This window comes from Bacillus sp. ILBB4 (genome assembly GCF_035064545.1).
Lineage (GTDB): Bacteria > Bacillota > Bacilli > Bacillales > Bacillaceae_H > Priestia.
In genome coordinates this window covers 307,225-364,895 of record NZ_JAIQVD010000002.1, presented here as the reverse complement: position 1 = coordinate 364,895, position 57,671 = coordinate 307,225, and the positions used below count along the sequence as shown (strand labels likewise).

Annotated in this window: 63 protein-coding genes and 1 pseudogene (1 of these 64 running past the window's edge); 46 read left to right on the top strand and 18 right to left on the bottom strand. The window is 38.5% G+C overall.

The annotated features are described in order from the left end of the window. Positions 1–794 carry the 3' portion of a dihydrolipoyl dehydrogenase gene (gene lpdA / locus LAV82_RS08120; RefSeq protein ID WP_013082295.1) on the top strand. 619 nt of this gene lie to the left of the window's left edge, so 794 of the gene's 1,413 nt are visible here — the last part of the coding sequence; the start codon falls outside the window, past its left edge; it ends in the stop codon at positions 792–794. A gap of 250 nt (positions 795–1,044) precedes the next feature. Further along, the gene (locus tag LAV82_RS08115; protein WP_499715859.1) at positions 1,045–1,287 is read left to right on the top strand and encodes a hypothetical protein; all 243 of its coding nucleotides are present in this window, start codon (positions 1,045–1,047) and stop codon (positions 1,285–1,287) included. Between the two features lie 49 nt (positions 1,288–1,336). Here the strand turns inward: LAV82_RS08115 and LAV82_RS08110 are convergent. Then, positions 1,337–2,857: pseudogene (locus LAV82_RS08110) on the bottom strand (glycine betaine uptake BCCT transporter). A gap of 393 nt (positions 2,858–3,250) precedes the next feature. Here LAV82_RS08110 and LAV82_RS08105 point away from each other — a divergent pair. Next, a complete protein-coding gene (locus LAV82_RS08105; RefSeq protein WP_013056059.1) occupies positions 3,251–3,376 on the top strand; it encodes a GapA-binding peptide SR1P in 126 nt (41 codons plus the stop codon). Positions 3,377–3,413: 37 nt separating this feature from the next. Here the strand turns inward: LAV82_RS08105 and LAV82_RS08100 are convergent, their stop codons facing one another. After that, positions 3,414–4,889 (bottom strand): aminotransferase class I/II-fold pyridoxal phosphate-dependent enzyme, encoded by a 1,476-nt coding sequence (locus tag LAV82_RS08100; protein WP_013056060.1) that lies wholly within the window; start codon positions 4,887–4,889, stop codon positions 3,414–3,416. A gap of 530 nt (positions 4,890–5,419) precedes the next feature. Here LAV82_RS08100 and LAV82_RS08095 point away from each other — a divergent pair. Continuing rightward, positions 5,420–5,689: a UPF0223 family protein gene (locus LAV82_RS08095; protein ID WP_013056061.1), complete on the top strand. Its 270-nt coding sequence runs from the start codon at positions 5,420–5,422 to the stop codon at positions 5,687–5,689. A 48-nt stretch (positions 5,690–5,737) separates the two neighbouring features. Here the strand turns inward: LAV82_RS08095 and LAV82_RS08090 are convergent, their stop codons facing one another. Beyond that, positions 5,738–6,373, bottom strand: a complete 636-nt coding sequence (locus LAV82_RS08090) for a YktB family protein (RefSeq protein WP_013056062.1) — start codon at positions 6,371–6,373, stop codon at positions 5,738–5,740. 267 nt (positions 6,374–6,640) lie between these two features. Here LAV82_RS08090 and LAV82_RS08085 point away from each other — a divergent pair, with 267 nt between their 5' ends. Beyond that, positions 6,641–6,826, top strand: a complete 186-nt coding sequence (locus tag LAV82_RS08085; RefSeq protein WP_013056063.1) for a YkzI domain-containing protein — start codon at positions 6,641–6,643, stop codon at positions 6,824–6,826. Positions 6,827–7,021: 195 nt separating this feature from the next. Next, a complete protein-coding gene (locus LAV82_RS08080; RefSeq protein ID WP_013056064.1) occupies positions 7,022–7,828 on the top strand; it encodes an inositol monophosphatase family protein in 807 nt (268 codons plus the stop codon). Positions 7,829–7,936: 108 nt separating this feature from the next. Here LAV82_RS08080 and LAV82_RS08075 read toward each other — a convergent pair whose 3' ends face one another. Beyond that, on the bottom strand, positions 7,937–8,122 hold the full coding sequence (locus tag LAV82_RS08075) for a YlaF family protein (RefSeq protein ID WP_016763441.1): 186 nt from the start codon (positions 8,120–8,122) through the stop codon (positions 7,937–7,939). A 113-nt stretch (positions 8,123–8,235) separates the two neighbouring features. Here LAV82_RS08075 and typA point away from each other — a divergent pair, with 113 nt between their 5' ends. Both typA and LAV82_RS08065 read left to right on the top strand, forming a co-directional pair. After that, entirely contained in the window at positions 8,236–10,074 is a 1,839-nt protein-coding gene (gene typA / locus LAV82_RS08070) for a translational GTPase TypA (protein WP_013056066.1), read from the top strand. 159 nt (positions 10,075–10,233) lie between these two features. Continuing rightward, complete coding sequence (locus LAV82_RS08065; RefSeq protein ID WP_013056067.1) at positions 10,234–10,551, top strand: YlaH-like family protein; 318 nt, start codon at positions 10,234–10,236, stop codon at positions 10,549–10,551. Positions 10,552–10,577: 26 nt separating this feature from the next. Here LAV82_RS08065 and LAV82_RS08060 read toward each other — a convergent pair whose 3' ends face one another. Next, positions 10,578–11,012 (bottom strand): hypothetical protein, encoded by a 435-nt coding sequence (locus LAV82_RS08060; protein ID WP_013056068.1) that lies wholly within the window; start codon positions 11,010–11,012, stop codon positions 10,578–10,580. A 1-nt stretch (position 11,013) separates the two neighbouring features. After that, positions 11,014–11,214: a YlaI family protein gene (locus LAV82_RS08055; protein ID WP_013056069.1), complete on the bottom strand. Its 201-nt coding sequence runs from the start codon at positions 11,212–11,214 to the stop codon at positions 11,014–11,016. A gap of 185 nt (positions 11,215–11,399) precedes the next feature. Between LAV82_RS08055 and LAV82_RS08050 the strand changes: the two genes are divergently transcribed. Further along, positions 11,400–11,855, top strand: a complete 456-nt coding sequence (locus LAV82_RS08050) for a pyridoxamine 5'-phosphate oxidase family protein (RefSeq protein ID WP_013056070.1) — start codon at positions 11,400–11,402, stop codon at positions 11,853–11,855. A gap of 26 nt (positions 11,856–11,881) precedes the next feature. Here the strand turns inward: LAV82_RS08050 and LAV82_RS08045 are convergent, their stop codons facing one another. Beyond that, on the bottom strand, positions 11,882–12,481 hold the full coding sequence (locus tag LAV82_RS08045) for a YhcN/YlaJ family sporulation lipoprotein (RefSeq protein ID WP_013056071.1): 600 nt from the start codon (positions 12,479–12,481) through the stop codon (positions 11,882–11,884). Positions 12,482–12,698: 217 nt separating this feature from the next. Here LAV82_RS08045 and LAV82_RS08040 point away from each other — a divergent pair, with 217 nt between their 5' ends. Then, entirely contained in the window at positions 12,699–14,027 is a 1,329-nt protein-coding gene (locus LAV82_RS08040; protein ID WP_013056072.1) for a PhoH family protein, read from the top strand. A gap of 37 nt (positions 14,028–14,064) precedes the next feature. On the opposite strand, the gene LAV82_RS08035 is transcribed toward LAV82_RS08040, so the two are convergent. Then, the gene (locus LAV82_RS08035) at positions 14,065–14,565 is read right to left on the bottom strand and encodes a peptidyl-prolyl cis-trans isomerase (protein WP_499715856.1); all 501 of its coding nucleotides are present in this window, start codon (positions 14,563–14,565) and stop codon (positions 14,065–14,067) included. Positions 14,566–14,846: 281 nt separating this feature from the next. Between LAV82_RS08035 and LAV82_RS08030 the strand changes: the two genes are divergently transcribed. From LAV82_RS08030 to pyc, 3 genes are all read left to right on the top strand, one after another. Further along, entirely contained in the window at positions 14,847–15,113 is a 267-nt protein-coding gene (locus LAV82_RS08030; protein ID WP_370506486.1) for an Fpa/YlaN family protein, read from the top strand. A 143-nt stretch (positions 15,114–15,256) separates the two neighbouring features. Further along, a complete protein-coding gene (locus LAV82_RS08025) occupies positions 15,257–16,447 on the top strand; it encodes an FtsW/RodA/SpoVE family cell cycle protein (protein ID WP_499715855.1) in 1,191 nt (396 codons plus the stop codon). A 133-nt stretch (positions 16,448–16,580) separates the two neighbouring features. Further along, entirely contained in the window at positions 16,581–20,030 is a 3,450-nt protein-coding gene (gene pyc / locus LAV82_RS08020) for a pyruvate carboxylase (RefSeq protein ID WP_499715854.1), read from the top strand. Between the two features lie 39 nt (positions 20,031–20,069). On the opposite strand, the gene LAV82_RS08015 is transcribed toward pyc, so the two are convergent. Beyond that, positions 20,070–20,972: a COX15/CtaA family protein gene (locus LAV82_RS08015; RefSeq protein WP_211078256.1), complete on the bottom strand. Its 903-nt coding sequence runs from the start codon at positions 20,970–20,972 to the stop codon at positions 20,070–20,072. A 504-nt stretch (positions 20,973–21,476) separates the two neighbouring features. On the opposite strand from LAV82_RS08015, the gene cyoE reads away from it, so the two are divergent. The 6 genes from cyoE to ctaG all read left to right on the top strand — a co-directional run bounded on the left by cyoE (position 21,477) and on the right by ctaG (position 27,461). Further along, a complete protein-coding gene (gene cyoE, locus LAV82_RS08010; RefSeq protein ID WP_057274571.1) occupies positions 21,477–22,415 on the top strand; it encodes a heme o synthase in 939 nt (312 codons plus the stop codon). Between the two features lie 137 nt (positions 22,416–22,552). Then, the gene (gene coxB, locus LAV82_RS08005; protein WP_013056079.1) at positions 22,553–23,608 is read left to right on the top strand and encodes a cytochrome c oxidase subunit II; all 1,056 of its coding nucleotides are present in this window, start codon (positions 22,553–22,555) and stop codon (positions 23,606–23,608) included. Between the two features lie 34 nt (positions 23,609–23,642). Further along, entirely contained in the window at positions 23,643–25,508 is a 1,866-nt protein-coding gene (gene ctaD / locus LAV82_RS08000; RefSeq protein ID WP_029325121.1) for a cytochrome c oxidase subunit I, read from the top strand. Next, positions 25,508–26,128, top strand: a complete 621-nt coding sequence (ctaE, locus tag LAV82_RS07995; protein ID WP_013056081.1) for a cytochrome c oxidase subunit III — start codon at positions 25,508–25,510, stop codon at positions 26,126–26,128. Before ctaD ends, ctaE begins: the two co-directional genes overlap by 1 nt. A 4-nt stretch (positions 26,129–26,132) precedes the next feature. After that, positions 26,133–26,465, top strand: a complete 333-nt coding sequence (ctaF, locus tag LAV82_RS07990; protein ID WP_013056082.1) for a cytochrome c oxidase subunit IVB — start codon at positions 26,133–26,135, stop codon at positions 26,463–26,465. Between the two features lie 57 nt (positions 26,466–26,522). Then, positions 26,523–27,461 carry a cytochrome c oxidase assembly factor CtaG gene (gene ctaG / locus LAV82_RS07985; RefSeq protein WP_211078154.1) on the top strand — a complete coding sequence of 313 codons (939 nt, stop codon included), beginning with the start codon at positions 26,523–26,525 and terminating at the stop codon, positions 27,459–27,461. Between the two features lie 36 nt (positions 27,462–27,497). Here the strand turns inward: ctaG and LAV82_RS07980 are convergent, their stop codons facing one another. Then, positions 27,498–27,857, bottom strand: coding sequence for a YugN family protein (locus LAV82_RS07980; protein ID WP_013056084.1), 360 nt, complete (start codon positions 27,855–27,857; stop codon positions 27,498–27,500). A gap of 185 nt (positions 27,858–28,042) precedes the next feature. Between LAV82_RS07980 and LAV82_RS07975 the strand changes: the two genes are divergently transcribed. From LAV82_RS07975 to LAV82_RS07960, 4 genes are all read left to right on the top strand, one after another. Continuing rightward, positions 28,043–28,462, top strand: coding sequence for a CBS domain-containing protein (locus LAV82_RS07975; RefSeq protein WP_013056085.1), 420 nt, complete (start codon positions 28,043–28,045; stop codon positions 28,460–28,462). 190 nt (positions 28,463–28,652) lie between these two features. Next, entirely contained in the window at positions 28,653–29,669 is a 1,017-nt protein-coding gene (locus LAV82_RS07970) for a CAP domain-containing protein (RefSeq protein ID WP_029325123.1), read from the top strand. Positions 29,670–29,753: 84 nt separating this feature from the next. Next, on the top strand, positions 29,754–30,530 hold the full coding sequence (locus LAV82_RS07965) for a sporulation protein YpjB (RefSeq protein WP_013056087.1): 777 nt from the start codon (positions 29,754–29,756) through the stop codon (positions 30,528–30,530). 64 nt (positions 30,531–30,594) lie between these two features. Next, entirely contained in the window at positions 30,595–31,272 is a 678-nt protein-coding gene (locus LAV82_RS07960; protein ID WP_013056088.1) for a zinc metallopeptidase, read from the top strand. A 29-nt stretch (positions 31,273–31,301) separates the two neighbouring features. Here LAV82_RS07960 and LAV82_RS07955 read toward each other — a convergent pair whose 3' ends face one another. Next, the gene (locus LAV82_RS07955; protein ID WP_013056089.1) at positions 31,302–32,168 is read right to left on the bottom strand and encodes a YitT family protein; all 867 of its coding nucleotides are present in this window, start codon (positions 32,166–32,168) and stop codon (positions 31,302–31,304) included. Positions 32,169–32,480: 312 nt separating this feature from the next. Between LAV82_RS07955 and LAV82_RS07950 the strand changes: the two genes are divergently transcribed. From LAV82_RS07950 to LAV82_RS07860, 19 genes are all read left to right on the top strand, one after another. Continuing rightward, on the top strand, positions 32,481–32,810 hold the full coding sequence (locus LAV82_RS07950) for a nucleotide pyrophosphohydrolase (RefSeq protein ID WP_013056090.1): 330 nt from the start codon (positions 32,481–32,483) through the stop codon (positions 32,808–32,810). A 13-nt stretch (positions 32,811–32,823) separates the two neighbouring features. After that, positions 32,824–33,624, top strand: coding sequence for a 4-hydroxy-tetrahydrodipicolinate reductase (gene dapB / locus LAV82_RS07945; protein WP_013056091.1), 801 nt, complete (start codon positions 32,824–32,826; stop codon positions 33,622–33,624). Between the two features lie 12 nt (positions 33,625–33,636). Continuing rightward, positions 33,637–34,035, top strand: a complete 399-nt coding sequence (gene mgsA, locus LAV82_RS07940) for a methylglyoxal synthase (protein ID WP_013056092.1) — start codon at positions 33,637–33,639, stop codon at positions 34,033–34,035. Positions 34,036–34,045: 10 nt separating this feature from the next. Continuing rightward, on the top strand, positions 34,046–34,756 hold the full coding sequence (gene bshB1 / locus LAV82_RS07935) for a bacillithiol biosynthesis deacetylase BshB1 (protein ID WP_211078152.1): 711 nt from the start codon (positions 34,046–34,048) through the stop codon (positions 34,754–34,756). Beyond that, positions 34,757–35,884, top strand: coding sequence for an N-acetyl-alpha-D-glucosaminyl L-malate synthase BshA (gene bshA / locus LAV82_RS07930; protein WP_013056094.1), 1,128 nt, complete (start codon positions 34,757–34,759; stop codon positions 35,882–35,884). It begins immediately after the preceding gene. A gap of 15 nt (positions 35,885–35,899) precedes the next feature. Then, positions 35,900–37,093, top strand: a complete 1,194-nt coding sequence (locus tag LAV82_RS07925) for a CCA tRNA nucleotidyltransferase (protein WP_013056095.1) — start codon at positions 35,900–35,902, stop codon at positions 37,091–37,093. After that, complete coding sequence (locus tag LAV82_RS07920) at positions 37,078–38,067, top strand: bifunctional biotin--[acetyl-CoA-carboxylase] synthetase/biotin operon repressor (RefSeq protein ID WP_013056096.1); 990 nt, start codon at positions 37,078–37,080, stop codon at positions 38,065–38,067. The genes LAV82_RS07925 and LAV82_RS07920 overlap by 16 nt, the downstream gene beginning before the upstream one ends. 272 nt (positions 38,068–38,339) lie before the next feature. Beyond that, positions 38,340–39,173 carry a 3-methyl-2-oxobutanoate hydroxymethyltransferase gene (panB, locus tag LAV82_RS07915; protein ID WP_028407963.1) on the top strand — a complete coding sequence of 278 codons (834 nt, stop codon included), beginning with the start codon at positions 38,340–38,342 and terminating at the stop codon, positions 39,171–39,173. A 1-nt stretch (position 39,174) separates the two neighbouring features. Further along, complete coding sequence (gene panC / locus LAV82_RS07910; protein WP_098449031.1) at positions 39,175–40,032, top strand: pantoate--beta-alanine ligase; 858 nt, start codon at positions 39,175–39,177, stop codon at positions 40,030–40,032. Then, positions 40,033–40,416 carry an aspartate 1-decarboxylase gene (gene panD, locus LAV82_RS07905; protein ID WP_013056099.1) on the top strand — a complete coding sequence of 128 codons (384 nt, stop codon included), beginning with the start codon at positions 40,033–40,035 and terminating at the stop codon, positions 40,414–40,416. Between the two features lie 202 nt (positions 40,417–40,618). After that, positions 40,619–43,420, top strand: coding sequence for an ATP-dependent DNA helicase DinG (gene dinG, locus LAV82_RS07900; RefSeq protein ID WP_499715852.1), 2,802 nt, complete (start codon positions 40,619–40,621; stop codon positions 43,418–43,420). Between the two features lie 89 nt (positions 43,421–43,509). After that, the gene (locus LAV82_RS07895) at positions 43,510–44,307 is read left to right on the top strand and encodes a ComEC/Rec2 family competence protein (protein ID WP_160203398.1); all 798 of its coding nucleotides are present in this window, start codon (positions 43,510–43,512) and stop codon (positions 44,305–44,307) included. A 188-nt stretch (positions 44,308–44,495) separates the two neighbouring features. Next, positions 44,496–44,666: a YpmA family protein gene (locus LAV82_RS07890; RefSeq protein ID WP_013056102.1), complete on the top strand. Its 171-nt coding sequence runs from the start codon at positions 44,496–44,498 to the stop codon at positions 44,664–44,666. A gap of 11 nt (positions 44,667–44,677) precedes the next feature. Next, positions 44,678–45,166 carry a cell wall elongation regulator TseB-like domain-containing protein gene (locus LAV82_RS07885; RefSeq protein WP_211078148.1) on the top strand — a complete coding sequence of 163 codons (489 nt, stop codon included), beginning with the start codon at positions 44,678–44,680 and terminating at the stop codon, positions 45,164–45,166. Positions 45,167–45,298: 132 nt separating this feature from the next. After that, positions 45,299–46,483, top strand: a complete 1,185-nt coding sequence (locus LAV82_RS07880) for a pyridoxal phosphate-dependent aminotransferase (protein WP_499715851.1) — start codon at positions 45,299–45,301, stop codon at positions 46,481–46,483. A 155-nt stretch (positions 46,484–46,638) separates the two neighbouring features. Further along, a complete protein-coding gene (asnS, locus tag LAV82_RS07875) occupies positions 46,639–47,931 on the top strand; it encodes an asparagine--tRNA ligase (protein WP_013056105.1) in 1,293 nt (430 codons plus the stop codon). Positions 47,932–48,267: 336 nt separating this feature from the next. Then, positions 48,268–48,975: a DnaD domain-containing protein gene (locus LAV82_RS07870; RefSeq protein WP_063670997.1), complete on the top strand. Its 708-nt coding sequence runs from the start codon at positions 48,268–48,270 to the stop codon at positions 48,973–48,975. A 140-nt stretch (positions 48,976–49,115) separates the two neighbouring features. After that, entirely contained in the window at positions 49,116–49,787 is a 672-nt protein-coding gene (gene nth, locus LAV82_RS07865) for an endonuclease III (protein ID WP_013056107.1), read from the top strand. Continuing rightward, positions 49,774–50,274: a YpoC family protein gene (locus LAV82_RS07860; RefSeq protein WP_499715849.1), complete on the top strand. Its 501-nt coding sequence runs from the start codon at positions 49,774–49,776 to the stop codon at positions 50,272–50,274. Before nth ends, LAV82_RS07860 begins: the two co-directional genes overlap by 14 nt. A 35-nt stretch (positions 50,275–50,309) precedes the next feature. Here LAV82_RS07860 and LAV82_RS07855 read toward each other — a convergent pair whose 3' ends face one another. Both LAV82_RS07855 and recU read right to left on the bottom strand, forming a co-directional pair. Beyond that, positions 50,310–53,168 (bottom strand): transglycosylase domain-containing protein, encoded by a 2,859-nt coding sequence (locus LAV82_RS07855; protein WP_497936248.1) that lies wholly within the window; start codon positions 53,166–53,168, stop codon positions 50,310–50,312. A 63-nt stretch (positions 53,169–53,231) separates the two neighbouring features. After that, positions 53,232–53,831, bottom strand: a complete 600-nt coding sequence (gene recU, locus LAV82_RS07850; protein WP_013056110.1) for a Holliday junction resolvase RecU — start codon at positions 53,829–53,831, stop codon at positions 53,232–53,234. 73 nt (positions 53,832–53,904) lie between these two features. Here recU and LAV82_RS07845 point away from each other — a divergent pair, with 73 nt between their 5' ends. Beyond that, complete coding sequence (locus tag LAV82_RS07845; RefSeq protein WP_211078142.1) at positions 53,905–54,900, top strand: DUF2515 family protein; 996 nt, start codon at positions 53,905–53,907, stop codon at positions 54,898–54,900. Positions 54,901–54,911: 11 nt separating this feature from the next. Here LAV82_RS07845 and LAV82_RS07840 read toward each other — a convergent pair whose 3' ends face one another. Next, positions 54,912–55,013 carry a hypothetical protein gene (locus LAV82_RS07840; RefSeq protein WP_016763465.1) on the bottom strand — a complete coding sequence of 34 codons (102 nt, stop codon included), beginning with the start codon at positions 55,011–55,013 and terminating at the stop codon, positions 54,912–54,914. A 227-nt stretch (positions 55,014–55,240) separates the two neighbouring features. Here LAV82_RS07840 and LAV82_RS07835 point away from each other — a divergent pair, with 227 nt between their 5' ends. Further along, on the top strand, positions 55,241–55,495 hold the full coding sequence (locus LAV82_RS07835) for a hypothetical protein (RefSeq protein ID WP_013056112.1): 255 nt from the start codon (positions 55,241–55,243) through the stop codon (positions 55,493–55,495). 45 nt (positions 55,496–55,540) lie between these two features. After that, positions 55,541–55,891: a YppE family protein gene (locus LAV82_RS07830; protein ID WP_211078141.1), complete on the top strand. Its 351-nt coding sequence runs from the start codon at positions 55,541–55,543 to the stop codon at positions 55,889–55,891. A 93-nt stretch (positions 55,892–55,984) separates the two neighbouring features. Here the strand turns inward: LAV82_RS07830 and LAV82_RS07825 are convergent, their stop codons facing one another. After that, complete coding sequence (locus LAV82_RS07825) at positions 55,985–56,155, bottom strand: hypothetical protein (RefSeq protein WP_013056114.1); 171 nt, start codon at positions 56,153–56,155, stop codon at positions 55,985–55,987. Between the two features lie 125 nt (positions 56,156–56,280). After that, entirely contained in the window at positions 56,281–56,475 is a 195-nt protein-coding gene (locus LAV82_RS07820) for a YppF family protein (protein ID WP_013056115.1), read from the bottom strand. A 229-nt stretch (positions 56,476–56,704) separates the two neighbouring features. On the opposite strand from LAV82_RS07820, the gene LAV82_RS07815 reads away from it, so the two are divergent. Next, entirely contained in the window at positions 56,705–57,118 is a 414-nt protein-coding gene (locus LAV82_RS07815) for a YppG family protein (RefSeq protein ID WP_053487029.1), read from the top strand. A 31-nt stretch (positions 57,119–57,149) separates the two neighbouring features. On the opposite strand, the gene LAV82_RS07810 is transcribed toward LAV82_RS07815, so the two are convergent. Together LAV82_RS07810 and LAV82_RS07805 are read right to left on the bottom strand one after the other, a co-directional pair. After that, positions 57,150–57,296 (bottom strand): hypothetical protein, encoded by a 147-nt coding sequence (locus tag LAV82_RS07810; RefSeq protein ID WP_013056117.1) that lies wholly within the window; start codon positions 57,294–57,296, stop codon positions 57,150–57,152. A gap of 144 nt (positions 57,297–57,440) precedes the next feature. Then, on the bottom strand, positions 57,441–57,671 hold a 231-nt coding region (locus LAV82_RS07805; protein ID WP_499715848.1), incomplete at its 5' end, for a hypothetical protein.

Here is a 57,671-nt window from a genome sequence, read left to right as displayed (position 1 = left end):
CTGCTGATGAAATCTTAGCTGGTTTTGAAAAACAAATGAGTTCACTTGTTAAACGTAACCTTAAGAAAAAAGGAAACGTTGAAATCTATACAAAAGCAATGGCTAAAGGTGTTGAAGAAACTGCTGACGGCGTACAGGTTACGTTTGAAGTAGGCGGAGAGTCAAAAGTAATCGATGCTGACTACGTATTAGTTACTGTAGGTCGTCGTCCTAACACTGATGAGCTTGGTCTTGAGCAAGTTGGCGTTAAAATGACTGACCGTGGTCTTATCGAAATCGATAACCAAACTCGTACATCTGTAAGCAACATCTTTGCAATTGGTGATATCGTAACTGGACCTCCACTTGCACACAAAGCTTCTTACGAAGGTAAAATCGCAGCTGAAGTAATCGCTGGCGAACCTGCTGAAATTGACTACTTAGGAATTCCAGCAGTTGTATTCTCTGAGCCTGAGCTTGCATCTGTAGGTTATACTGAAGCACAAGCGAAAGAAGAAGGATTAGCTGTTAAAGCTTCTAAATTCCCATTTGCTGCTAACGGACGTGCGCTTGCACTTAACGCTGCAGAAGGCTTCTTGAAGCTTATCACTCGTAAAGAAGACGGAGTAGTTGTTGGTGCTCAAATCGCTGGACCTAGCGCATCTGACATGATTGCTGAGCTTGGTCTTGCTATCGAGGCTGGCGTAACAGCTGAAGATATCGCATTGACAATTCACGCTCACCCAACATTAGGTGAAATCACAATGGAAGCTGCTGAAGTAGCTATTGGAAGCCCAATTCACATTGTAAAATAATGTTTTTAAAAAGCTGATGCGTATGCATCGGCTTTTTTTTTTGAAGAAAAAGGTTTTCATAAAGTATCAGATGCTTGTCAGACAGTTTTTGTGGCTGATGAGTATACTCTTTTAGAGGAAACGTGTAAAAAGCGCTGAGGCAGTCTTAAATGAGCTCTAGATGCATACATATGAAGTGGGACGTGCTTTCCTTATAGGTAGATAAAAAACTGCTCTTTTGGATAACGAATGAAAAGGCGGCGGAGGAGCTATGAAGACGTATTTCGTTTGGAGCTTACACATTTTTATTTGGATGGGTTATTCACTGGTTGAATTGCTATCAAAACGTGATCAGTTGACATCTAAAATTATTTTATTTTTAGTATTTGCTTATTTAGCTTATGGCATAGCAGAAATGAACGTCAAATCTAAAAGACTGGCGCTTATGATGACGGGTACAACTTCAGCTGTCTGCTTGACATGTTATCAACTAATTTTATTTTGCACGGCGTAAGATTGCATAAAAAAAGCGTTAGCTTATATAAGCTAACGCTTTTTTTGTCTTACACAGATTTCTTTTCTCTTTTCAATGCGCCTTCTTCTTTAAATGCTTTCATTAATGAGAAGACCGTTAGCACCAGCACAATTGAGAATGGAAGTGCTGCTATAATCGCAGCTGTTTGGAGCGCATCCAAACCACCTGTCCAAAGCAGAATGATTGCTGTTAACGATTGAATTAAGCCCCACGTAAGCTTAATAGAGCCTGAAGGATTTAGATCACCATTTGTTGTCTGCATTCCTAAAACAAATGTAGCTGAGTCAGCTGATGTAATGAAGAATGTAGCAATTAAGCAAATAGCGACAATGGACATGAACGTACCAAATGGAAACTGTTCAAGTACATAGAATAAAGCAACTTCTGTTCCTTTATTGTTTATAACATCCATAACAGGAAGATTCTTAAAAAAGTCTAAGTAGACCCCAGAACCTCCGAATACGGAAAACCATAATCCACCAAATACGGTCGGAACAGCTAGTACACCAATTAAAAATTCTCGAATGGTTCTACCTCGTGAAATACGAGCAATGAACGTACCAACAAACGGTGCCCAAGCGATCCACCATACCCAGTAGAAAATTGTCCAATCTTGAACCCAGGTACTGTTATCAAACGGGCTCAATCGAAAACTCATCGACGGCAAGTTTTGAATGTAGCTGCCAATTGTTGTAACGAATAAGTCCATAATAAAGTTGGTTGGACCTGCAGATAACAAGAATAGCATTAACAGAATAGCTAAAACAATATTAATGTTACTCAAATACTTAATACCTTTGTTCAAACCCGTCTGTGCTGACAGCATGAACAAGAACGTCACGATAATAATAACAATTAATTGAGTGGTGAAATTATTATCAATACTTGGCGACAAGTAAGAGGCTCCACCGGTAATTTGAATAGCGCCCAGTCTTAGAGATGTTGCCACCCCCAAAACAGTTGCAAATACGGCGATGCCATTTATGATCGTTCCAAGAGGTCCATCAACACGTTTTCCTAATAGTGGACGTAAAATATTACGGATTATGAACGGGTAACCTTTTCTAAATTGAAAATATGCAAGGGCCAGTGCAAGAACGGAATAAATAGCCCAAGGATGTAAACCCCAGTGGAAAAACGAATAACGTAGAGCTGCGCGAGCTGATTCTGCTGTACCGCCTTCACCACAAGGTGGAGTATGAAAATGATTGATTGGTTCTGAAACACCCCAGAATACAAGTCAAATCCCCATACCAGCACTGAATAACATGGCAAACCATGAGACATAACCATACTGAGGCTTTTCTTCAGGTTTACCTAGTTTAATATTTCCGTACTTTGAAAAAATTAAGTACAGCGTAAAAACTAAGAATAATGTAGCTGCTAATAAGTAATACCAGCCAAATTTCTCGATGATAAAACTATGTATTGCCGATGTGACAGGTGTAAGCGCTGCGCTTCCTAGCACAGATTCCGGAATAACACCCCATACGATAAATACTGCAGCAATAATAACCGAAATGATAAAAACAGGAGTCAGTTTTTTCATCGATTATCACTTCTTTCCTATTCTATTTTACATAACATGTTTTCTCATATAACCTTTTTAGCTATACATGAAACCACATGGTTATACATTCTAGTAAAGTTTGTATGAAATGTCTACTCTATTAGTAAGAAAAAACGGCAAGAACCCAAATTCTTATTTTTCGTAATTATTTTAAAGTGCTGAAATAGATGTGAAATTAGACATTGTTTTTTCATATAAATAGAGATGATGCTAAGCGTTCAGCTTTTTGAAAACAAATATAACATTTATGAGAAAAATATTTTTAATGTGACATACTAATTAGTTGTTGACATATTTAATGTGACATAATAATATAATATCAAGAGTTGTAAAACGCTTACAAAAAAAGACGGTTAAAGGGGAGTTTACAAAATGGGAACAATCGTATGTCAAACATGTAACTGCACAATTGATCATTTCGAAGATGAGAAAGTGACGCGATTATACTCAACATGTAAAAGCGGAGAATGTCAAAAAGCAGATGAAGATTTAGATTAATTCAATAAAAAAAGGTGCGGAAATTCGCACCTTTTTTTTATTGAATTGCTTTATGTTCTTTAATGACACGAAATGTTTTTAATTCAAAATCTTCCGGACCCTGCACTGGTAAACCTGCCTCTAAGTTTGTTTCAATGTAGGTTAAATTTTCCTCAGTGATGATTTCCCCGGGAATAAAAATAGGAATACCAGGAGGATAGACCATCACAAATTCCGCAATAATACGACCTGCCGACTCATGAAAAGGTACCACTTCTGTTTCAGCGTAAAAAGCATCGCGAGGTGTTAAAGCCAATACAGGAATATCAGGCAATAAAATAGCCGGTTTTGCCGTTGTTTCAGAAAGATTATGGAATTTTGCAGATAATTCACGCAGAGCTGTGACCAGACGTAACAGATCTTCTTCTGTATCTCCAGGCGTGATAATACATAGAATATTATAAAGGTCAGACATTTCAACTTCGATATTATGAGCTTCACGCATCCATTTTTCTACGTCATAGCCCGTAATTCCTAAATCTGAAACAGAAATAATTAATTTAGTAGGGTCTAAATCATACGTAGCTTTTGTCCCTAAAATTTCTCTGCCTATACATCGGATATGCTCAATTGTATTAATTTCTTTTCGTGCTTTTTCAGCAAGAGAAATTGCACGTTCAGCCAGCTCTTTTCCTTCTGTAGCTAAACGTTTTCGTGCAACATCTAAAGAAGCCAGCAGCAGATAAGATGTTGATGTTGTTGTGAGCATGCTTAAAATAGACTGTACACGTTTTGGAGAAATTAAGCCTTCGCGTATGTTTAGAATTGAACTTTGCGTCATAGAGCCCCCTAATTTATGCACGCTTGTTGCTGCCATATCTGCACCGGCCTGCATAGCAGACAGAGGCAAATCATCATGGAAGTGAATATGAACGCCGTGAGCTTCATCAACAAGTACAGGCACTTGATACGAGTGGGCAATTTCTACGATTTTACGAAGGTCTCCAGAAATTCCAAAATAAGTTGGGTTGATAACAAGCACTGCTTTTGCTTCAGGGTGCTGCTTTAAGGCTTTTTCTACAGAGTCCGATGTAATACCGTGAGAAATGCCAAGATTTTCGTCAATTTCAGGGTGAATAAAAATAGGCGTAGCTCCTGAAAAAACAATCGCACTCATAACAGATTTATGCACGTTTCTAGGAACGATAATTTTATCTCCAGGACCACATGTCGCCATGACCATTGCCATAATTGCTCCGCTCGTTCCTTGAACAGAGAAAAAAGTATGGTCAGCACCAAATGCTTCTGCAGCTAAATCCTGCGCTTGTTTGATAATGCCTTTTGGCTGGTGAAGGTCATCAAGAGGACCGATATTAATTAAATCAATGGATAAAGCATCATCGCCAATAAATGAGCGGAATTCAGGATCCATTCCATTTCCTTTTTTATGTCCAGGGATATGGAATTGTGTTGGGTTTTTCTTAGCGTGATTAACCAATCCAGTAAATAATGGAGTTGAAAATTGAGAAGACAACTTTGCTATACACCTCTTTTATCATAAATTGTCAGTCCCTCTAAGCAAAGCTTAGAGGGACTTTGATTGTTTTTTATCAAATTACAGCATTCAATTTTATATACCAAAAACTAGTGGCTGTTGAATTCTACATATTAAAATATCAGATCTTTTTTCTATAAAAGAAATTCAACAGAAATTCTACTCGGCAGTTTTCTTGATTTTAACCATTATATAAATGAATGAAACGTGTATGTTTACTACTGTTTGATAATATAAATACAATTTTTAGTTAAAAAAATACAAGTAATTGTAAACTGCTTATTACTTATTATTTTATAGTTCTTTATGTTTTGAAAATCCCCATAAAACAAAAGAATTATAGCACTTATTAACCCATTTGCAAAGATATTTTAAAGAGAAAATAAAAAGAAAAAAAAGGAGAAATTCTTTTGTGTGAACAGAGAATAAATTTTGTGTACATTATAGATTGTGATAGAGTTAAGAATATAGATATACATAGATTGAAGAAATAAATGGAGTGATGAGAAGTGGAATATCAATACCCTATCTCCCTTGATTGGAGTACAGAAGAAATTATTGATGTAGTGAAGTTTTTTGAAAGCATTGAACGAGCTTATGAAAAAGGTATTGAGCGTGATCACCTAATGGCAGTCTATCGCCGATTTAAAGAAATTGTGCCAAGTAAAGCAGAAGAAAAAACAATCTGTAACGATTTTGAAGATCAAAGCAAATATTCTTCTTATCGAACGATTCAAAAAGCAAAGGCTGCTTCTTCTGGAGACATCATAAAAATGTAAAAAATGGAGCCAAGCTTGGCTCCATTTTTTTATATCAATTCGTTAAAATTATGCATATGCTTTTTTAGTTAGTTCATATAATGGAGTTACCGTATGAAATGTTTGTTCAATACGAGCTATCCATTCTTCGCCGTTCATTGCAATCGCTTCTTCTTTTGGAATTGTAATGCCGCATAGGATCTCAGCTTTTTTAACCGTCTCTAGACGTTCAAACAAACTCTCTAAGTCTTCAGAAGATAAGTCGCCCATTTTGTCACTATCAGGTTTTGTATGATCTTTCGACCAAACAAACGAGGCTGGGATATTTTGACGAATCTCCTCAATGTTTTGTTTTAGCAGCTTTCCAAATTGTTCTTTAATAGGTGATTCGTAAATGACGGCGAACCACACAAAGACATGTGTTTCCCAAAGGCCAATTTGAAAATGAGGGAGCTTTTTATACCCGCGTTTACTGTTAGCAAAGGCTACCCACGTATCTGCTGGCGGGTTAACTGTTCTTCGTGCATGTTTGGCAATGTGTACGAACATTTCATCTCCACAAAGTGAAGAAAGAGTAGGAGCAAAATGATTGCTCAATTGTTCGAATTTTGGGCGTATCGTTGTCTTGATGGCTTCCATACGTGCATCAAGTCCCTCGATACGGAATACGTTAAAGTCATCTTGTGAAAATCCTGAGAATGCCATGTGAAACCTCCGTTTTTTAGTGAATATGTATAGCTGCTGTGCATCTATGCAAGTAAGTATGATTTACGCGAAGATTCTACCACATGAAAAGCATAAACACCAATTAATTCGCATATGCTTGTCAAAACGTGTCTATCATTTTTTTATAGGTAATCACACAATTTAGTTACATGAGATTAGGTTTCGACATAGACTATATCAATCAAAATATCTGAAAATTTAGTTTTCTATAAGCAGGTTCAATAATTTGAGAGGGGTGTTTGAAACATGAAACAAGTGGTGAATATGTATAAGAAGAATGATGGACAAAAAAGATTAGGTGTAATTCGTTTGGAGTTAGATTACGAGTTAGCAACGTTATATGAAGCCATGATGGAGAATAATGAGGAACAAAAACAAAAATGTAAGCGAAAGCTCGAGAAACTTCGTGAAGAAATGATATCTCTTCAGTAGCAGATACGGGAATAAAATAGAACAAATAAGGGTAAACTGTAAAAAAGGATTAAACTGAATGAGCAGATTCATAAGTGGTAACAGAGCACGTGGGAGAAGAAGCGGCAGTTCTTCTCCCACGTGCTCTGTTAATTGACATCTTGCAGAGGTTTTTTTAAGCTTAAATAAGAGACGTATTTTTGAGGGGGAATTGAGATGACGCAACGCTGGAAAGAAATTGATACATACGTTAAAGAGTGGCTAAAAGAAGCTGGACAAAAAATTCAACAGTCGTTTAGTAAAGAACTTCTCATTCAAACGAAATCGAATCCAAATGATTTAGTAACAAATATGGATAAAGAAATTGAACAGTTTTTTATCTCAAAAATCAATGAAACCTTTCCGGAACATCATATTCTCGGAGAAGAAGGATATGGAGAAGAGCTTGAATCAGACGAAGGAACGATTTGGATTATCGATCCAATCGACGGTACGATGAACTTTGTTCATCAGCAGCGAAATTTTGCTATTTCCATCGGTATATTTGAAGATGGTGTAGGACAAGCAGGTTATATTTACGATGTTATTCATAATGAGCTGTATCATGCTTTAAAAGGACAGGGCGCGTTTATGAATAACATCCAATTGCCGAAACTTGAACCTGTACCAGTTGAACAAGCTATTATTAGCCTAAATGCAACATGGGTGACGGAGAACCGCCGTATTGATCCTTCCGTATTAAGTCCGCTTGTGCGTAAAGTAAGAGGGACCCGTTCATATGGATCCGCAGCTATTGAGCTTGCTTACGTAGCGGCTGGACGCTTGGATGGATACATTACTTTACGCTTGGCTCCATGGGACTTTGCTGCCGGTAAAGTATTGATTGAAGAAGTTGGAGGAGTTATGACGGATTTAGAAGGAAAGCCGTTAGAGATTCTTGAAAAAAGCAGTGTATTTGTAAGCAAACCAACATTACATGACGAAATCTTTCGTACGTACCTTGAAGGAAAGTGGAATAAATAAAATAGAAGTGAAGACTTACGTGTAGTCAAAGAATTTTGTGATGAAAAAACGTCATGAACCATTTTGATGTTGCAAATGGCCATGACGCTTTCAATCATCGCAAAAAAATTACAGCTGCCCTTTTTCTCGCATTTTTTTCTTAGTCGTAAAGCCAAGGCCCATTACAACAATTAAAGCTGCGATAGCTAAAATGACCCCGAGAGCGCTTCCTTCTCCGATAAATATGCCGATTGACATAATTGCCGCAGTTGCGATAAATGCATATAAAACAAATACCCACTTAATGTTTCTCATGTTGATTCCTCCCATTTATAACGGATATTTATAGTGTACAACAAAATCATTCTGCAATTCTAGAGTTAGTGTGATATAATAGCTTAGTTATTACAAGCATAGGAGTGAAATGCGTGAACATTCGTAAAGATTTACGTAATATTGCCATTATTGCCCATGTAGACCATGGGAAAACAACGTTAGTAGATAAATTATTACATCAGTCCGGAACATTCCGTACTAATGAGCATGTTGAAGAACGTGCGATGGATTCAAATGACCTTGAGCGTGAGCGTGGAATTACAATTTTAGCGAAAAACACAGCTATTAATTATAAAGATACGCGTATCAACATTATGGATACGCCAGGACATGCTGACTTCGGTGGAGAAGTTGAGCGTATTATGAAAATGGTAGACGGTGTTCTACTTGTAGTAGATGCATATGAAGGATGTATGCCTCAAACTCGCTTTGTATTGAAAAAAGCATTAGAGCAAAACTTAACGCCGATTGTTGTTGTTAACAAAATTGACCGTGACTTTGCTCGTCCAACTGAAGTAGTTGATGAAGTAATTGACTTATTTATTGAACTAGGTGCAAGCGAGGAACAAATTGAGTTCCCTGTTGTTTATGCTTCAGCAATCAACGGAACGGCTAGCACGAACCCTGAAAAGCAAGATGAGAACATGTCATCTCTATTTGACTCAATCATCGAGCACATTCCAGCACCAGTAGACAACAGCGACGAACCACTTCAATTCCAAGTGGCAATGCTTGACTACAATGACTATCTTGGTCGTATCGGTGTAGGTCGCGTATTCCGCGGAACAATGAAAGTAGGCCAGCAAGTTGCATTAATGAAGCTTGACGGTACGGTAAAACAATTCCGTGTAACAAAATTATTCGGTTTCCTAGGCTTAAAGCGTGTTGAAATCGAAGAAGCAAAAGCAGGAGACCTGATCGCTGTATCAGGAATGGAAGACATCAACGTAGGTGAAACCGTATGTCCGTTTGACCACCAAGATGCACTGCCAATTTTACGTATTGATGAACCTACTTTACAAATGACGTTCTTAGTAAACAATTCACCGTTTGCTGGTCGTGAAGGTAAATTTGTTACATCTCGTAAAATTGAAGAGCGCTTAATGTCTGAACTTGAGACGGATGTAAGTTTACGCGTGGAAAATACTGATTCACCGGATGTATGGGTTGTTTCAGGACGTGGAGAACTTCATTTATCTATTTTAATTGAAAATATGCGTCGTGAAGGATATGAGATTCAAGTATCAAAACCTGAAGTAATCGTTCGTGAAATTGATGGCGTTCGCTGTGAGCCAGTTGAACGTGTGCAAATCGACGTGCCTGAAGAACATACGGGTTCTATTATGGAATCAATGGGTGCTCGTAAAGGTGAAATGGTTGATATGATTAACAACGGCAGCGGTCAAGTTCGTCTGATCTTTATGGTTCCTGCACGCGGTTTAATCGGTTATACAACTGAGTTCTTATCGTTAACTCGTGGATTCGGTATTATTAACCATTCATTTGATAGCTACCAGCCAATGCAGCAAGGTCAAGTTGGAGGTCGCCGTCAAGGTGTGCTTGTTTCTATGGAAAGCGGTAAATCATCTACTTATGGAATCCAAGGCGTAGAAGACCGCGGCACAATTTTCGTTGAGCCAGGTACAGAAGTATACGAAGGTATGATCGTAGGAGAACACACTCGTGAAAATGATATCGTTGTTAACATCTGTAAAATGAAGCAAATGACGAATATGCGTTCTGCTAATAAAGATCAAACAACAGGTATGAAAAAACCTCGTATTATGTCTTTAGAGCAATCACTTGAATATTTAAACGAAGATGAATATTGTGAAATCACACCAGAATCTATTCGTCTACGTAAAAAAATTCTTGATAAAAATGAACGTGAAAAAGCAGCGAAAAAGAAAAAATACGCTGACACGAAATAATAAAAAAAGTAAGTCGTTAGCTCTATCTGCTAGCGGCTTGTTTTTTATCTATTATATCAGAATTTTCTATTTTTGAAAGCGTTTTATAAATAAGGAATTTGGAAAGGAAAAAGGTGGCTTATATCGAATAATGTAAAGTAAGGAATAGGGGGAAGAAGTATGGATGTAAAAGAACACCTTTCATTTTTTGCTGCTCTGTATCAAGTAGATGAACATGCAAAAATAGGAATGTGGCTGTTATACTTTACCATTTTAGGGCTATCTGTTCTCGTGTACAAACTCGGGTTTGCAAAGAAGCTGCCGCTTTTAAAATCTGTGGTTATTTATCTATTTTTAGCTTTTGGATGTACGATCTTAACGTTTTTAGGCATTTTTTTACCTGTAGCTGAAGGGCTTGTGGTTGCAGCGCTTGTATTAATTATTTATAAAATACGGCTGTATCAGGCTAAAAAGCAAAACTCCACGTTGGGTTCATGAAAGACTACATAAAAAGACGCTTGTAGCTACAAGCGTCTTTTTAGTATGATATAGCCGAAGACAAGAGCGGCTGCGAAAATTAAATGGCCAGCTGTCCAATAAAAAATCGCTACTGCATCATCCACCGCAGGCGTAGGCTTGAGCGCAAGCAGCGTCAACGGAAAATACAAAGGAATGGTTGGAAGTGTTAATAAAAAGGAACACAATACGATTTTTCGAATAGACATATTATTTAATTTACCTACTATGTAAACAAAAACGATCCCAATTGCAACGGCAATGAGTAAATGAAAAACAAACTCTACCCATTCAGGCCATTGAATAGGGCCAATGATAGGAATAAAATCAACATTTAATAAAAGGGTATAAACTTGTTTGCCGGTTAGCCATTCTATCCATTTTAAACATAACCCAAGGATAATCCCGCTTAACATGCCAATACTTATTCCTAATCGGAGCACCTTACCAATCCTCCTCTGTCTTTTTCGACTCATATAGTTTAAAGTTACCAGTAGCTATGCGTTCTTTTGTTCGTTTTTCAATCCGTTCAGAACATTCATTGCACATATATGTATGGATAGGACGGTTGCGCAGTCGTTTTGCCACAAGCGTTTCATCCTCAATTGTTTCAATTTTATCGCACATGACACATTGTACTCTCATTTCTATCACCTCAACTTCTCTATACATCATTCTAGCCGAAAATTCTTGTTTTATAAAGTTTTTTTGCGGTGCTATCTCTCAGTAGAAAAGGAACGATAGGAAAACATTCCTAAAGAAGCAGGTAATTTTGCTTGTTAGCTCGAAGATAGTAACTAGTAAGTACATAAACAGTAGGAGGGATGAAAATGGCCAACGAAGTCGAGACTCAATTAGTAGATGCATTATACGATGAGCTACAGACAGAGAGATTTGCAACCATTTCAACTATTGATTTTGAAACAAACGGTCCAAATGTTAGTGCCATTTCGTGGTTAGTAGCTCCGACTAAACAAAAAATTCGATTTGCCGTAGATGTCAAATCGAGGATTGTAGAAAACATTAAACATACGAATAAAGCAGTGGTAAATATTCTTGCTAATGAATCATGCTACTCAATCAGCGGAATAGCTGAGGTAGCGCAAGAAAAGTTAGAAGGAGTAGCTTTAAAGCTGGCGCTAATTGAACTAGATATTAATGAAGTAAGAGATGTCATGTTCTATGGTTCTAAGATTTCAGTAAACCCTTCATATGAAAAGACCTATGATCCAGTAGCAGCTGCTAAACTCGATAAGCAAGTAATTGAAGCGATAAAAAAAGCTTAGCAGCAGCCTGCCGCTAAGCGACTTTCTTATTCATTTTTTTGAAGATGATTATTAGATTGTTTTTCCTGCTCATTCTTTAAATTTTGCTCTTGTTTATTATTTAATTTTTGATTGTTTGTATCTGTTGAGCTAGGATTTCGGCGAATTTCTTCTGCAAATTCAGGCATCACTCGGTTTACAATGGCTGCTAATTCATCTAAAAATCCTGTAACCGGCCGACCTTTGCGAATTTCATTTCCAATTTGTTTTAGCCGAGCGACCGTATCAGGATCTGCAATAACAACAGAATTAGCGCCGTACGGATCAGCTTTCAGACCTTCGGCAACTGTATATTTGATTGAACTTACCTCTGAACGATCAATATCTTTGCCGACGTCAATGCCTACGATTGCATACTTACCAAGCACAATGGCAGTAGCATCATTTACATTCGGAACGCTTGAAGCCAGTTCAACTAAATGAGCTGATATTTCATTAGCAGTACGCTTGTGAGAGCGTTCAGGAGATGAATTTTTGACCTGTACAATTCGATCTGTTTTTTGCCCTTCTTCAACGTCTGCTTGGTTATTGTTACAGCCGGTTAGTGTAATAAAACATAAGCTAATGGATAGAAAAAATTTGTTCATTGTGGGAGACTCCTCCTTATGAATGACTCATTTTTTGTAGTAATTTGTATTTAGTTTCTAATAGTTCTTCTATCTTTATACACGTGTTCATATATTTAAAGAAAATGGTCCGTCCATTTAAGGTCACTTCACACATGTGCGTTACATAGTATATAAATGGATGGGTGCCTTGTTTCACTCCTTACAGGAAAAACAATCGGAGTAGGAGGCTGAATTATTGGGAAAAATTTATGTATTAGATACGAATGTTTTATTACAAGATCCGCATTCAATTTTTTCATTTGATGATAACGAAGTAGTGATTCCGGCCGTTGTGCTAGAAGAAGTTGATTCGAAAAAAAGAAATATGGATGAAGTCGGACGAAATGCAAGGCAGGTATCCAAACTCATTGATAACTTGAGACAACATGGAAAGTTATATGAGAAAATCCCTTTAGAAAATGGGGGCCATTTGCGAATTGAACTCAATCATCGCTCTTTTCAACAGCTTCAAGAAATCTTTGTGGAAAAAACAAATGATAATCGAATTTTAGCGGTTGCTAAAAATCTATCTCTTGAAGAGGAAACAAAAGAAGATGGACGTGAAGTGATACTAGTGAGTAAAGATGTGTTGGTACGTGTGAAGGCTGACGCAATCGGCTTAAGAGCAGAAGATTTTTTAAGTGATAGAGTAGTGGAATTCAATAGTATTTATACAGGCTTTTCGGAAGTCTATATTGCAAAAGAACTGCTGAGTCAATTTTACGAAAAAGGAGAGCTGCTAACGTCTCAAATTGCGAACCACTCCTTTTTTGCAAATCAATTCTTAGTGATGAAAGATGCATTTGGGGGATCCGGATCAGCCATCGGCATTGTCGATCAGACAACAACGAAAGTAAAAAAGCTTTTATTTGAATATGATCATATCTGGGGAATCAAACCTCGAAATGTTCAGCAAATTATGGCCTTAGAACTTCTTCTTAGAGACGACGTTCAACTGGTCACGTTAATTGGAAAGGCAGGTACGGGTAAAACGCTGCTTGCTTTAGCTTCAGGACTTATGCAGACGGAAGATCTAGGATGTTTTAAAAAGCTACTTGTAGCTCGTCCTATTGTTCCTTTAGGGAAAGATATTGGATTCTTGCCAGGAGAAAAGCAGGAGAAGCTTCGTCCATGGATGCAACCAATTTATGATAACCTAGAGTACTTATTCAACACTAAAAAGCCTGGAGAACTGGATGCGATTCTAGCGGGGCTCAGTTCAATAGAAGTGGAAGCCTTGACGTATATAAGAGGCCGAAGCATTCCGGAACAGTTCATTATTATTGATGAAGCGCAAAATTTAACGAAGCATGAAATTAAAACAATTTTAACAAGGGTAGGGGAAAAGAGTAAAATTGTCCTTATGGGAGATCCGGCTCAAATTGATCATCCTTATTTAGATGAGTATAACAACGGATTAACGTACGTAGTTGAAAAGTTTAAAGAGCAAAAAGTATCGGGCCACGTTCGGTTAATCAAAGGAGAGCGCTCCGGGCTAGCACAATTAGCAGCTGATATTCTTTAAAAGAAGCGGGGTTCCTTTTGGAACCCCGCTTCTTTTATTATGTAACGATGATTTCTTCCACATATTTAATAGGGTTATTTCGGTTAGATCCGTCAGGTAAATAGACATAGATAGGCCCATCTTCTCTAAGAGGCTTTCCATCTTGGCTGAAACCAAAGACTAGTTTTTGAGCTTCTTCTAATGAAAAAGAAATCAGCGCGTCTTTTGTTTTAAATGAAACGTTGGTAGCTTCTTCAGTAGGTGAAGCGTTTGCTAGAAAAGGTGCAAATAAAATACCAAATGTTCCATTTACTAGCTCCCGTTTTTTGAATTTCTTTTCGGTTTTTAACGTAGGAGGAAAGACGGCTCCCTCTTGAATTTCACGGTCCCAATGCTTCGAAACAGCCTTTGTGTACGCTTCTGTCTCGTCTTTTTGCTCCGGTGGATGTTCAAAGAAAACGTCCATATCGAGCTTGCGGTCATCGAAAATCCACACGCTTGGGTCGAGTGTCAGCGTATATTTTACTTTTCCTTTTAACATAATAATTGAATTCATCATAAATGCCCCCTTGCTAAAAGTATAAGCGCTTTCTACTTATTTGTCACTTTGATGAAAAAATTTAGTTGAGAGTGATTCTCGTATGATATAATGTAAAGGTCAACGAAAGTGCGAAATTTCCTACATCTATGGTAACGGTTTTGAGAAAGTAACAGTATAAAAAAGACGGCCAGCCTCACGGACATGTTTATCCTTGCTTTTTTGGAGCATAGCCTTTAAAATTGAGAGATAGATTAGGTAATCGCTCGCGAACGGAGGGATTGAGTTTGACGCCTGAGACAATGATAGATCATCGTGAAAAAGCGTATGCGTTGTTAAAAGCTGATGCAGATAAGATTTTGCAATTAATTCAAGTTCAAATGGATAACTTAACAATGCCACAATGTCCTCTTTATGAAGAGGTTTTAGATACACAAATGTTTGGTTTATCAAGAGAAATTGATTTTGCAGTTCGTCTTGGTTTAATTGATGAACGTGTTGGAAAAACATTGCTAGACCGCCTCGAGCGTGAACTTTCTGCACTGCATGAAGCGTTTACAAAAAAATAAAAATCACGCGATCGAAACTCAAACTATATACAAACGTAGTTTGAGTTTTTTATTACAGGTGGTTGAAATTTCCTAATTTACTCAAATTTGTACATAAAAGATGAAACGAAACAGAAACACGTCATTTTTAAAGGAAGAGGGTTATGGTAAAAAAAATATTTAGGCATTTTGACTATTCAATTGTAATTCCAGTGCTGCTTCTTTGTGCGGTTGGACTAGTTATGGTTTACAGTTCAAGTATGATTGTAAGTATTACAAGATATCATACGTCAAGCGATTTCTTTTACAACAGACAAAAAATGTGGCTTGCTTTTACGCTTGTATTGTTCATTTTAACAATGCTAACACCTTACAAGCTGTATCCTAAAATACTGCCTTATGCGATTCTAGGCATTTTTGTACTGCTTTTGCTTGTGTTTGTAATGGGACATACGAGTAACAATGCGCAAAGTTGGCTGCAGCTTGGCGGGGCAAACATGCAGCCGGCTGAGTATGCCAAGCTTGTTGTCATTTTATACTTATCGTATGTTTTGTCTAAAAGGCAAGAGTATATTGACAACATCAAAAAAGCTTTTTTTGGACCTATGGGTCTTGTATTTCTAATATTAGGCTTTGTAGCTATTCAGCCTGACCTTGGAACGGGATCAATTATTTTTGCTATTGCTGTTACCATTATGCTATGTTCGGGAATCTCTAAAAAAACCTTTTTCCGCATGCTAGCACTAGGTATCATTTTGCTTACGGTAATTATTACGATTGGTTTTTTTACAGGTCAGTTTACTGCCAATCGAATTGGCCGTTTTACCGGTGCATCAGATCCGTTTACCAATGCTCAAGGAACCGGTTATCAGCTGGTTAATTCATATTTAGCAATAGGTACAGGAGGCTTAAAAGGCCTTGGTTTAGGAGAAAGTGTACAAAAGTATGGTTATCTTCCGGAGCCCCATACCGATTTCATTATGGCTATTATTGCAGAAGAATTAGGGTTCTTTGGAGTTATGCTCGTGCTGGGCCTTTTAGGCTTCTTAATTTTCAGGATTTTAATGCTGGCTAAAAAATCTCAGGATCCGTTTGCCAGCATGATTTGTATTGGAGTAGCCAGTATGATAGGTATTCAAACAGGCATTAATCTTGGAGGACTTACGGGACTCATTCCGATTACCGGCGTCACGCTTCCGTTTATCAGTTACGGAGGGTCTTCGCTGCTAACGCTGATGGTATCTATGGGAATTATTGTAAATATTTCGTTTTTCGTAAATTATCAAAATAAAAAACAGAAAAATACGGAAAATATTGTGCTACATCCGAACAATACACCAACAACAAGCGAATGATTTTCGTGAAAAAAATGTGTAAAAAAAGCAAAAATTTATTGGAATTTTATCATTTTCCATTGATTTTTGCTTTTCTTTTATCTAATTTTGCTATATATTGAAGTTTATACGAAATTGAGAGGAGATTAGCAACATGAGTTTTGTAACTAAAAAAATCAAAAAAGTATTAGTAGCAAACCGAGGAGAAATTGCAATTCGTGTATTTCGAGCATGTACTGAACTGAATATTCGGACTGTTGCGATTTATTCTAAGGAAGACGCAGGCTCTTATCACCGTTACAAAGCGGATGAAGCCTATTTAGTAGGAGCGGAGAAAAAACCGATTGATGCTTATTTAGATATAGAAGGCATCATCGACATTGCTAAGTCTCATGATGTAGATGCTATTCACCCTGGCTATGGTTTTTTGTCAGAAAATATCCAATTTGCGAAACGTTGCGAAGAAGAAGGCATTATTTTTATTGGCCCAAAATCCAAGCATCTTGATATGTTTGGCGATAAAGTAAAAGCACGTCATCAGGCTATTCAAGCAGATATTCCCGTTATTCCTGGTACGGATGGTCCTATTGATTCAATTGACGAAGCAAAAGAATTTGCTAATCAGCATGGATATCCTCTAATGATCAAAGCTGCTTTGGGCGGAGGCGGTCGAGGCATGCGTATCGTTCGCGATGCAGACAGCCTGAACGAATCTTATGACCGTGCTAAATCAGAAGCAAAAGCGGCTTTTGGTAATGATGAAGTGTATGTCGAGAAACTAGTTGAAAATCCAAAACATATTGAAGTGCAAATTTTAGGTGATGAACAAGGAAATGTTGTGCATCTTTATGAACGCGACTGCTCTGTGCAGCGTCGTCATCAAAAAGTAGTAGAAGTAGCACCAAGTGTTTCTATAGATGAAGACTTACGTCTCCGCATTTGTGAAGCAGCTGTGCAGCTGATGGAAAAAGTGCAGTACATAAATGCTGGTACAGTAGAATTTTTAGTATCGGGAAACGATTTTTATTTTATTGAAGTAAATCCACGTGTTCAAGTAGAGCACACAATTACTGAAATGATTACAGGTATTGATATCGTTCAATCGCAAATTTTAATTGCAGACGGCTACGCGCTTCACAGCAAGGAAGTGTCCATTCCTGCACAAGATCAAATTCACGTACATGGATATGCGATTCAATCTCGTGTAACGACAGAAGATCCGTTAAACAATTTTATGCCGGATACGGGTAAGATTATGGCTTATCGTTCTGGTGGCGGTTTTGGAGTACGTTTAGATACGGGAAACAGCTTCCAAGGTGCTGTAATTACGCCTTATTATGATTCACTGTTAGTAAAAGTAACAACATGGGCATTAACATTCGATCAAGCCGCATCAAAAATGGTACGGAACTTAAAAGAATTTCGTATTCGTGGAATTAAAACAAATATTCCGTTTCTTGAAAATGTAGTGAAGCATGATAAGTTCTTAACAGGTGCTTATGATACATCATTTATTGACACAACGCCTGAACTTTTTGTTTTCCCGAAGCGAAAAGACCGCGGAACTAAAATGCTTACATACATTGGGAATGTTACGGTAAACGGATTCCCAGGTGTATCGGAAAAGAAAAAGCCGATCTTTACGAAACCGCGCGTTCCTAGTGTGGATATAAGCAAACCAATTCAAAACGGAACAAAGCAGATTTTAGATGAAAAAGGTGCAGAAGGTTTAGTAAATTGGGTGAAAGAACGTAAGGAAGTGCTATTAACGGATACAACCTTCCGTGATGGCCATCAGTCTCTTTTAGCAACGCGTATCCGTACAAACGACTTAAAACAAGTAGCTAACCCAACTGCACGCTTGCTTCCAGATTTATTTTCTATGGAAATGTGGGGGGGAGCAACGTTTGATGTCGCTTATCGATTCTTAAAAGAAGATCCGTGGGATCGCTTGCTTACTTTACGTCAACAAGCGCCAAACGTTCTTTTCCAAATGCTTCTTCGCGCGTCAAATGCGGTTGGATATAAAAACTATCCTGATAATGTAATTAAAGAATTTGTTGAAAAATCAGCTTATGCAGGTATTGATGTTTTCCGTATCTTTGACAGCTTAAACTGGGTGCAAGGAATGACTCTTGCAATTGACTCCGTTCGTCAAACAGGAAAGATTGCAGAAGCAGCGATGTGTTATACAGGTGATATTTTAGATCCGACGCGCCGTAAGTATGATTTGGATTACTACAAGAACTTAGCAAAAGAGCTTGAGCAGTCTGGAGCACATATCCTGGGCATTAAAGATATGGCGGGTCTTTTAAAACCACAGGCAGCTTATGATTTAGTATCGGCTCTAAAAGAAACGGTTGATATTCCAATCCACCTTCATACGCATGATACAAGCGGAAACGGTGTATACACGTATGCAAAAGCAATTGAAGCAGGTGTAGACATTGTAGACGTAGCCGTAAGCTCAATGGCAGGCTTAACGTCTCAGCCAAGTGCTAACTCTCTTTATTACGCATTAGAAGGTGCGGACCGCAGACCAAATCTAGATATTAAAAATCTAGAACAGCTTTCTTACTATTGGGAAGACGTGCGAAAATATTACCAAGACTTCGAAAGCGGCATGAACGCTCCTCATACGGAAGTGTACGAGCATGAAATGCCAGGGGGTCAATATAGCAACTTACAGCAACAAGCAAAAGCAGTTGGTTTAGGAAACCGCTGGGATGAAGTAAAAGATATGTATTCACGCGTGAATTTGTTATTTGGTGATATTGTAAAAGTTACGCCATCATCAAAAGTAGTTGGAGATATGGCATTGTTTATGGTTCAAAACAACTTGACAGAAGAAACGCTGTTTGAGCGCGGTGAAACGCTTGACTTCCCGGATTCAGTTATTGAATTGTTTGAAGGGTATTTAGGGCAGCCTCACGGGGGATTCCCTAAAGAGCTTCAGCGCATCATTCTAAAAGGCAGAAAACCTATTACAGTTCGTCCTGGAGAATTGTTAGAAGATGTGGACTTCGATGCAGTGAAAGAGAAGCTGTTTAAAGACTTAAATCGTCAAGTAACGAGTTTTGATGCCATTGCTTATGCGCTGTATCCAAAAGTATTTATGGATTACCACAAAGCAGTCGAACAATACGGGGACATTTCTGTTCTTGATACACCGACTTTCCTATACGGCATGCGTTTAGGAGAAGAGGTTGAAATTGAGATTGAAAAAGGAAAAACCTTAATTGTCCGCCTTGTATCCATTGGAGAACCGCAGGCAGACGGTACGCGAGCGGTATACTTTGAATTGAACGGTCAGCCTCGTGAAGTCGTGATTAAAGACGAAAGTGTCAAAACAACCGTTACGGCAAAACAAAAAGCCGACCAAGGAAATCCGGCCCACATCGGCGCTTCAATGCCTGGAACCGTTATTCGAGTAGTAGTAGAAAAAGGCGATAAAGTCTCAAAAGGTGATCACTTAATGATCACAGAAGCAATGAAAATGGAAACAACCGTGCAAGCACCATTTGACGGCGTGATTAAACAAGTACACGTGTCGAGTGGAGATGGCATCCAGCCGGGAGATCTGTTAATTGAATTAGAAAGCTAATTAAAAAAGGTACGAGCTCTGAGCTCGTACCTTTTTTGATCAATTATGTGTATGACGCGTTGCAAGTAAGGTTAAGTAGCTTAATACACCGAATAGGAAAGAGATAATTAAAGAATGAGCAAGCGCGAGCTCTAGCTGCAAACGTGTGACAACAACAAGCATACCGGAAACCGCCTGAAAAATAATTAGAATGAGAGCAGTTAACCATCCGTAAAAAATATTTTTTTGATAGCGATAATATTTAACTGCATGGATAAAGGCAGCTAAAATCCATACAAACGTTAAAACAGCAGCGAATCGATGTCCCATTTGAATCCACTGATTCAAATCAACAGGTAGCCAACCGTTTCCGTTTGAACAAAATGGAACGTCTGGACAAGCCAAGCTAGCTTCTTTATGGCGAACAAGCGCGCCCGTGTACACAACAGCATATGTGTACAAGATAACCCCGTAAATGTGTTTTTTCATTTTAGAGCCTAGCTGTATATTAGTTGCGTCGAGCTTTTGATCCACTTCAAAGATAATAAGTGTTAACAGCAGCACAGAAGCAAACGAAATAAGGGAAATACCAAAATGAAGAGCAAGCACTGCATCTGATTGCCCCCACATAACGGCAGCAGCCCCAATTAATGCTTGCAGTACTAGGAAGAAAAAAGAGATAAATGCTAAAGGTCTAACTTCTTTTATATGTCCTAGTGAAATCCATGCCCATACGCATAAAGCGAGCACAAGAAAGCCCGACACGCCAGAAACTAAACGGTGGCTTAGTTCAACAACGGTTTCAAATGTTAAAGGGTCAGGAATGAGCTGTCCATTACACAGAGGCCAAGAATCTCCGCACCCGTCTGCTGAACCAGTTTTCGTGACAAGGGCACCGCCAAGTAGAATAAGTAACATGGCCATGCTCGTCACAACGGATAAAGATTTTAATCCAAGTCGCACAATAATCACCATCCTAAAAGCAAAGTAAGTAATATAACGAGCTAAACAATTTATCCTAATCTTTTTGTATATTAAACATAAATTTCATTTATTCTCCATAAACTTGATTGAATTTGTTATAATGGTAGAAAGTGTAAGGTTTATTCATGAGTTTGACTCTGCAGATATGTAAAAGGTACCGTACAGAAAACTATTTTACTTGCACAAATATCTTTTAACAAGTGACAGGGACATGCATTTAGCTCATGTCAAAAAAAATCCATATTTTTTTCATGAATTCTTCACAAAGTAGCGGCAAAATATGGTTTAATAAACATGAGAAATAGATATTTCTCTACTATTTTATCGTTTACATGTGAAGCTTTTAAGTAGCTTTGGTGAGAGGAATATGACTTCTTTGTGAACAAAGAGGAGATTTTTGTAAAAATATGTTGAAAACGCCTTCATTTATAGACTCTTTATTTACTAGATAAAAGTCTGTGGATGAGTAAAGGAGGACGCGCCATGGAAGATTCAAAAATGGTGGAAGATTCAACGCTTTCTGCATCGCCTAACACAGCTCATGTAAGCGAAAATAGCTCCATTTGGTCAGATTTTTTAGCTACGATTAAAATTGGAATAGTCAATTCAAATTTCATCACCACCTTTACTGGTTTTTGGCTAGCTCTTTTCTTCAACGAACAACACTTCTTAGAAAACCTGGATAAAGCATTTTTTACTTTAATAGGTTCTTCACTTATCATCGCCGGTTCATGCAGTTTGAACAATTACATAGATCGTGACATTGACCCTCTAATGGAACGAACAAAGGGACGACCTACAGTGACAGGAAGTTTTACACCTTTGACGGTCCTTGGGATTGGAATCGGTTTTACGTTAACCGGCTTGCTTATGCTACTAGTTGTTTCTTCCGTAGCCGCTCTCATTGGATTAGCAGGAATACTTACATATGTAGTTCTTTACACCATGTGGTCCAAAAGACTATACACAATTAATACAGTAATCGGAAGTATATCAGGCGCTGTCCCGCCTTTAATTGGATGGGCCGCTATCGATCCCAACTTACATGTAGTGGCTTGGGTGTTATTTTTAATCATGTTTATTTGGCAGCCGCCTCATTTTCTAGCTCTTGCTATGCGAAGATGTGAAGAATACCGGGCAGCGGGAATCCCTATGTTGCCTGTTGTACACGGTTTTGAGCTTACAAAACGACAGATTCTCATTTGGATTGCTTGTTTGTTGCCATTACCTCTTTATTTATACGAATTAGGCACTCCATTTCTAATTTTGGCCACTGTTTTAAACATAGGATGGCTATTTTTAGGATTTGCTCAATACAATAAACAAGAAGACACAAAGTGGGCTAGCATGATGTTTGTCTACTCACTAAACTATTTAACTATTTTATTTGTCTCAATGATTGTCGCAACGCTTTTTGCCTAGATAAAATCTTTCACTGAATGCGACACTGCACAAGGGGGATTTCTTCTACATGTAGAATTCATTATAGAAGGAATAAGTTTTATGCTCAAGAGGGCATAGATGAAATCACGTCAATGAAAGAGAGGTTGGGGAATGGTATGAAAAAATGGCGATTGAACTTTCGTGTTTTGTCGTTATTTACGCTGCTTGCATTCGTGTTATCGGCCTGTGGAAAACCGTTTTTGTCAACACTTAAGCCTGCAGGTGAGGTAGCTGAAGAACAATATTCGCTTATGCTGCTTAGTACAGCCATCATGGTTTTAGTTATTATTGTTGTCACCATTATCTTTATATTTGTTATTCTGCGCTTTCGTCGTCGCAAAGGCGAAGAAAATGTGATTCCAAAGCAAGTAGAGGGAAGCAGAAAGTTAGAAATTATATGGACAGTGATCCCTATCTTGCTGCTGATTATTTTGACTGTTCCAACGGTCATCTCAACATTTAAGCTAGCGGACGTAAAAGGAATGAAGGACAAAGATGCTGTCGTAGTAAATGTGCGCGCTAACTTGTACTGGTGGGAATTTGAGTATCCTAATCAAAAAATTATTACATCGCAAGATCTAGTTGTGCCAACGGATAAAAAGGTCTACTTTAATATTAAAGCTTCTGACGTCAAGCACTCATTCTGGATTCCTTCAGTTGGAGGAAAGCTCGATGCTAACACAGAAAATGATAATAAATTCTGGCTAGTGTTTGATTCTAAAAAATCGAAGGAAGCTAACGGGGTTTTCTACGGAAAATGTGCTGAGCTTTGCGGTCCATCTCATTCTCTTATGGACTTTAAAGTACGGGCTGTATCAAGCGGTGAATTTGATACGTGGGCAAAAGATTTGAAAAAGGCAAAGCCTGATGTAGAAACAGCATCCGCAAAAGCTGGTCAAGAGGTCTTTAATGAAAGCTGTATCGGATGTCATGCTGTTGACGTCAAAGACAATCGTCCAGAGCAAGCTCGTCAAGCACCAAACTTAGCCGGTTTTTCTGAACGTGAGCGTGTAGCTGGGGTGCTTCCTCACAACAAGGAAAATATCAAAAAATGGTTAAAAGACCCTGAAAAAGTTAAGCCGGGTAATAAGATGAGTGGTACATATCCTGACTTAACAGATGAACAAGTGAATGAACTAGCAGACTATTTAATGAGTTTAAAAGAAAAATAAACGTCCAGTCGTTTTTAAAAGGGGAGGTTTAGCGATGAGTACACTCAGTCAAAAGAAGGGTGTAGGTGGAACAATTTGGGACTTTATGACAACCGTTGACCATAAGAAAATTGCCATTCTTTATTTAATTGCCGGCGGTATCTTTTTTCTAGTCGGAGGAGTGGAAGCGCTATTTATACGTATTCAGCTGGCTATACCAAGCAATGACTTTGTCAGTGCAGGAACGTATAATGAAATTTTAACAATGCATGGAACAACGATGATTTTCTTAGCCGCAATGCCGCTTCTTTTTGCCATGATGAATGCAGTTGTTCCGCTGCAAATTGGAGCTCGAGATGTAGCATTTCCATTTTTAAATTTGTTAGGTTTTTGGCTGTTTGCCTTTGGGGGACTCTTTTTAAATCTAAGCTGGTTTTTAGGAGGAGCACCTGATGCAGGTTGGACATCATATGCTTCGCTGTCTATTGCATCACCTGGTCACGGAATTGATTTTTATGCGATAGGTTTGCAGATTTCGGGAGCCGGGACATTGATTTCAGGTATCAACTTTCTCGTGACAATCATTAACATGAGGGCGCCAGGTATGACTTATATGCGTATGCCGCTGTTTACGTGGACGACGTTTGTTGCATCAGCTCTTATTTTGTTTGCGTTTCCAGCACTAACGGTTGGATTGTTTTTAATGATTTTTGACCGCTTATTCGGTGGAAACTTTTTTGACGCTACAATGGGTGGAAACACCATTATCTGGGAACATCTTTTCTGGATATTCGGTCATCCGGAAGTATATATTTTAATTCTTCCAGCGTTTGGTGTTTTCTCTGAAATTTTACCTACTTTTTCAAGAAAGAGATTATTCGGGTACTCGTCGATGGTTTTTGCTACCGTATTAATCGGATTTTTAGGGTTCATGGTGTGGGCTCACCACATGTTTACAACCGGACTTGGTCCGATTGCAAATGCCATTTTTGCTGTCGCTACGATGGCTATCGCCGTTCCAACTGGAATTAAAATTTTCAACTGGCTGTTTACGCTTTGGGGAGGAAGTATTGAGTTTACGTCTCCAATGCTGTATGCTGTCGCCTTTATTCCATCATTTGTTATCGGGGGAGTAACAGGAGTTATGGCAGCTGTAGCACCTGCAGATTATCAATTTCAAGATTCTTATTTTATCGTTGCCCACTTCCATTACGTTATCGTAGGCGGTGTCGTATACGCTATATTAGCAGGTGTCACATACTGGTGGCCAAAAATGTTTGGGAAGATGTTAGATGAAAAGTTAAGCAAAGCAACGTTCTGGCTCTTTTTGATTGGTTTCCACTTAACGTTCTTTATTCAGCATTTCTTAGGCCTAATGGGAATGCCTCGCCGCGTATGGACGTTCTTGCCTAATCAAGGTCTCGACCTTGGGAATGCAATCAGTTCATCAGGAGCTGCTTTCATGGCGGTTGCTACGCTCATTTTACTGTTTAATATTATAAAAACAACTGCCAAAGGACAAAAGGTAGGAGGAGACCCTTGGGGAGACGGACGCACATTAGAATGGGCTATTTCATCTCCGCCTCCAGAGTATAACTTTAAACAAACGCCGCTTGTACGCGGGTTAGATGCATATTGGATTGAAAAAATGGCAGGAAATAAAGAAATGACGCCAGCCGAACCTCTTGGTGATATTCATATGCCAAATTCGTCGTTTATTCCATTTATGATATCGCTTGGAATGTTTATTGCGGGGATTGGCTTTTTGTATCGAAATGATCATGCGTGGGGGGATATTGTAGGGATTATCGGAATGATCGTCATGTTTTTATCAATGTTCTTCCGTTCATGGATTGATGATCACGGCTTTCATATTCACAAAGAAGACTTAGTTGATGATGACAAGGAGGCGAAGATGTAATGGAGACTGAACAAAAGCTAACTGCTGAAACTTTCCCTGCTTCGCCTGAAAAAGCAACGCTTGAAGGGAAAAATAAATTTACTGGCTTTTGGCTCTTTCTAGGCGGAGAGACGGTTTTGTTTGCTTCACTTTTTGCTACTTATTTAGCGTTACGTAATTCAACGATGTCAGGACCTAAGCCAGAAGAATTGTTTGATATTAAGCTTGTTTTTGCAGCCACGATGATTTTATTAACAAGTTCACTAACCAGCGTATATGCTATGTATCATATGAAAAATTTTGAATTTAAAAAGATGCAGCTATGGTTAGGCGTTACGTGGCTTTTAGGTTTAGCTTTCTTAGGATTAGAAATTTATGAGTTCAGGCATTATGTTCATGAAGGGCATACGTTCACAAGCAGCGCATTCGGTTCTTCTTTCTATGCGCTGGTTGGAACTCACGGAGCTCACGTAACGTTTGGATTGCTTTGGATTGGTTCTTTAATGATTCGAAATGCGAAGCGGGGGTTAAACTTATATAACGCCCCAAAATATTATGTAGCAAGTTTATACTGGCACTTTATCGATGTTGTGTGGGTCTTTATTTTCACGGTTGTATATTTAATGGGAATGGTGGGATAAGCTGATGACGACAAATCAATCAAACTCAGATAACCCAAGGCTCAATTTAGAGTATCGCAAAAAAAGAAATGCAGAAGATATGAAAATGCAAGTTGTCTCTTTTGCTATGATGCTGTTTTTAACACTAATTGCTTTTTTTGCGGTTTATCAAGAGTTTAGCGGATGGTACATTATGCCGGTGATTGTGCTCTTGGCGGTTGTTCAAGTCATCTTTCAACTTTATTATTTCATGCATATGAACCACAAAGGACATACCATACCAGCATTTTTCTTGTATTCAGGCGTATTGGTAGCTCTTTTAACCATTTTAGCTTTTGTAACCATTATTTGGTGGTAAAGAAAAGGGCTGGCATGCGCCAGTCCTTTTCATCATCTGTAGAAGGAGGAATAGACGTTGATTAACAATTTGCGGATGTTTGGTTTTGAAGCACTTTGGAGTCCTTATTATTTTCTAACTATTTGTCTGGTGACCGTCTTATATTTTTTCATCGTTGGTAGATGGAGAGGGAATTTTATGGGAGCGGAGGCCGTAAACAGAAAAACAAAAGCATATTTTATTATTAGCATGGTTCTTTTATATATATGTAAAGGAGGACCCGTAGATTTACTAGGGCATTTTATGTTTAGTGCTCACATGACGCAAATGGCCATCGTTTACTTGGTGATTCCTCCGCTTTTCATTTTAGGAATTCCGCCGTGGCTAGCTCGTTCTGTTATTTATGTAAAAGGGGTTAAACATGTTTTTAAATTCTTTACAAAGCCCTTAATTGCGCTGCTATTATTCAATGGGTTATTCTCTTTGTATCATATTCCGCTGCTTTTTGATTTTATTAAAACAGATATGATGCTCCACGGAATCGTGAGTGTTGTATTATTTATCGCTGCATTTTGCATGTGGTGGCCACTCGTTAATCAGCTAGAAGAAGAACAAACGCTAAGTTCTTTAAAAAAACTTGGATACATTTTTGCAGATGGTGTACTCCTTACTCCAGCATGCGCGCTGATTATTTTTGCAAATCACTCTTTATATGCGACGTATACAGACTCAAGCGCTTGGGTACAAGCTCTTTCCCTTTGTGTACCGCCTTCTATGATTGCAAGTTTAGGGCAGCTTGCTCCCGAGATGTTTAATACGCTGCCACCCGTGGAAGATCAGCAGCTAGGCGGTGTTATTATGAAGATCATTCAAGAAATTGTGTATGGAACGGTTTTAGGATTTATTTTTTTTCAGTGGGCTCGAAAAGAACGAGAGAAAGATACGTACATGCCCGATTTTACTGAGCCTCAAGATATAAAACCAAAGGAATTTCCGTCTACTCCTCCTTTGAATTAAAAAAAGCGCAGTGTGATTACTGCGCTTTTTCTAATTCTATAGCTGAACGGTTTCAAGCTGTGATTTGATTTGTGTTAATATCTTTTCACACTGTTCTACAAGGGATGGCGGAAAGTATTCGCCGTCTCCATATTCTACACCGTGAGGATAATAATGTTTGCCTAGTAGAGGTGTCATAAGATGAATAACAGCATGCCTGCCCCCTACGTCGCCTGAAATAGCATGTCCTTGTACTCGCAAATAGAAGGTATCTCGCTGAAACTCGAATTTTCGATCGTACGTGACGCGTTCATAATCCCATTGTCCGGCGCGGACCAGACCAAATTGATGCATAATCTCATCTAATAAATCTAAATCAACCTTTAATGAATCAAATTTTGCATATTCAAATTTCATATGAACTCCCTCCCAAAACAGATATACCCCAATTAAATCATAAGCCGAATGGATAAAACTTGCAATATCTAATAAGGAAAAATGTAAACGTTATCTATTTTTATTTAAACGTTTTAAATACGAAAGTTTACTAAAAAGTTGGTCACACTATAAAACGAACACACGATGTAAAGGAGGATAAAACAATGAAAACTGTACAAGAGGTAATGACAGCTGATACGGAAACATGCACCACGCTTGATAACGTATATGAAGTAGCAGTGAAAATGAAGGAATGGAATGTAGGAGCAATTCCAATTGTCGATAGAGATCAGCTAGTAGGAATGATTACAGATCGAGACTTAGTTATAAAAGGCATTGCAGAAAAGAAGCCAAATTCAAGTAAAGTAACGGATGTTATGAGTGAAGAGCTTATAACTATTACAGCGGAAGCCTCTGTAGAAGAAGCTTCTAAGCTTATGGCTCAACATCAAATCCGTCGTCTTCCCGTTGTGGAAAATCAAAAGCTAGTAGGGATTGTATCGCTAGGTGATTTATCAACGTTTCGCTATGCAAATGAACGTGCAGGAGAAGCGCTCTCAGACATTTCACAACAAACGCATTAAAAAGCGAAAGCCAACTGTTTGCAGTATATTCGTAAATAGTTGGCTTTTTCTTTTGTTTCCTTCATACCGATAGCTATTTTTTTTTGAATGCATGTATAATAGAGATAAAAATAAGTTAAACAGGTAAAGAAAACAGGTGTAAGGAGAGGAAGAAAAGCTGAAAAAAGTTATTTTTATTCTCGTATTAATAGTGGCATTTGTATACGCGGAGGATTATTTACCTCAGCTAGAAAAATATCTAACGGGTCAAAATATTGAGCAAAACCAAACGGATTCCAAAAGTCAGCCCACACAAGAAGTGGCTTCTTATGAAAAACAAAGTGAAAATATGATGAGGCTCATTGGAGATCATTCAGAACAGTTAATTGGAATGCTTGGAGAGCCGGATCGTATTGATTCTTCTGCATATGGCTATGACTGGTGGATTTACAAAAAGAATCGTCAAACATATGCGCAGGTAGGAGTAGAAAATAATCAAGTCGTATCTGTATACGTCATTGGCTCAAAAACAAATACAGATCCTTTTGAGATTGGTGAGAAGCGAGAGGAAGTAGAAAAAAGAGTTTCACTTTCATCCGAACTCACGCTTCAAAAAGACGGAAATGAATACCGATTTCGTCTGAGTGAAGAGGATATGAAAATGCGTCCCATTATTAAATATGGAGATGTATACGTCCAACTATATTTTGATCAGTTCCTTAATACAATCTCAAGTATTCGAATTATGGACATGGACACGCTATTAAAACAGCGCCCGTACGAAATTGTTTATCGCGGCGAGCTTCCAACAGCTCCGTCATTGACATCGGAGGAGTGGAAAAGTGTCCAAGAAGGAGAAGAGCAGCAAATTATCGATATTACAAATGTAATTCGAGACCGGTTTCAGCTGTCACCTTTAGCTTGGGACGAAGCCACTGCTGGAGTAGCTTATTTACACAGCAAAGAAATGAGCGACTTAAACTATTTCTCTCACGTTTCACCAGCACAAGGTGATTTAGGCAACCGTCTGCAAAAAGGTGATGTAGTATATCGTATCGCGGGCGAAAATATTGCCTCGAATTATCAGGATGGAATCGCTGCGGTTGAAGGGTGGCTTAATAGTGAGGGACATCGTAAGGCTTTACTCAATAAAGAGTTTACGCGTCTTGGTGTAGGTGTATATGAGAAATATTATACGCAAAACTTTATCACTCCGATGAATGAATAGTAAGATTAAAACTTCCTTTTGAAAATAGGTCTACTCTTGTCCTCTTTCTCATAAGTTTTAGTAGAGGTTAGAGGAGGGACGAGAATGAAAGGAAGAATAGTAGGAATATTGCTCGTACTTTTCTTTGCATATACGACTACTGTACATGCAGCTGAAGGGCAGTGGGAAAAGCTTGATAACTTATCTGATCAAACGCTATCGCTTGTAGAGCAAAAGGAGTATAAAGCAGCCCAACATTTGTTCAGAAACTTTTCGAATGAATTTACCAGTCTCAATACAGCTTCTTTGGGCGTATCGGCCGAAGATATACGTATTTTAACTCTTTGTTATGAACAGGTAGAAAGGTCTCTTTTATCTTCTGATTCCAGTGATGAAGAACGTCTTCAAAAAGCTACTCAATTTCGATTGTTAGTCGATGCGCTGCACAGCAAGCATCAGCCTATGTGGACTGAGCTCGAAGGCAGTATGCTAGCAACATTTAAAGAGATGCGAAATGAAGCGGTAAAAGGAGAACAAGCGGCTTATGAAGCGCAGCTTAAGCAATTTTTGAAGGAATATGATATGATCTTACCGAGCGCGCAGGTAGACGTGTCGTCTCCCTACGTACAGCGTGTGAGCGCGGACGTTCACTTTTTACAAACTGAAGGAACGCCAAGTGAGATTAACGATGAGCAGTTTAACCAAATGGAACAAAACTTAAAAGATTTTTTTGAACAAGTAAAAGAAAATCGTACAGACCCGTCTTTTATTTGGGTTACAATTACCACCGGAAGTATTATTATTGCTACACTTTTTTATGTAGGAGCGCGAAAATATTTTGCTGACCAGAAAAGAAAGTCAGCTAGAGGGCGTAATGATTGACGTAAAAGCGCAGAATTGTCTAAAATAAAAGAGTAGTCAAACACATAATGAAAGGTGTGGGTAAATGAGCTTTTTGATTTATTTTCTCATTATTATCCTTGTGCCAATTTGGGCACAGTTTAAGGTGAGAAGTGCTTACAAAAAATATTCACAAGTAAGCAACTCATCAGGAATGACAGGCGCAGAAGTGGCAAGAAAAATTTTGGATGAAAACGGGTTGTACAACGTTCACGTAGAGCCTGTAGGCGGATTTTTATCGGATCACTACGATCCTCGTTCAAAAGTAATTCGTTTATCAGAAGACAACTATTACGGAACGTCTGTTGCGGGCGCTGCCGTTGCGGCTCACGAAGTGGGACACGCGATTCAAGACAAAGAAAACTATTCGTTTTTACGTCTTCGCCACTCCCTTGTGCCGGTGGCAAGCCTTGGATCAAACGCTTCTTGGATTTTAATTATGATTGGAATTATCGCGTCGATTAAGCCGTTGCTATTGTTAGGTATTATTTTCATGGCAGCAGCGGTCGTATTCCAAGTTGTAACACTGCCTGTTGAATTTAACGCTTCAAGCCGAGCGATGACGCAAATCGTCTCAGTTGGAGCGATTCGAAATGACGAAGAGCGCGAGACGCGTAAAGTGCTTAACGCAGCGGCTTTAACATACGTAGCAGCCGCAGCAGTAGCAGTTCTTGAGTTGGTTCGTTTAATCATGATTTATACAGGAATGAATAACGACGACTAATAAAAAAATACCGCATTAGCGGTATTTTTTTATCTTTCAAGAGGTTTTTTATTTTCATCAAGGGTAAATCCTTCGCCTAAGACATCATGAACATCCGTAACTGCAACGAATGCGTGTGGATCTACAGAAGTAATAACTTGCTTTAAACGGAAAATTTCATTTTTACTAACCACGCAGTATAGCACGTTAGTATCTTGCTTAGAAAAAGAACCTTGTCCTTTTAAAATCGTCACGCCTCGATCCATTTCTTTCATAATTTTATCCGATATGGCTTCGTTATGATTTGAAATAATCGTTGCTCCTTTCGCGGCATACGCGCCGTCTTGCATAAAGTCAATAACCCGTGCAGCGACAAAGACTGCAACAAGTGTGTACATAGCTTCTCGGTAGGATAAATAAATGAGAGACGCACTAATCACAATAAAGTCAAAAAGAAACATCGTTTTCCCCATATTCCACCCGATATATTTTTGAACAACACGTGCGATGATATCGACTCCTCCTGTTGTTCCTCCAAACCTGAAAATAATGCCAAGACCCACTCCAATAAAAACACCGGCAAAAAGAGCTGCTAGAGTCATATCATGACGCAGGGGCATATTCACCGGGAAGCGCTGGAATATCCATAAAAATAGCGATAAGCTAACGACTCCGAGCATGGTATAAATAAATGCTGTTCTCCCTAATAGTTTCCACCCTACAAAAAACAAAGGAATATTTAACACTAAGTTAGAATAAGAGGGATCAATGTTAAATAAGAAAAATAGAAGCAGGGTAATGCCTGTGAATCCACCTTCGGCTAAATTGTTTTGCATGTTAAAATTAACAAGTCCAAAGGCAAATATGGCAGCACCAAGCAGTATAAAAATAATATTTTTAAATCTGAGACCTTTCATACTTACAAACCTCCTATGACCGTTTTTGCACTACCTTATCATAAAGGAATATATTTCATTTCGTAAATAACTATCGAAAAGATTTTTGAAAATAGTAAAAAGTGATGATGTTTCTTCTAGTGCTATGTATTAGTAGTATCCTGAATTCGTAAAATATAGACAGATTTTTGAGAATTAAGGGAAACGCGAGGAATATTGTGAAAGAGCATCTGACAAAGGCTTGGTAAGAAGAAGTAATTACACTAAATAATTTGAAGTAAAGATGTTATAATAGTAAGCTGAGTGTACTTCTAAAAGAGGTGAAATAAAAAGATGTCAAAAAAAACGATGGAGCAAATGCAACAAGAAGTTGATGCATATATTAGCCAATTTAAAGAAGGATATTTTAGTCCTCTTGCTATGCTTGCGCGAATGTCGGAAGAAGTGGGCGAATTATCGCGCGAAATTAACCACTATTATGGTGAAAAGCCGAAGAAAACGACTGAAGCAGAACGTACGGTCGAAGAAGAAATGGGCGACATTTTATTTGTATTAATTTGCTTTGCAAATTCATTAAATATTGATTTACAAGAAGCGCATGATCGCGTTATGAATAAATTTAATACGCGTGACAAAGATCGCTGGACGAAAAAAGAAGACTAAGGAGAGAAAAAGAATGGACAAAATTCGAATTGTACTTGCAGGACCAAGAGGTCGTATGGGAAAAGAAGCTGTATTATTAATAGAAGAAACAGAGCATTTTGAATTAGTAGCAGCGGTAGATCGTATCAATGAAGGAAAATACATAAGTGATATTGAAGGAATGCCAAATGTACAAGCGCCAATCTACACGGATATTGAAAAATGTTTTCAAGACGTTAAGGCAGATGTTTTAGTTGACTTGACAACACCTGAAATTGGGCGCGTTCATACTAAAACAGCCCTAACATATGGAGTAAGACCTGTTGTAGGAACCACTGGCTTTTCAGAAGAAGATTTAAAAGAATTAAAGCAGCTTGCTGAAGAGAAGGAACTTGGCTGTATCATTGCACCTAATTTTGCGATTGGCGCTATTTTAATGATGAAGTTTTCACAAATGGCAGCTAAATACTTTGATGATGTTGAAATTATTGAAATGCATCACGATCAAAAGTTAGATGCACCATCAGGAACAGGCTTAAAAACAGCGGAGCTTATCAGTGAAGTTCGTGAAGCAAAAAAACAGGGTCATCCTGAGGAAAAAGAATTGCTAGAAGGGGCGCGCGGTGCAGATTATGAAGGGATCCGCCTACATAGCGTACGCCTGCCAGGGCTGATTGCTCACCAAGAAGTAATGTTCGGAGGATTTGGACAAACATTAAAAATCCGTCATGATTCATACAACCGTGCTTCTTTTATGTCAGGTGTGAAGCTAGCTGTTGATACAGTTATGAACGTAGACACACTTGTATATGGATTAGAAAATATTATTGACTAAGGAGCGAGAAAAATGAAAATCGCCTTAATTGCACATGATAAAAAGAAAAATGATATGGTACAATTCACAACAGCCTATCAAGCGATTTTACAGGAACATTCGCTGTTCGCAACAGGAACAACAGGAACGCGTATTTCAGAAGCAACAGGTTTGAAGGTTCACCGCTTTCAATCAGGGCCGCTTGGAGGAGATCAGGAGATAGGAGCTTTAATTGCTCAAAATGAAATGGATATGGTTATTTTTTTCCGCGATCCGTTAACAGCTCAGCCTCATGAACCTGATATTTCAGCTCTGATGCGCCTATGTGACGTCTATGCGGTTCCTCTTGCAACGAACATGGGAACAGCAGAGATTTTAATTCATGGACTTGAACGAGGCGATTTGCATTGGCGTTCAATTATAAAAAAATAGGGTGAAGATAATGAAAGAAACAATAGATATCCTTGCCTTTGGTGCTCATGCCGATGATGTAGAAATCGGTATGGGTGGAACCATTGCAAGAATGAGTGAACAAGGTTTGAAGGTAGTTATTTGCGATTTGACGCAAGCTGAACTTTCTTCAAATGGAACGGTTGAAATTCGAAAACGAGAAGCGTCCAAAGCTGCTGATGTCTTAGGAGTTCATGAGCGAATTCATCTGCATTTGCCAGACAGAGGTTTGGTTTTAAAGGCAGAGTATATAGCTGAAATTGCATCAGTCATTCGCACGTATCAACCAAGGATTATATTTGCTCCTTACTTTGAAGATCGTCATCCTGATCATGGAAATTGTGCAAAGCTTGTAGAAGAGGCCATGTTTTCCGCTGGCGTTAAAAATTATATCGATTATAAAAAGCAAAAAGCTCATCGTGCTGAGTCTCTTTATTTCTATATGATAAATGGATTTCATAAGCCAGATTTTATCGTAGATGTATCAAGCACGTTTCAAAAGAAAATAGCTAGTCTAGAGGCTTATGAAAGTCAATTTATAAAAACAGCAGATACGTTTGATACGCCGCTGGTAAACGGATATATTGAAACGGTAGAGAGCAGAGAGAGATTATTTGGCAAAGAAGTCGGGGTAGCATACGGTGAAGGTTTTTTATCTAAAAAACCGATTTTGATGTACGACGATTTAGTAGGTGGAAAATAAATGAAGTTAAAAATTGGTATTACATGTTATGCTTCCGTTGGAGGTTCAGGAGTGGTAGCAACGGAGCTAGGGAAGCTGCTGGCTGAAAAGGGGCACGAAATTCATTTTATTTCCTCTAGCATGCCTTTTAGATTGACGAAAGTATATCCAAATATTTATTTTCACGAAGTAGATGTAAATCAGTACTCCGTCTTTAAATACCCTCCGTATGATCTCGCTTTATCCAGTAAAATGGCTGAAGTGGCTAAAAGAGAAAAGCTTGACATTATTCATACGCACTATGCAATCCCCCATGCCGTTTGCGGGATTTTAGCTAAACAAATGGTGGAGCACGAAGTGAAAATTGTGACGACTCTTCATGGGACAGATATTACGGTTCTAGGAGAGGATCCATCGTTAAAAGATTTAATTAAATTTGGTATTGAGAAATCAGATGCAGTGACTGCTGTATCTCAGTCACTTGTTGATCAAACTCACCATTTAATTAGTCCAGATAAAGAAATTGAAACGATGTATAATTTTATTGATGAACGAGTTTATCATAAAAAAGAAGTGCAGTATTTAAAAGCGGAGTATGGCATATTAGAAAATGAAAAAGTCGTTATTCATATTTCAAACTTTCGTCAAGTCAAACGAGTTACAGATATAGTCAAAACATTTGCTATTATTAATAAAAAGCTTCAGTCTAAGCTGCTGCTTGTAGGGGACGGCCCTGAAATGACGGTTGTGTCTCAATTAGTAAGAGAGCTAAATCTTCAAGATTCTGTGTTATTTCTTGGGAAACAAGAAAATGTAGCAGAATTATATTCGATTAGCGATTTAAAACTGTTATTATCTGAAAAAGAAAGCTTTGGGCTTGTACTTTTAGAAGCTATGGCTTGTGGTGTTCCATGCATCGGAACAAATATAGGCGGAATTCCCGAAGTAATTGAACACGAAAAAACAGGATATATTTGCGAAGTGGGAGACGTTGAAGAGGCAGCGAGTAAAGCAATTCAGCTACTTGAAAATGAACAGCTGCATCACCAAATGAGGGAAGCGTCTCTAAGCGCAGTTAATCATAAATTTCATTCAACAGAGATTGTGAGTCAATATGAAAAACTTTATTATAAATTGGTACAGGGTTGAAGAATGGAGGAAGTTATGAAAGAACCATTCATTCATCCGCTTTATATTATTGAAAAACTGGAGACAGCCGGTTACGAAGCGTATTTTGTTGGAGGAGCGGTCCGGGATCTCATTTTAAATCGGACGATTGGAGATATTGATATCGCTACGTCAGCTAGGCCTGAACAAGTGATGGAACTCTTTCCTAAGACGATTCATGTAGGAATCGAGCATGGTACGGTTGTCGTTGTCCATGAGAACGAGACCTATGAGGTAACCACTTTTCGCTCTGAGGGAGAATATGATGATTTTCGTCGTCCCTCGTCCGTTACGTTTATTTCGTCTCTGATAGAAGATTTGCAGCGTCGCGATTTTACAATCAATGCAATGGCTATGAATGCAAAAGGAGAAATCATTGATCCATTTAATGGAAGAGAAGATTTGCGAAACCAGTTAATTCGCACTGTCGGAAATGCTAAGGAACGCTTTCATGAAGATGCTCTTCGTATGATGAGAGCCGTTCGCTTTGTCAGTCAGCTGGCGTTTTCGCTGTCTGATCAAACTAAAAGAGCCATTCAGCAATATGGTGAACTGCTGAGGCATGTTTCTATTGAACGCATTACAGTTGAATTCGAAAAAATGCTGAGCGGAAAGCGTCCGTCTTTAGCATTAGCACTTGTAGCAGATACGGAGCTGTATCGCTACTTGCCCCAATTGAATGTAGATCCGCAAAAATTCCGATCTGTTTGTGCACACGATTGGATGATGCTTCAGCGAGTATCGGAGTCATGGACACTTCTGGTACATCTACTCGACATTCAAGACAAGCAGGCATTTTTTAAAAGCTGGAAATTATCTAATAAGCAAATTAAAGATATTCAGCTTCAGTCTATTGGTCTTCGAGACGTTTTGGAAAATGGGTGGTCAAAACGCATCATGTATACAATTGGAGAGCAGGCCAGCGTAAGCGTGAATCGTATTTTACAACTTCTTCGAAGCAATGAGTATATGAATGAACATGAGCTTCTTTACATCTATAGCGAGCTGCCTATTCATTCTTTAAAAGATTTAGATATAAATGGTCAAGATCTTTTAGTGTGGACAGGTAAAAAGGGTGGTCCATGGGTGTCTCAACTGTTAAAAGAAATTGAGGAGAAAGTTCTATACAATGAGTTAATGAACACGAAATCTTCAATAAGAAAGTGGGTGCAGTCTTGCAGTCAGATATAAGAAGAACGCTGCTTGAAATGTTTACGAACGCAGATGGGGACTATGTGTCCGGCCAAAAGATCAGCGATTTATTAGGCTGTTCAAGAACAGCTGTATGGAAGCATATCGAAGAGCTGCGAAAAGACGGCTATGAACTTGAAGCTGTTCGTAAAAAAGGCTATCGCATTGTTGGGAAGCCGAACAAAGTAAGCAGCAACGAGCTTTTATTAGGGCTCCAAACAACAAAAATCGGTCAGTATATTCATTATGAGGAAAGCGTGCATTCTACTCAAAAAATTGCTCATCGAATTGCTCAAGAAGGAGCCAAAGAAGGAACGGTTGTAGTTGCTGAAGAGCAAACGGCAGGGAGAGGAAGACTTGATAGAGCGTGGTATTCCCCAAAATATACTGGTGCCTGGATGAGTATTATATTGCGTCCTTCTATCCCTCCGCAGCAGGCTCCTCAGCTGACTCTACTATCAGCAGTGGCTGTTGTACAGGCCATTCAAGAAGTGACGAACCTTTCTCCAGACATTAAATGGCCTAATGATGTTTTATTAAATGGGAAGAAGCTAGTTGGGATTTTAACAGAAATGCAGGCTGATTTTGACCGGATTCATTCGGTCATCATTGGAATTGGCATCAATGTGAATCAGCAGGAAACGGATTTTAATGAACAAATCAAACACATTGCCACATCTTTACGTATTGAAAAAGGTGAAGAAATTAATCGTGCGGCTTTGATGCAAGCGTTTTTCTTAAAGTTAGAAACCCTTTACGAAGAATACTTAAAAAATGGCTTTGGTTTAATTAAAGTTCTTTGGGAAACTTATGCGATCAGCATTGGCAAGCGAATTATAGCACGCACGATGACAGCCAACATTGAAGGCTTTGCAAAAGGTATAACGGATGAAGGCGTTTTATTGATTGAAGATGATGAAGGAGTTATACACCGAATTCATTCTGCAGACATTGAGCTCTCTGCTAAAAAATAGTAGAAAAATAAAGAAATTTTTATTATAATACGAGTATCAAGGTAGTATCGCAAGAACTTCACTTGATACTCGTTTGTTTATTTTTAATACGACAATAAATCTGCCTTGATCCATTAAGGACTAGGACAGAGGGATGACGCGTAGGTAAGCACATTAGGTAAAGTGTGCTTTTTATAGATGAAGTCTGTCAAAGTCCTTCTTCCTTTTATAGGTAGAAGGACTCTTTGTGTGCAGACGTACGCTCATCTCCTCTGAGAAGGAGGAGAAAGTTAGTGAAAACAAAATTAGATTTTTTACGTATGAAACAGAACAATGAACCAATTGTGATGCTGACTGCGTACGATTATCCGTCAGCTAAGTACGCTGAGGAAGCAGGCGTAGACATGATTTTAGTAGGTGATTCTCTAGGAATGGTCGTTTTAGGATATGACTCTACCATTCCTGTAACGGTAGATGATATGATTCATCATACAAAAGCGGTTAAAAGAGGAGCTGCTGATACATTTATCGTTACCGACATGCCATTTATGTCCTATCACGTGTCGAAAGAAGACACGATGAAAAATGCTGCTCGTATTATGCAGGAAAGCGGAGCTCATGCTTTAAAAGTAGAAGGTGCAAAGGATGTTCTTTATACAATTTCAGAATTGACGCAAGCTGGTATTCCGGTTGTTGCACATCTCGGGTTAACTCCTCAGTCTGTCGGTGTCCTGGGCGGTTATAAAGTGCAGGGAAAAGAAGCGAAAGAAGCCAAACAGCTAATCCAAGACGCTATCAAGTGTGAGCAGGCGGGAGCTATTGCTGTTGTATTAGAATGTGTTCCTAAACAAGTAGCAAAACAAGTAGCTGAACGCTTGAGCATTCCAACAATCGGAATTGGAGCAGGAGCTGATACGGATGGTCAAGTACTTGTATACCACGATGTATTAACGTACGGAGTAGAGCGTGTGCCAAAATTCGTTCAGTCATTTGCGAAAATAAATGAGCCTATTTTACAGGGACTTTCTCAGTATGTAAGTGAAGTGAAAAAAAGAGAGTTTCCGAAAGAAGCACATACTTTTTCAATGAAAGAAGAGCAGTTAACGGCACTGTACGGAGGGAAATAAGATGAAAGTCATTACAACAATTAAAGACATGCAGCAGGAGATGAAAAAAGAAAAGCAGCTTGGACGTTCAATTGGATTTGTCCCGACGATGGGCTATTTGCATGAAGGCCATGCTACTTTACTTGGAGCAGCCCGCATAGAAAATGAAGTAGTGGCGCTAAGTATTTTTGTGAATCCGACTCAATTTGGGCCAAATGAAGATTTTGATACGTATCCAAGAGATTTTGAGCGCGATGAGCGCGTGGCAAAAGAAGCTAACGTCGACTATTTATTTTATCCTTCAGTAGAGGAAATGTATAAGCCAAGCCGTTCAGTTGCTATAACCGTGACAGATCGTGTAGACGTATTGTGTGGACAGAAGCGACCCGGCCATTTTGACGGAGTAGCCACGGTCCTAACAAAGCTTTTTCACATTGTAACACCAGATCGTGCATACTTTGGTAAAAAAGATGCACAGCAAGTTGCTGTAGTAGATGGCTTAATTGAAGACTTTAATTTCCCAGTGGAGCTTAGAGCAGTAGATACGGTGAGAGAAGCAGATGGCTTAGCTAAAAGTTCTCGTAACGTATATTTAACAGATAAAGAAAGAGAAGAGGCACCTGTTTTATTTAAGAGTTTACAAAGCGCTCTGCAGCTTCTTGAAAGCGGAGAGAAGCACGTAGAAATTATTAAACAGGCCATTCGAAAAGAAATTGAGCAATATACGAGCGGTAAAGTGGATTATATCGAGGTTTATACGTATCCAGAGCTAAAAACGATTAAACAAGCCGCTGGCAAAATCATCATTGCTTTAGCTGTTCAATTCTCTAAAGCTCGTTTAATTGATAATGTAATTGTAGACGTACAGGGGGATAACTAAATGTTTCGCACGATGATGAATGCTAAAATACACAGAGCTCATGTAACTGAAGCCAACTTAAATTATGTTGGCAGTATCACCATTGATGAAGATATCATCGACGCAGTAGGAATCGCAGCAAACGAAAAAGTCCAAATTGTAAACAATAATAACGGAGCTCGCTTGGAAACGTACGTTATTCCCGGCGAACGCGGGAGCGGCGTAGTTTGTTTAAATGGAGCTGCTGCAAGACTTGTGCAGCCTGGAGATATCATCATCATTATCTCTTATGCGCTCGTAGCAAATGAAGAAGTAGCTCACCATCATCCAACCGTAGCGATTATGAATGAGCAGAATAAAATCCAACAATTGCTTAAACAAGAACCAGCTGGTACAATTCTATAAGAACAGTCCCCCTTTATGAGGGGGATTTTTATTTGAATACATACGCTAGTAAGTGAACGGTATAAACCTCTATACACACTAAAGTAAAACTTCTATGTATGGAAGCCTCTCTGTTTTTCACGAGAAGGAGTTGCGCTTTTAAAGCATATAGAGCAGGCTTTCACTTTATACTATAAAAAGACAGACTTGCGAGGTGTTGACCGTGAATAAACGCTTTGTTGTGGTAGATCTTGAAACGACGGGACATTCTCCAAAACAAGGAGATAAAATGATTCAATTTGCTGCTGTCATAGTAGAAGACGGCAAAATTGTTGAACGTTTTTCTAGTTTTTTAAATCCTGGTATGGATATTCCGCCTTTTATTACACAACTAACTAACATTCAAAATGATATGGTGAAAGATGCGCCTTTATTTGAAGAAATTTCACCTAAAATTATAGAATTGCTAGATGATGCTTATTTTGTTGCACATAATGTGGCATTTGATTTAACTTTTTTACAAGAAGAACTCTATCAGTGCGGAGAGGAGACGCTTTATAATTCAACCGTAGACACCGTCGAACTGGCCCGGATTCTGCTGCCTACAGTTGATGGGTACAAACTTAGCCAATTAGCTGAGTATTTACATCTTGAACATGAAAACCCTCATCAAGCAGATAGTGATGCAGAAGTAACGGCACGTATTTTACTGTTACTAATTGAGAAATTAAAGAAGCTACCTCTAACAACCTTAAAGCAGCTGTATGCGCTAAGCTTGCACTTTAAAAGTGAAATTGGAGAACTGATTCAACAAGTTATAGATGATAAAAGTTATGCCGAGGATGATTCTTATGAATTTATACATGGCATTGCGCTAAACAAATATCAGCCGCATTCAGCTAATGAAAAGCAGCACTCTCATACTTACGAAATATTTGAAACTGAAAAGCAAAAGCTGTTCCATCAGGCTCTGCCATTGTTTGAAGAACGAAAAGGGCAGTGGGAGATGATGAACTTTGTACAAGAGTGCTTTGCAGGTAATGAGCATGCTTTAATTGAAGCCGGGACCGGTATTGGTAAAACCTACGCTTATTTAGTTCCTGCCGTGTTTTATACTTCTGTTCATCATCACCCAGTCATTATCTCGACTAACACGGTAACGCTTCAGCAGCAAATCATCGAAAAAGATGTGCCCATTCTAGAAAAGATTGTTCCGTTTCCTGTTACGGCAGCTGTTTTAAAAGGAAGAGAACACTACATTAGTATAAGAAAATTTATTCAGCTCTTAAAAGAGCGCAATAATAATTACGATGCGATCCTCACAAAAGCGAAGCTGCTTATTTGGCTGACGGAAACGGAAACGGGCGATAGCGATGAAATAAACCTGCCTTCTGGCGGGAAACTTTTTTGGGAACAGCTAAACGAAAGCAATCCGTCTCCAAGTGACTTTAAGCATCCTTGGAAACTTTATTCTTTTTATGAACGGGCGCAGAACAGAGCGCAAAATGCCCATATAGTAGTGACAAATCATCGCTTGCTGTTGATGGATGTGATGAGTAATCATGAGCTGCTGCCTGAGTATGAACAGATTATTATTGACGAGGCTCATCACTTAGAAGACATTGCTGGAGAAGAGCTGGGAGAGCGCTTAGATTATTTTGCGGTTCATGCGTTATTAAACCGAATCGGAACCATTCAAGACAAAGGGCTGTTAAAAAAAGTTCATCATACGTTTGTGAAATATAGTATCGAGCTTAACACTGAACTTCTTCAAAACCTGTTTGTGCAGCTTCATTCTGAGTGCGATGACTTATTTCGTTTGATTCATTCTTTTGTCCAAAAAAGAATTGGCAATCAGCAGGGCGAGATTGGAAGAAGCAGCTATCGATATAAAGTGGAAAAAGAGCATGGGCATTACTGGACGGCTATTCAAGAAGCAGCGTCGCGCATTCGTTTTTTAATTCACGATCTTTTTACATGGAATGATGGGGCAAGACATTCCTTTGAGGAACTATATGACAAAGTCACAAAAAATGAACAGTCGTCTCTTCATGAATTTCAAACGGCTGTTAAAGGATTTGAACACATATCTCAGCAAATAGAAAAGCTTTTGTTCAAACAGCAGAGTCATCACGTAACGTGGTTTGAGATTGAACCAAAAGGAGCAGCGAATGCTACGTATATCTATAGTCAGCCTACCTCCATTGCCGATACGCTGGCTGATGAATTTTTCGCTAAGAAACAAAGCGTTATTTTAACATCGGCTACATTGACGGTGAATGGAACATTTGATTATTTAATTCAAGAGCTAGGGTTATATGACTTTCAGCCTGCTCAACTCATTCTCCCTTCCGAGTTTGATTATGAGAAGCAAGCTAGAGTCTATATTCCTCAAGATATGCCTGCTGTTAACGAAGTATCATTATATGAGTATAGCGCTATGATGGCAGAAAGTATTCTTGACGTAGCTAAAGTAACAAATGGTCGTATGCTGGTGCTTTTTACTTCATATGACATGTTGAAAGCTACGTATGGTTATTTAAAAGAGTTAAACGATCTTGAAAAGTTTGTACTGCTCGGTCAAGGAGTCACAACTAGAAATCGTAATAGACTGCTAAAGGACTTCAGCCAGTTTGAGCATTCCATTCTATTAGGTACAAACAGTCTGTGGGAAGGAATTGATCTGCCAGGAGATTTATTATCATGTCTCGTAATTGTCAGACTTCCTTTTTCATCTCCAAATCAACCTCTGCTGACAGCTAAATTTGAGCAGATGAAAAAAGAAGGAAAAAGTCCTTTTATGAATTATTCACTTCCCCAGGCCGTTATCCGTTTTAAACAAGGATTTGGGCGGTTGATTCGTTCCAAAAGTGACCGAGGAGCTATATTTATTTTTGATAATCGTATTACGCGAACAGCATATGGGTACCATTTCCTTCACTCACTTCCAAAAGTCCAGGTTGTTCAAAAAACGTTTTCGAATATATTACTGGACTACAAAGAATGGTGGAATGAAAAGACTTGAGCATACGCTTAAGTCTTTTTTTTATGCATACTGTTTCTTCACTTGAGAGACGATAGTAATATACTATGATAAGCAAATGAGGACAGTGTATGATTAAAATATTAATAAGTGCTGTACTGTTTTTTAGTTTTATGAACTGTTCGGTTTCAGCAGCCGTCATTAAAAACGTAGATTTTGGTTTACAAGCTGATGAAGTAGTGATCACCTTTTTACCTCTTTCAGCTGGAGAAGCGAGTCTGATTCAAGACGGAAGCGGTGAGACTATTTTAATAAATACCGGGAATACATCTTCCTATCCCGAGCTAAAGAAGTGGTTGAAGCGATATAAAGTAAAAAAAATCAACCAATTAGTGATTACGAAACAGCAAAAGTACTATGATTCAAATGTTCAGCGAGCTGTGAATGATTATCATATAGAGCGTATTATTGTCCCGGCTCAGTACCAGGCGGAATTTCAAACAGAGAAGTGGAAAGAAAGTGATTTATTTCAGTTAACAAATAATATACACGTTGATGTCTTGCATGCATCGAAGCAAAAAACAGCGGCTATGGATCTATTATTTACGATCGGAGAACATCGGATTCTATATGCAATGAGCAGCTCAGATGAAGTAGAAGAAAAGTTTTTACGCATTCCTCTTACCCATGTAGATGTATTGAAAATTCCTAATTTTGGAGAGGGAACGTTTTTTTCGAATGCATTTTTGAAGCAATTAGATACACAGCTTGCGGTTGCGTTTACGAAACCAGGCCGTTCCTATTCCCCTCGACTGCTTTCAAATTTAACAGCTGAATGGATTGAATTATATGACGTAAGAGAGGGGAGCGCTTACTCTATTAAAATGTCGCTAAAATCCTATGATGTGATGAAATTTTCTGCAAAATAAATAAATTTCCTTTTGCAAAAAGAGGTAAATTCCTTATAATATTATATATGTTTACTTATTTATTCGGTTTTTACGCAAAACGTACAGATTGGATTAATGAGTGAAAAAGATGACGATGGTTTTTGATACCTGTTATAATACGGATATCGTCATTTTTGCGTCGTGATAGACGAGCTAGGAGGTTTACAATGGAAAGTAGGATTGAAGTATTATCAACTGTCCGCGTGGAAAATTCCTCGGATTTATATAAAATTGTTGATAGTTTGAATCGCACGTTGAAAAAGCAAGATTTGATGTTCGGATTAGCGTTAGATGAAGAAGATCAAAGCAAAGCTGTATTTACAATTTATCGTACATAAGTAGGGATTTTATGAAAAAGTTAATTATTGTAGCGGTAGCTGCTGTGCTTTTAATTATCGGGGGCATTTCTTTTAGCATTTATCACTCGTCCGTGAAGGATGTGCAGTCTGCTGAGGAAAAAGCAGCATCCCAAGCAAAAAAAGAATTTAATTTGAAATCTGTCACAAGCACCCAGCCATATTTCGGCAATCATGCATTTTATGTAGTAGAAGGTACAAACCGAAGCAATCAAAAGGTAATTGCTTGGATGCCTAAAAGCAAAAAACAAACAGCTGTTTTAAAGAAAGCAAGCAGCGGGATCACAAAAGAGAAAGCCATTTCCATTGTGAAAAATGATAAAAATCCGCAGGAAATTAAGTCGGTGCGCCTAGGCATTGAAAATAAAAAGCCGCTGTGGGAAGTAACATATGGGGATAAAGATAAGAAACATTTAACATACTATTATCTTGATTTCTCTAGCGGTGAATTTATAAAACGATACAGCTTATCTCAATCATAAATCGTTTATACCATATGAAATACCATATGTGTCATAATATAAGATTTCAGCGCTTTATGAAAATGAAGCCAATTTTTATCTATAATCAGCCCGCGGGCTGATTATAGCTTTAGTTCATAGGGGGAGATTTTAGTGAAGTTAGCAAAACGTGTATCAGCATTAACGCCATCATCAACATTAGCGATTACAGCAAAAGCGAAAGAATTGAAAGCGGCTGGTCATGATGTGATTGGACTTGGAGCAGGGGAACCTGATTTTAATACGCCGCAGCACATTTTAGAAGCGGCTGTTACAGCAATGAATGATGGTCAGACAAAATATACGCCAGCAGGCGGCCTTGCACCATTAAAAGAAGCGGTAATTGAAAAATTCAAACGCGACCAAGGCCTGACGTATTCAACTTCTGAAATTATTGTTTGTACAGGTGCTAAGCACGCACTGTATACGTTATTTCAAGTTCTGTTAGACGAAGGTGACGAAGTGATTATCCCAACTCCTTACTGGGTAAGTTATCCTGAGCAAGTAAAGTTAGCAGAAGGTACACCAGTATTCGTTGAAGGTTCTGAAAATAACGAATTTAAAATCACACCTGAACAATTAGAAGCGGCTATTACTGCTAAAACCAAAGCTGTTATTATCAATTCACCAAGCAACCCAACAGGTATGATTTACACAAGAGAAGAGCTACAAGCTTTAGGAGAAGTTTGCTTGAAGCACGATATTTTTATCGTATCAGATGAAATTTATGAAAAGCTTGTGTATGGTCAAAATGAACATGTATCGATTGCACAGCTTTCACCGGCGTTAAAAGAAAAAACAATTATCATTAACGGTGTTTCTAAGTCACATTCCATGACGGGCTGGCGCATTGGATATGCAGCTGGTGATGCTACAGTTATTAAAGCGATGACAAACCTAGCGAGTCACAGCACGTCAAATCCAACATCTATTGCTCAATATGCAACAATTGCTGCTTATAACGGCACTCAGGAGCCGGTGGAAATGATGCGACAAGCTTTTGAAGAGCGTCTAAACGTAATTCATGAAAAGCTGATTAACATTCCAGGGTTCTCATGCTTAAAACCACAGGGTGCTTTCTACTTATTCCCTAATGCAATTGAAGCTGCAAAGTTAACTGGTTTTGATACAGTTGATGCATGGGTAGAAGCTATTTTAGAAGAAGAGAAGGTAGCGCTAGTGCCTGGTTCAGGATTCGGTTCACCTGAAAATGTACGTCTTTCTTATGCTACATCACTAGATCTGCTAGAAAAAGCAGTGGAACGCATCCATTCATTTATGACTCGTCATATGAAATAAAAAAGATTATATTTAAAAACAAAGGAGCCTTTTAGCACAAATCACACGTGTTAGAAGGCTCTTTTTGTTTGTTACTTGTTATTATGTTTGTCGAAATGTATAATAGGATGGCATACATAATTACGAAATGTAAGTTTTTTGGAGGGATATTAATCGTGAAAATTACGATTTCAGAAGCAAGCAAGCATGTAGGAAAAGAAGTAACAATTGGTGCTTGGTTAGCGAATAAACGTTCAAGTGGTAAAATTGCCTTTTTACAGCTGCGCGATGGATCAGGATTCATGCAAGGGGTAGTTGTAAAAGCTGAAGTAGAAGAAGAAACTTTTAAATTAGCTAAATCTATGACGCAAGAATCATCACTATATGTAACAGGTGTGGTGCGTGAAGATGAGCGCTCACCGTTTGGCTATGAGTTAACAGTTACAAGCCTTGAAGTTATTCATGAAGCTGTTGATTATCCAATTACGCCAAAAGAACATGGAACAGAGTTCTTAATGGATAACCGTCATTTATGGCTCCGTTCTAAACGTCAACATGCTGTTATGAAGGTTCGTAACGAAATTATTCGTGCAACGTACGAATTCTTTAACGAAAACGGGTTTACAAAAGTAGATCCTCCAATCCTAACAGGAAGTGCTCCTGAAGGAACAACAGAATTATTCCACACGAAATATTTTGAGGAAGATGCATATCTTTCTCAAAGTGGACAGCTTTATATGGAAGCAGCGGCAATGGCGCTTGGAAAAGTATTTTCATTCGGTCCAACGTTCCGCGCTGAAAAATCTAAAACACGCCGTCATTTAATTGAGTTTTGGATGATTGAACCAGAGATGGCTTTCTACCAATTCGAAGATAACTTGAAAGTACAGGAAGAGTATGTGTCTCATGTCGTACAGTCTGTTTTAACAAACTGTAAGTTAGAGTTAAATGTACTAGGCCGTGATACATCTAAGTTAGAACAAATTAAAGCGCCATTCCCTCGTATTTCGTACGATGAGGCTCTTAAATTTCTACATGAAAAAGGATTTACAGACATTCAGTGGGGAGATGACTTTGGAGCACCGCATGAAACGGCTATCGCAGAAAGCTATGACAAGCCGGTGTTCATTACACACTATCCAACGTCATTAAAACCATTTTATATGCAGCCAGATCCAACAAATGAAGACGTAGTATTATGCGCAGACTTAATCGCACCAGAAGGCTACGGAGAAATCATTGGAGGCTCTGAACGTATTCATGATCAAGAGCTTTTAGCTCAGCGTGTAGAAGAGCACAAATTAGATACTGAAACGTATAAGTGGTATTTAGAGCTTCGTAAGTATGGCTCAGTTCCACATTCAGGATTTGGTTTAGGCCTTGAGCGTACGGTAGCATGGATTAGCGGCGTAGAACACGTTCGTGAAACGATTCCATTCCCACGCTTATTAAACCGTCTATACCCGTAAGGAAGTGAAAAAAGTATTCTGACTCTTGTAGTCAGGATACTTTTTTAGCTTTTTTTATGAATCATAAAAAGAAAAGAAAAACGAGGCTTTTACTTATATCATAAGGAAACAAAGGCAAACATAGAAAAGAGTCTAACTTAAAAGGGAGTTGCAATTCTCGAAAAAATAAGTTAGTGTAATATTCTTGGAAGGAAGTCATCGTTCGTATATATTTTATATGTGCAGAGCAATGGTACGGTTTCAGCGGAAAGTTTTACATAGAAGCTTTTTTAGCTTCGAATAATTATTACTTTGACTATAAACTTCATGATATACTAACTACTGAGGTGTTCGGATATGAAAAAAGAAACGTTAATTGAATGGTTTGAACAAGGCACAGTTTCAATTCCGAAGCTGCTGTTTAATCACTATAGCAATTTGGGAATGAACGAAACGGAATTCATGACGTTAATGCATATTTATGTTTCCATTGAAGGCGGTGAAGGTTTCCCGACACCTAACGAATTGGCGGCAAAAATGAGTATTTCAAGTGCTGTCTGTATGGATACGCTGCGAGCATTAATTCAGCGCGGCTTTTTATCTATTGAGCAAGATCAACAGCAAAACGCCCTTATTTGTGAACGTTATTCATTAAAACCGCTTTGGGAAAAGCTTATTCATCATATGATGCAAGAAACAAGAGAAGTAGAAAAAAGCGAAGAAGAACAAGAAGAGCTTAATTTATATACAATGTTTGAAAAAGAGTTCGGCAGAGCATTGTCTCCGTTTGAATGCGAAACGCTAGCGATGTGGATTGATCAAGATCATCATGATCCCATTATTATTAAAGCGGCACTAAGAGAGTCGGTGATGTCTGGAAAATTAAACTTCCGGTATATTGATCGTATTTTATTTGAATGGAAGAAAAATGGTATTCAAACCATTGATCAAGCCCGCAAGCATAGCCAAAAATTTCGTCAAAATCAACAGCCCAAAAAACTATCTTCTGTTAACCCTTCTCAGTCTACATCAGCCATTCCTTTTTTTAACTGGCTAGAGCAATGACAGGATAAAAAGCTGCTTCAAGATCCAAGTAATTGAATCTTGAAGCAGCTTTTTTAAAAGAATATGGACAAAAGTAGCATTTGACAGGAACCCTATTGTAAAATAGGAGGGAACTACCTGTAAGAAGAAGGAGAACTAGTATGTTAACGTTAAAACAAATCAGACAGTGCCTAGATGCTATGGCGGAAATGTTTCCTGACGCCCACTGTGAGTTAAATCATCGGAATCCCTTTGATTTAGTCATTGCTGTGGCGCTATCTGCTCAGTGCACAGATGCTCTAGTCAACCGCGTAACAGCGGATTTATTCAAAAAATATCAAACGCCTGAAGACTATTTAGCCGTTTCGTTAGAAGAGCTGCAGCAAGATATTAGATCAATCGGCTTATATAGAAACAAAGCTAAAAATATTCAAAAGCTCTGCCGTATGCTCATTGATGAGTACGGAGGAGAAGTTCCAACAGATCGTGATGAGCTGACCAATCTTCCAGGAGTAGGGCGTAAGACGGCTAATGTTGTTGTATCCGTAGCTTTTGGAGTACCGTCAATAGCAGTAGATACGCATGTAGAACGTGTAAGTAAACGCCTCGGGATTTGCAGGTGGAAAGATTCCGTTTTGGAAGTAGAAAAAACGCTAATGAGAAAAGTTCCGAAAGATGAATGGTCAGTTACGCATCATCGACTTATCTTTTTTGGACGCTATCACTGTAAAGCACAGTCTCCTCAATGTCATGTCTGCCCGCTTCTTGATCTTTGCCGAGAAGGAAAGAAACGAATGAAAGGAAAAGAGAAGAAGACAGATGTTACCGATTGAAGTGCCGTCACATTTCATATGCGAACCATTCTATTCAAAAGAAGATCGGGTTCTTGAAGTGAGTAGAAAAAATGGAAAAAATTATTTTGCTTATGATATTTTATACGATGTACATAAAGAAACGAAAACACCTTGGAGGGATGTTCAAAAGAACATACGGCCATTTTTTGAAAAGTGGGAAACTCAAAGGGAAGAACTGTATACGCTTTTTTCTGTGCGAAAAGCAAAAGAAGCAGCCCCTTGTATGAAACAAGCTGCTGCTATGTATATTAGTTTACTGTTTTGGATTAACGGAAAGCCCGTTCGGCGTTTAAATCGGCTGCAAGAAGATATAGCGGACCTAACCTATAAGCCTATTAACTGTGCTGAGAGACTTATGTTTTTGCTGCAGCGAGTTTCTTCTTATCAAGCGTATATTCAGCTGACAGAATTATTTAATGAGCTGCGTAAGCAGTATGCAAAAATGCTTATTCTTCACAAGAAATAAAGCCCCTACACGTGTAGGGGCTTTTTAATGCTACGTTAATTTTCAGTTGTTGGCTCTTGCTGCGGTGTAGCAGGTGTTGCCGGCGTTGATGGTGTAGCAGGGGTTTGTGGTGTTTGACTTCCTGAGTCACTTCCACCGTTGTCTGCTGGAGGAGTTGTTGTGCCTCCGTTATTACTGTTGTTGCCGCTATTACCATCGTTAGCATTGCCGCTATCATTATTGTTATTATCGGTATTGCCGCTATTGTTACCGCCGTTATTGCTGCCGTTATTGCTGCCATTATTGCTGCCATTATTGCTGCCATTATTGCTGTTTTGGTTATCATCCGGCTGAGTAGATGAATCGTCACCTTGATCAGAGCCGTTGTTTTGATCAGTGTTGCTATTGTCTTCATTTTGATTATCGTCCGTTGTTCCGTCATCTTCAGGCTTAGTAGAATCATCTTCGGTAGCTTGATCTGATGAATCAGGGACTTTTACAGAAGAACTAGCGCTTTCACCCGTATTTGTTGTTACGGTGAAACTATACGTTGCGCCTGGTGCTGGATTGGAAATTGTTTTTCCACCGGCTCCTGCGCCAGATGCGAGTTGTTCAGAACCGTTAGGAGATGACATTGTGACTGTAAAGGTCGTATCACTGGCTGCGTTTGCCGCTGACCAGTTAACTGAAATTGCTCCTCCGCTATACGAAGCAGTAATTTTTGGCTTCACATCTTTATTGTCTTTTTTCTCTTTTTTGTCCTCTTTTTTATCTTCTTTCTTTTCTTCTTTTTCTTTCTTCACAAACGTTTGCGATACTTTTGTCGGTGCAGTACCGCGTACAAAGTATTCTTTAGTAATTAAGCTCGAAGGAGTAGAGCCGCTTGGGCGTTTTAAGTCTTTGCCTGTTGGTTTTTCCACGGAACGTTCAACTACGCTGTCCGGCTGCTTGAAACTTCCTTTAGGTTTGCCTTCAGAAATATGAGTAATAACATGCTTAAAGATATTTTTTGCCATGCCTGTTTCATTAGCACTTAAAATATACCCGTCTTTAGCAGTTTCATAGCCTGTCCATACGGAAATCGTATAGTTTGGCGTAAACCCATTAAACCAAACGTCTTTTTCACCAGCGTCTGGAATGTTGTATCGTTGTTTTTCTGCAGCACTAAAGTTCGAAGTTCCCGTTTTACCTGCAATTTCTAATCCTGGTGTACGAACAGCACGAGCTGTACCATATGATTCGTTTACAACAGATTTCATCATGTCAGTCATCATAAATGCCGTGTAATCTTGCATTGCGCGTTTCGATTTTGGCGTTAAATCAATTTCTGTTCCATCTGGGAATTTTACCTTTGTTACTGTATGAGGTGCATTGTACATACCTTCATTTGCAAAAGCGCTATAGGCTCCAGCCATTTGTAGCGGTGTAACACCTGTACGGAAGCCTCCGATAGAATAAGATTCAGAATAAGCTTCGCCGTCTTCTTCGTCTAATTTTAGCCCAAGGCCCGTAGCAAACTCTTTTGCTTTGTCTGCCCCGGTTGCTTGAAACGCTTTTAAAGCAGGGATGTTCAGTGAGCGTCCTAAAGCTTCACGCGCTGAAACCCACCCTTTATAATTGCGTCCAAAATTTCGGATTGGCGTGCCGTTTGAATAATGATATTCTTCATCTTTTATCGGTTGTCCAGTGGACCACTTTAAGTTCTCAATCGCTGGGCCGTAATCTAAGATCGGCTTAATGGTTGAGCCGGGCTGACGTCTCATATTTGTTGCAAAGTTTAAGCCGCCTGACACACGATTACGTCCGCCTCCAATTGCTTGAATACCGCCTGTTTCATTATCTACAACGACAAGACCTGCTTGGAATTTATCGTTCGGGAAGTTGACTACTTTGTTATTCATCACATCATCCACATAGTCCTGAGCATTAGTGTCAAGCGTTGTATAAATTTCTAAGCCCGCAGAAAATGGATCTGCGTCTGTTTTCTTTTTTACTTCTTCGATTACTTGATCAATAAATACATCGTACTTAGATGTTGATTCAGTTTGTTTAGCTAAGTGAGCCTGTACATCTACTTGTTTTGCTTTGTCGGCCTCGGCTTGTGTAATGAAGCCGTTTTTAGCCATTAAGTTTAATACTGTGTTACGGCGTTTAGTAGCATTCTCTGGGTTTGTAACTGGGTTATAAGTAGTTGGCGCTTTTGGTAAGCCTGCCAACATAGCAGCTTCATCAAGAGTTAAATCTTTTACGCTTTTAACTCCGTAAAATTTCTCAGCTGCTCGTTCAATACCGTATACTTCACCTGATGCGAAATATATTTTGTTTAAATACATTTCAAGAATTTGTTGCTTGGAATATTTACGCTCAAGCTGGTAAGCTAACCACATTTCTTGTACTTTACGTTTAACCGTCTTCTTTGGTGATAAGAACGAATTCTTTACCACTTGCTGAGTAATCGTACTACCGCCCTCAGCACCGAAGCCGTTTTTAAAGTTCGCCATTAATGCTCCGCCAATACGGTAAAAGTCGACGCCGTGATGTTTATAAAAACGAACGTCTTCCGTAGCGATAAATGCGTTTTTGACGACTTGAGGGATTTCATCGTATTGCACATATGTACGTTTTTGAGCTCCAATTTCTTTTACAACTGTCTTTCCATCGTTTGCATATACTTTAGATGAAAAAGAGTTTTTTAATACCGAGTCATCAACTTTTGGAGCATCACTTATCATAGCAAAAAAAGTTCCCACTCCGGCAATGAGCCCGATGATTCCTATCAGTAAAACTGCGGCAACAATTTTACGAAATAGGCCTCCTTTTTTCTTCTTTTTCGGTTTTCCTTGAGATTTACCTTCTGGTTTGTTGTCATTCATAGCTCTTCGTCGTTCTTCACGAGAGCGATAATTATCTGACATAAAAACTCCTACCTTTCAACGCATTGTAAGAGAATGATTTCCGTAAACATATATATCATACTCTTAAAAGTATAATTTATCTATAGTTTTTATGTAATCGATTCTCGGATGGTAACCAAGTTCCATGAAATGTCCTTTTTTTTCAATATCTGCCTTAGGGATTGATTTTCGTCCATCTTTTTTCATGGCATCCCAATAAGGAAAAAGGAACTGTGCTTCGAACAAGTATATTTCTTGTAAAGTAGAGAACATTAATATAACGAAACAAATCCCGTTTTGTTTTACAATTTGCTTCATATGTTCAATTTGATGTTCATGAAAATTACGCAGCGGAAATGAGGTTTTATTTCTCGTTTCTTTTGCTTCAAAGTCAAGGTGTTTTCCTTTATAGACTCCATTGTAGTCTGTAGTAGAAGCCTGTTTAAAATAAGCTTCTTTGATAACAGCGGCACTTCTCTTCGGATAGTCTACTTTTACAATTTGAACAGGGGTTGGTTTTTTGTGAACAATGGCTATTCCTTTTGAAACATAGTATTCGTTTGTTTCGTTTAAATCGTCCTCCAGCGTCATACCACGATTGCTATAGCTAGCTTCTAGCTTTTTAGGGGAAGGACTGCTGGTATTCAATGGCTTATAGGCCTTTCCGTTAGGATAGCGAATCATAACCATCACTCCTTTAGTGTAAATCTATTAAACAAACAAATTCTATTATACCAAATCCTACAAATAAAAATAGATGAAAGAAGATGAAGAGATGTCACTCAATAGTTCGGAACAAGCGCTGTTGACGGCGATTAAAAAAACCACAGACAAGCTGAATATTGATAATATATCAAGAACCCAGGCTTATGCAACTTTTTATCATAGATATCCTGAAGTAAAGTGGGCATTTCTCGCAAGTATGGTATCACGAAACGCAGGATGGAATATGTGTGATTTGCAAGGGAAAAACATGAAAAAAGCGTTATCAAAGCAAACGCGCGATTTATTATTTTTGACGTATGAAAGAGCAAATTGGCTTATTTTTAAAGATGCCTTCCCTCAATTACTATTGTATGCTGTTTCGCGTAAAAAACATGTCTCTTACGTTCATTTACTTCCCTATTTAAATGTTTCATCTTTTATCGAAGAGAAGTGGAGACAATTTATGCAGAGACCTTGTGAACTGCAGCTTATTCATGCGTTAATTGTGAATGAGCAGCATGTTATTCAACATCCCGTTATTGAACAGCCTTTTTATCAAGATAGAGTGTTTAAAAGTACCTTGTTTTTTTTTCAAGATATATTCCACTTTAGTTCCGTCCTTTTTCCTACTACAAAAGGGGAGCTATACGGTTGTTCTGTTCATGATTTTACAAAAGTAAATAATCGGATTGATTTGGGGAAGAAATTAGCGGCTTTATTATTTCATGAAAAGTATTATCCCTTGTTTTATGAATTTTCTTTGAAAACAAAGCATACGGGTTCGAGATACGATTATGAGCAGTATTTTGTGAATGAAACCATTTGCCGTACACCTGCTCTTCGAAAGGTGTATCCGGCTATTAGACATCATGAAAAGAAGAGAGAAGAGTGGTTTTTAACGAAAAAAGAGGAGCAAAAGCTCATGAAAAAGCCGTCTTTTCCAAAGAAAGTTCATTTTACAAAGTGGTATCTTCAAAAGCAAAAGCAGCTATATATATTAATGAAAGTAGCGCAAGTATTTAATGTAAATAAAAACGGTCACAAGTGACCGTTTTGTTCTTAAGTAGAAGGCTGGTTAGGACCGTTTAACTTTTTAGGATCACCGTAGGTTTTTGTTTCAGGCTTATTTTTAGGCTGTGATTTTTGCTGTTTGTTGGCCATATCTAGGCACCTCCTATCATGTTGTAATAAACGTTCAGCAGCGGAATGTATCTGCTTAGCTGAAATGTCTATACTAGTGTTTTCAATATGTTCACTTTCGATTCACCATAAATGAAAATGTCGAAAACATCTTTCTTTGACGAATAGAAACTAGTTTTGTCATGTATGAAGGGACAATGAAGAAAAGAGAGAATACGTTATGCAAAGGAAAATTTGGAGGGATGGCGATGAAACAAAGTATGGTTAAAACAAGCGAAATGATGACTTTATTAGATAGCTTACTAGAGCAAGTAGATTTAGTGGATAAAACGATGTCTACATCTATAAATGAAGCATTTACACATTGTGAAGAAACATATATGGAACAAGTTCATCGCATTGACCAATCACTGCAAGAAATTGAAGTAGCTGTGTATGAAAGCATGCCTTCCGAAACAGAATGGAATAGAAGCCGAAGAGAAATGGTTCTTCATACAGTATAAAGACTGTTTATGTTACAATAGTCATCGTAGAGGTGACGAATAACGATGAATGAAGATGTGAAAAAAAGTACGGAGATCATGTTTCAATATAATGAAGCAGCTGTAGAACGATTAGCGTCTATTCAACAGGAAGAAAATTATGAAGTGAAATTTTTTGAAGAAGTAAAGCCTTATGGAGATATTTTCTTCAAAGAACTTGATGAATGGGCTAGTCTCGTAACGGAATGGCTGAAGAAAGAGCGACCAAAATATATTCATGTGAATCAAGTAGAGACGTTAAAAGAAAATTTACAAAACGTTGTACTACAGTCCTTTTATCCTGAGACGCGAGAAAAGCGATTTAAAAAGATGTATCACTCAAATAAGTATGTGCTCGAGTCGATATTGAATAATTAATCCCGGCCTTCCGTTGAGACTTATAAGGTGGGGATTTTCTATGTATGCCTAAAGAGCAAACTCTTTAGGCATTTTATCATTATCAATAAAAAGTTAATCAAAATCTTTTTGAGATTGGATAGAAACAGCTGGGTGATCTTGTGAAGCGACTGTATCGATATGATAATCAACTTTTTCAGTATGTTTAGAAGCAACGGCGTTATTTGTTTTAGTTACTGCACTTTGTCCTTGCTTTTTATGATCAAAATGTTTTCCACGACTCATAAGATAGACCTCCTTTATTGAATACTACGTTAAAGCTTTTATAGTATAAACAAGTCAAAAAAGAAGTATGTGTCCACTTTATAGGAAACAAAGAAACCACCGATTTCTCGATGGTAGTAAAAAAATTAATCATCTTGTGCACTAAAATCGGGCTTAGTAGCTCCAATTTGTTCGAGTTCACGTACAGCGGCTTTGTAATTCATAGGAGTTAAAAAACCTTTTAAATACTGCTGCTGAGCAAAATCGAGTAATTCATTACTTGACTGCGGCTCATACTGTTTCACCGCAATAAAAGCTTCTTGAAGTTCGTTCACATACATGTAAATTCCCTCCTAATCCCCATTTGTGCCACTACGTATCGTAGTATCACTTGTTCTTATCGTACCATATATTTAAATAATCTCGTTTTTTTGAAAAATTTAAACTTTCGACAGAAACCTACATATTTTTGAATGTGTTTTCCAAAAGTACAAGTAGACGAACGTCACCTCTTATTTCTGCATACATACTATATATTATGTAATATTAAAAAGGAGGTATTGATTTTGCATGTATACAAGTAAGCATTATCCGTATTATGAGCAACATCAACCAGAACGTTTTGATTTAAGTCAGGTACATCCATTTCCGCAGTATCATCAGCAGCCATGGACGGAAGCTTATATGCCGCAACATCCGTACGCTCAGCAACAAATGCCTTTTGGTCCTCAGCAAATTCCCTATATGAACGGAATGTACCAGCAGCCCCTGTACAATAATGCAGGTGCGCCTTTTAATCCATACCCTAAAGCTCAGCAACAAAAGCCTCAGCCTTCTCAATTTCAGTCATTAATGTCTCAGTTTAAATCGAGTGATGGCAATTATGATATGAACAAGATGATGAATACTGCGGGGCAGATGATGGGAGCCATGAACCAATTAACATCCCTAGTAAAAGGGTTTTCCGGGATTTTCAAAGTATAAGGACTAGAAGGTGTTTTCTAGTCCCTGCTTATTATTTTTTCTTTTGATTTTTCAAATAGGTTTCTCCAAGAAGTGTAAATACTTCATTGTAAGTTAATCCAGACTGAGCATTTAAACGTTTGACTTCTTCGATATCTGTTGTTGATGAAGTTGAAATTTGATGCTTGTTTTTTTTCATAAAACCTCTCCTTCTCTATGTAAAATGAATAACATCCCATCTTAGTATATTTCCAAATGTGCCCCTTCTATAAGTGGAAAAAAACGCCGAAGACACTCATGGTTCTTCGGCTTTTTTTGCAATAAAGATGAGTATTTAGAGAAATTAAGAACGGCGAGTAGAGCGGCGAGAGCGACGAGTAGAACGACGAGAACGGCGAGAGCGTCGAGTAGAACGGCGAGTAGAACGGCGAGTACCGCGGGTAGAACGGCGAGTAGAACGGCGAGTAGAACGGCGAGTACCGCGGGTAGAACGACGAGTAGAACGGCGAGTACCGCGGGTAGAACGACGAGTAGAACGGCGAGTAGAACGGCGAGTACCGCGGGTAGAACGGCG

Excerpts from the sequence above, each read along its gene's own strand:
- LAV82_RS08115 (WP_499715859.1), top strand. The coding sequence starts at position 1,045 with ATGAAGACGTATTTCGTTTGGAGCTTACACATTTTTATTTGGATGGGT.
- LAV82_RS08105 (WP_013056059.1), top strand. The coding sequence starts at position 3,251 with ATGGGAACAATCGTATGTCAAACATGTAACTGCACAATTGATCATTTC.
- LAV82_RS08090 (WP_013056062.1), bottom strand. The coding sequence starts at position 6,373 with ATGGCATTCTCAGGATTTTCACAAGATGACTTTAACGTATTCCGTATC.
- LAV82_RS08085 (WP_013056063.1), top strand. The coding sequence starts at position 6,641 with ATGAAACAAGTGGTGAATATGTATAAGAAGAATGATGGACAAAAAAGA.
- LAV82_RS08080 (WP_013056064.1), top strand. The coding sequence starts at position 7,022 with ATGACGCAACGCTGGAAAGAAATTGATACATACGTTAAAGAGTGGCTA.
- LAV82_RS08075 (WP_016763441.1), bottom strand. The coding sequence starts at position 8,122 with ATGAGAAACATTAAGTGGGTATTTGTTTTATATGCATTTATCGCAACT.
- LAV82_RS08065 (WP_013056067.1), top strand. The coding sequence starts at position 10,234 with ATGGATGTAAAAGAACACCTTTCATTTTTTGCTGCTCTGTATCAAGTA.
- LAV82_RS08055 (WP_013056069.1), bottom strand. The coding sequence starts at position 11,214 with ATGAGAGTACAATGTGTCATGTGCGATAAAATTGAAACAATTGAGGAT.
- LAV82_RS08050 (WP_013056070.1), top strand. The coding sequence starts at position 11,400 with ATGGCCAACGAAGTCGAGACTCAATTAGTAGATGCATTATACGATGAG.
- LAV82_RS08045 (WP_013056071.1), bottom strand. The coding sequence starts at position 12,481 with ATGAACAAATTTTTTCTATCCATTAGCTTATGTTTTATTACACTAACC.
- LAV82_RS08035 (WP_499715856.1), bottom strand. The coding sequence starts at position 14,565 with ATGATGAATTCAATTATTATGTTAAAAGGAAAAGTAAAATATACGCTG.
- LAV82_RS08030 (WP_370506486.1), top strand. The coding sequence starts at position 14,847 with ATGATAGATCATCGTGAAAAAGCGTATGCGTTGTTAAAAGCTGATGCA.
- LAV82_RS08025 (WP_499715855.1), top strand. The coding sequence starts at position 15,257 with ATGGTAAAAAAAATATTTAGGCATTTTGACTATTCAATTGTAATTCCA.
- pyc (WP_499715854.1), top strand. The coding sequence starts at position 16,581 with ATGAGTTTTGTAACTAAAAAAATCAAAAAAGTATTAGTAGCAAACCGA.
- cyoE (WP_057274571.1), top strand. The coding sequence starts at position 21,477 with ATGGAAGATTCAAAAATGGTGGAAGATTCAACGCTTTCTGCATCGCCT.
- coxB (WP_013056079.1), top strand. The coding sequence starts at position 22,553 with ATGAAAAAATGGCGATTGAACTTTCGTGTTTTGTCGTTATTTACGCTG.
- ctaD (WP_029325121.1), top strand. The coding sequence starts at position 23,643 with ATGAGTACACTCAGTCAAAAGAAGGGTGTAGGTGGAACAATTTGGGAC.
- ctaE (WP_013056081.1), top strand. The coding sequence starts at position 25,508 with ATGGAGACTGAACAAAAGCTAACTGCTGAAACTTTCCCTGCTTCGCCT.
- ctaF (WP_013056082.1), top strand. The coding sequence starts at position 26,133 with ATGACGACAAATCAATCAAACTCAGATAACCCAAGGCTCAATTTAGAG.
- LAV82_RS07980 (WP_013056084.1), bottom strand. The coding sequence starts at position 27,857 with ATGAAATTTGAATATGCAAAATTTGATTCATTAAAGGTTGATTTAGAT.
- LAV82_RS07975 (WP_013056085.1), top strand. The coding sequence starts at position 28,043 with ATGAAAACTGTACAAGAGGTAATGACAGCTGATACGGAAACATGCACC.
- LAV82_RS07965 (WP_013056087.1), top strand. The coding sequence starts at position 29,754 with ATGAAAGGAAGAATAGTAGGAATATTGCTCGTACTTTTCTTTGCATAT.
- LAV82_RS07960 (WP_013056088.1), top strand. The coding sequence starts at position 30,595 with ATGAGCTTTTTGATTTATTTTCTCATTATTATCCTTGTGCCAATTTGG.
- LAV82_RS07955 (WP_013056089.1), bottom strand. The coding sequence starts at position 32,168 with ATGAAAGGTCTCAGATTTAAAAATATTATTTTTATACTGCTTGGTGCT.
- LAV82_RS07950 (WP_013056090.1), top strand. The coding sequence starts at position 32,481 with ATGTCAAAAAAAACGATGGAGCAAATGCAACAAGAAGTTGATGCATAT.
- dapB (WP_013056091.1), top strand. The coding sequence starts at position 32,824 with ATGGACAAAATTCGAATTGTACTTGCAGGACCAAGAGGTCGTATGGGA.
- mgsA (WP_013056092.1), top strand. The coding sequence starts at position 33,637 with ATGAAAATCGCCTTAATTGCACATGATAAAAAGAAAAATGATATGGTA.
- bshB1 (WP_211078152.1), top strand. The coding sequence starts at position 34,046 with ATGAAAGAAACAATAGATATCCTTGCCTTTGGTGCTCATGCCGATGAT.
- bshA (WP_013056094.1), top strand. The coding sequence starts at position 34,757 with ATGAAGTTAAAAATTGGTATTACATGTTATGCTTCCGTTGGAGGTTCA.
- LAV82_RS07925 (WP_013056095.1), top strand. The coding sequence starts at position 35,900 with ATGAAAGAACCATTCATTCATCCGCTTTATATTATTGAAAAACTGGAG.
- panC (WP_098449031.1), top strand. The coding sequence starts at position 39,175 with ATGAAAGTCATTACAACAATTAAAGACATGCAGCAGGAGATGAAAAAA.
- panD (WP_013056099.1), top strand. The coding sequence starts at position 40,033 with ATGTTTCGCACGATGATGAATGCTAAAATACACAGAGCTCATGTAACT.
- LAV82_RS07895 (WP_160203398.1), top strand. The coding sequence starts at position 43,510 with ATGATTAAAATATTAATAAGTGCTGTACTGTTTTTTAGTTTTATGAAC.
- LAV82_RS07890 (WP_013056102.1), top strand. The coding sequence starts at position 44,496 with ATGGAAAGTAGGATTGAAGTATTATCAACTGTCCGCGTGGAAAATTCC.
- LAV82_RS07885 (WP_211078148.1), top strand. The coding sequence starts at position 44,678 with ATGAAAAAGTTAATTATTGTAGCGGTAGCTGCTGTGCTTTTAATTATC.
- LAV82_RS07870 (WP_063670997.1), top strand. The coding sequence starts at position 48,268 with ATGAAAAAAGAAACGTTAATTGAATGGTTTGAACAAGGCACAGTTTCA.
- nth (WP_013056107.1), top strand. The coding sequence starts at position 49,116 with ATGTTAACGTTAAAACAAATCAGACAGTGCCTAGATGCTATGGCGGAA.
- LAV82_RS07860 (WP_499715849.1), top strand. The coding sequence starts at position 49,774 with ATGTTACCGATTGAAGTGCCGTCACATTTCATATGCGAACCATTCTAT.
- LAV82_RS07855 (WP_497936248.1), bottom strand. The coding sequence starts at position 53,168 with ATGTCAGATAATTATCGCTCTCGTGAAGAACGACGAAGAGCTATGAAT.
- recU (WP_013056110.1), bottom strand. The coding sequence starts at position 53,831 with ATGATTCGCTATCCTAACGGAAAGGCCTATAAGCCATTGAATACCAGC.
- LAV82_RS07845 (WP_211078142.1), top strand. The coding sequence starts at position 53,905 with ATGAAAGAAGATGAAGAGATGTCACTCAATAGTTCGGAACAAGCGCTG.
- LAV82_RS07840 (WP_016763465.1), bottom strand. The coding sequence starts at position 55,013 with ATGGCCAACAAACAGCAAAAATCACAGCCTAAAAATAAGCCTGAAACA.
- LAV82_RS07835 (WP_013056112.1), top strand. The coding sequence starts at position 55,241 with ATGAAACAAAGTATGGTTAAAACAAGCGAAATGATGACTTTATTAGAT.
- LAV82_RS07830 (WP_211078141.1), top strand. The coding sequence starts at position 55,541 with ATGAATGAAGATGTGAAAAAAAGTACGGAGATCATGTTTCAATATAAT.
- LAV82_RS07825 (WP_013056114.1), bottom strand. The coding sequence starts at position 56,155 with ATGAGTCGTGGAAAACATTTTGATCATAAAAAGCAAGGACAAAGTGCA.
- LAV82_RS07820 (WP_013056115.1), bottom strand. The coding sequence starts at position 56,475 with ATGTATGTGAACGAACTTCAAGAAGCTTTTATTGCGGTGAAACAGTAT.
- LAV82_RS07815 (WP_053487029.1), top strand. The coding sequence starts at position 56,705 with ATGTATACAAGTAAGCATTATCCGTATTATGAGCAACATCAACCAGAA.
- LAV82_RS07810 (WP_013056117.1), bottom strand. The coding sequence starts at position 57,296 with ATGAAAAAAAACAAGCATCAAATTTCAACTTCATCAACAACAGATATC.